Consider the following 57,671-nt stretch of genomic DNA (forward strand, 5'->3'; position numbering starts at 1 on the left):
AAAGACATCGAATGCGCGGCGCCCGACGCCTGGCTCTTAAATTACACAAACCCGATGGCTTCTTTAACCGGTGCGCTGCTTCGCTACACGGACGTGAAAACGGTCGGTCTTTGCCACAGCGTACAAGTATGCACAAAAGACCTTTTCAAATCCCTCGGCATGAAGCATGAACGAATCGAAGAAAGAATCGCCGGTATCAATCATATGGCCTGGCTTCTTGAAGTAAAGCAAGACGGAAAAGACTTGTATCCAGAAATCAAAAAACGGGCAAAAGAAAAGCAGAAAACGAAACATGATGACATGGTCAGATTTGAACTGATGGATAAATTCGGCTACTATGTGACCGAATCATCCGAACATAACGCGGAGTACCACCCTTATTTCATCAAAAGCCATTATCCCGAACTGATTGAAGAGCTGAATATTCCGATTGACGAATATTTGAGAAGGTGCGAGAAGCAGATTCAAAACTGGGAAAAGATGCGCGGCGAAATCGTCGGCAACCGGCATTTAACCCACGACCGGTCAAACGAATACGGCTCAAGAATCATCGAAGCGATGGAAACCGGACAGCCGTTTACATTCGGGGGAAATGTCTTGAATAAAGGATTGATTCCAAACCTTCCGGAAAAAGCCGTCGTTGAAGTGACGTGCGTCACTGAGCGGAACCGGATCACTCCGTGCGCCGCGGGCGAGCTGCCTGAACAGCTGGCGGCTTTAAACCGCACCAATATCAATACACAGCTGTTAACGATTGAAGCGGCAATAACAAAAAGAAAAGAGCACATTTACCATGCCGCATTGCTTGATCCGCATACAGCTGCGGAATTATCGATGGATGATATTGTAAGCATGTGCGATGAATTGATCGAAGCACACGGCGACTGGCTGCCGGAATTTGAATGAAAAAATAAAGCCCGAGCGAAGGGATCAGCCTTCAGCTCGGACTTTTTTCATGCGGGGGTGTGAATATTTTTCCGACTTTTGATGAAGCAATCGGAAGAATGGAGGAAGCATCGCGATCACGAGCACCACCCGCAACACTTGGACGGCGACGACGAACGTAGAGTCGGCGTGAAGCGTGACAGATGTTGTCGCCATTTCCGCGATTCCCCCCGGAGCAAACGCCAATATGGCCGTTGTCAGGGAAATGCCTGCCGCTTTAGCGGTGACGGCTGCGCTTAAAATCATCGCAATGATCAGTCCGACGGAGCTGGCAAGTGCGACGATCAGCGTTTTTCTGACGCCGATAAACATTTCTTTGCTGATTTTTGAACCGATCGTCGCGCCGAGACAAATTTGCGACAGCACTGAAAAGCCGTGGGGCCACCAGGCTGTTGCGCTGAGCCCGGTCATTGAAGCGCCTGCGATTTGCAGAACGGCCGCACCGGTCATGCTTCCGAGCAGCCATGGCGCCGGAAACCGCAGTGCTTTCATCGCTTTGCATACCACGAATCCGCCCAGCACGATCAGCGCAGTCCATGCGATATGAGGCGCTTCAAAAGCCGATGTTCCCGCGGCGATCACTTGGCTGCCGGCAGTATGGGCGTCAGGCTGCTTCGCATTTATGAAAAAAACGAAAAAAGGAATGGTCATGACGACCAGAAGCACACGTATCATCTGCACGAGACTGACGATTGCCGTGTTCGCTCCCACTTCCTGAGCGATGCCCGGCATCGCGGAAAGCCCGCCGGGGGCCGTTCCCACAAAACTCGTCAGCATATCGGTCTTGCTGAACCTCCATAAGACAAAGCCCGACAGCATGGCGAACACGACGGAAAGGAGGAGCATGACGCCGACAATCAGCCAATTTTCCTTAAAAATCGAAATCACGGACATATTGATTTTCTGGCCGAGCTCAATTCCCAATAGCATTTGGCCGAACTGAAGCCAGCCATGATGGATGCCGTTTTGTCTGACCGCAGCCTTTAACGGTGACGGGCGAAACAGCGACAGACAAGCGGCTGCTGTCATTGTGCCGACCATCCAGCCGATCGTCATGCCGGTCAAAGAGAGAAGAAATCCCCCAAAACTGCTGATTAATATCAATAATATATCCCGAAGGAAATCTCTTTTTTCCCTCAAATGAAAAACCTTCTTCCTGATTACTGCAATCATTTTGTTCACTAAGTAAAGTATTTCTATATATCACTATATAATAATTTTAGTGATTGGTAAAATACGAATTTATTTAAAAGATTAATAAGAAAAACTGATCGTTCATTTTTGAACATAACAGATGGAACATATGAATACATTAAATTAGATTCGATCACAAATAGAGGTGAACCGATATGAAACATTCCAAGGAATCATTCACCAAAGTCAAATCGTATCGTCCGTTTCACAGCGCTTTTGATCCGTGTCCTCCGATCGGTAAAAGATATTACAGAACCCCTCCAAATCTATATCTAGGTTTTCAGCCCCGCGGCCTTCCGCAGTTTTCCCCGATGGAGGCGCTGCAAAAAGGGACGCTTTGGCCCGTATTTTACGATCATTATGAAAATCCGTATGAAGATGGGAGGTAAGGGGGGTGACGAACTCTTTACCGCAAGACTATTATCAAAGGCTCCATGAAATTCAGGCCGTCGATTTTGTCATCGTTGAGCTGATGCTTTACCTTGATACACATCCCGATGATACCGACGCCATCAGACAATACAACCAGTATGCCGGATATTCAAGAAAACTGAAAGCGAAGTTTGAATCAAAATACGGCCCTTTGACGCAAGGGAGCCCGGATCAGACGGAATCCTATTGGAGCTGGAAAAAAAGTCCCTGGCCGTGGCAAGTTTAATAGAGGAAGGGAGTCAGGTTCATGTGGCTTTATGAGAAAAAACTGCAGTATCCTGTTAGGGTGAGAGAATGCAATCCGAGACTTGCCAAATTTTTGATTGAGCAATACGGCGGAGCGGACGGCGAATTGGCTGCGGCGCTTCGCTATTTGAACCAGCGCTACAGCATTCCTGACAAAGTCGTCGGACTGCTGACGGACATCGGTACGGAAGAGTTTGCTCACCTTGAAATGATTGCGACGATGGTATATAAATTAACAAAAGACGCGACACCCGAACAGATGAAGGAAGCCGGGCTCGGCGATCATTATGCAGACCATGACAAAGCCCTGTTTTACCATAACGCTGCCGGCGTTCCGTTCACCGCTACATACATCCAGGCAAAAGGCGATCCGATTGCCGATTTATATGAAGATATAGCGGCTGAAGAAAAAGCGAGGGCTACGTATCAATGGCTGATTGACATGTCGGATGATCCGGATTTAAATGACGGGCTGGCATTTTTACGGGAAAGGGAAATCGTTCATTCACAGCGCTTCCGCGAAGCTGTCGAAATTTTGAAGGAAGAGCGCGACAGTAAAAAAGTATTTTAAACAGCAAAAAGCCGAAAATACGATTGGTATTTTCGGCTTTTTGTTTACTGCACAGGGCTCGCAAGCAGCTCTTCTGCGCGGTCGCGAAGCACATACTTTTGGACTTTTCCGGAAGCGGTCAGCGGGTATTCGTCGATCAGAAATACGTACTCCGGAATTTTGTAATATGAAAGCTGTCCTTTGCAAAAATCTCTGACATCTTCAAGCGTCAGCTTTTTGCCCGGTTTGCATTTAATAAAGGCCGCCGTTTTTTCCCCGTATTTTTCATCAGGAACGCCGACAACCTGTACATCGACAATATCCTCATGTTCATAAAGGAATTCCTCTATTTCACGCGGGTATATGTTTTCACCGCCGCGGACGATCATATCTTTTAAGCGGCCGGTAATCCTCACGTATCCGTCCCGGTCCATTTCGGCCAAATCGCCGGTATGGAGCCAGCCGTCTTCATCAATGACCTTTTTGGTGGCTTCGTCCATTTTATAGTATCCCTTCATGACGAGGTATCCTCTTGTGCACAGTTCGCCTTGCTCGTCCGGGCCGAGCGTTTCCCCCGTGTCAGGATCCACAATTTTCATTTCTACATGCGGATGCACTTTACCGACGGTTTCAACGCGGCGTTCGATCGTGTCGGTGACCGTTGTCTGCGTAATCACGGGTGAAGACTCCGTTTGTCCGTATGCGATTGTGATATCCGTCATATTCATTTGCTTCATCACTTTTTTCATCACTTCTTTAGGACACGGGGAGCCTGCCATGATCCCGGTCCGCAATGAAGATAGGTCATAGTTTGCAAAATCGGGGTGGGTGAGCTCGGCGATAAACATTGTCGGCACACCCTGCAGTCCTGTACATCGCTCTTTTTCGACCGTTTGTAGGACGATGTCCGGTTTGAATTCGATGATCGGCAGCATGGCCGCGCCTGACGCGACACAGGCAAGCGTGCTTAGCACACAGCCGAAGCAGTGAAACAGAGGAACCGGAATGCACAGCCTGTCTTCGCTCGTCAGCCCCATTCTGTCGGCAACGATCGCCGCATTATTGACGATATTGTAGTGAGTCAGCATCACACCTTTTGGAAAGCCTGTTGTTCCCGACGTATACTGCATATTGATCACATCATCGTGTGTGAGTGATTGCTCTCTTTCGAAAAGGTCGGCATCAGAGACCGTTTCGCCCAGTTTGGCGATGTCGGCAAAAGCCGTCATATGTTCAGGGACTTTATTCTTGCCAAGGTAGACGAGATTTTTCAGCTTCGGCAGCTTTTCCGGATTTTTCATGACCTCGTCGACCATATCGATATAGGATGTCCCTTTGTAGCCGTCCATTAGAAAGAGGGTGGTGGAATCGGAATGTTCCAATAAGTACTCAAGTTCTCTCGCCTGATAGCTTGTATTGACGGTGACGAGCACAGCGCCGATTCTTGCCGTCGCAAACTGGAGCAGAATCCATTCCGGTATATTGGATGCCCAGATGGCGACATGCTCTCCTTTTTGAATGCCGAGCGCGAGCAGCCCTTTTGCAATTTTAGAGGTTTCTTCAACAAGCTCCTGATACGAATATCTTAAATCGAGCTCAGAATATACAACCGCTTCATGATTCGGAAACCGGCCGGCGGTTGATTTTAAAAGCCCGCCGATCGTTTGTTTTTTTAATGTAATCATAATGCCTCCTTGCCTCCCGAATAAAAACTGTTTCTATTATAGCACTTTGTTCTAGTACCAGGTACTATAAAGAATTAGTTTTTTCTTAGCCGGGAAGATAATGTTAATACTGTTCGGTATTGTGCAATTCCGCCGGCAGCCACGATTCCTGCAATAGCAAGAAATAGCGCTGCCCCGCCGAACTTGATGAACATCATCCCGCCTAAAAAAGGACCGATTGTCCGGGAAATATCCCAGTGCAGGCCGAAAAATGCAAAATATCTGCCCCGCATATGATCGGGAGCAAGGCGCGAGACAAAGGTTTGCATGTGATTCAGCAGCATGCTTTCTGCCGCCGTAAATAAAACGGCAGTCGAGAGCAGCCAAAAGATCGATGATGAAAAAGCGAAACCAATTGCTGCCACAGCGTAGCATACATATGATATGGAAACGACCGTTTGGATGTTCAGTCCTTCCGTCCATTTGACAAGCGGAATTTGCATCGTAATGCTAAGAAGGGCGCGGCACACTGTATAAACAGTCAAGATGAATAGGAAATCTTCAAAAAGAGTTTCGAGATAAAGGCGGTAGTTTGACTCCAGTTGAGCATAGAACAGGCTGACGGGGACCGACAAGAACATCAAGGACAGAACCGGACGGTGCTGAAAAAATACCTTTTTTGCGGAAAGAAGTTTTTCCCTCTCCAAAATCTCCTTTTGCCTTTTTGACCGCCATACCTCGGGCATTTTAAAATAAACAGCAAGCCAATAGAGAAAAAACGCACATGCCTGAAAGCCGAACATCAGGCTTGGCTGATAGGAATAGACTGCAAGTCCGGCGGCCGGACCGACCGCTGCGCCCAACCCTTCAATGGCATGAAGGACAGCGAACGCTTCAGAGCGACGCCCGCTTTCGGTGCTGTCCGTTATTTGGGCCCGCTGCGCAGGGATGTACAAAGCTCCCCCGATGCCGTTCAGAACATAAAAAAGAGCGAACAGCCAAATGTGATCTGCCATCATAAAACCGGCGGCAGAAACAGTCTGAAAGGCGAGCGCCGTCAGGATCACCTTCCGTCTTCCGATCCGATCCGTCAGTCCTCCTGCGACAAGCGTCACCGCGACCTCGGTCAGCGGTCTTGCTCCGATGACGAGCATCACCGGCAATATGCCAGTTCCAAGCACATCATACAGATAAAAAAGGAGGAAAGGGGCCAGCATGGCTCCCGTTATTCCGGTCAGGAACTCTCCGAAGAAGCAAATCAGCACGGGAGAACCGTACCTTTGTTTTAAACGGTTCATTTCATATCCTCCTTCAACATAGCAGTGCAATTAGTGTAAAATGGAAAATCATCAGTAAAAAGGACAGAAAACCAGGGGAGAAATTTCCCCTTTTATAAAGAGGGGGATAACGGAGATGAAATCGATCGAACATTACATGGAACTTACCGCGGGAATTAAATGCGAAAGCGAAGGGGAGGCAGAAGAGATTTCAGTCAGTGAAATCGCGGATATTCTGTATTGCACACCGAGGAACGCAAAACTGATTTTAGCGAAACTTGAAGGTTTGCAGTGGATTGCTTGGAAAAGGGGAAGGGGGAGAGGAAACAAATCAGAAATCCGCTTTTTAAAAGAACCTTGTGAACTGCTGCTTGAAACGGCGAAAAATGATACGAAAGAAGGTAAAATCGACCGGGCGAGACACCTTCTCGAAGCATATCAGCATTCGTGTCCGGACGCATTGCCGTCATATAAAGAGTGGCTTGAGCGCGTTTTCGGCTTTCAGACCGAATCGGAGGGCAGCAAGCAAAAAGATGTGCTGAGGCTCATGACCGCGATGGAGCCAGAGCATTTTAAGCGTCTTGATCCGTGCCGTATTTATCTGCGTTCAGAGAGCCATGTCGTTAAGCAGGTATGTGATACATTGATCCGTTTTAATGAAAAGGAAGGAGGTTTTATGCCGCATCTTGCCCACCACTGGGAATGTGACGCCGACCAAAAAACGTGGACGTTCTATTTGAGGAAAGGGATCTATTTCCATGATGGCACAACATTGACAGCTGAGGATGTTAAATACTCGTTTGAGCGTTTTATGCTGGATGATGAAAATAAATGCAAATGGCTCGCAGAGGATATCGGAAATGTTGCGGTCAGGGATGAATATAGTTTTGATATTTGTTTAAAGGCAAAAAACTCGCTGTTTTTGCATCATCTTTGCGATGAAAGGCTGTCTATTTTAAACCGCCATCAGAATGACGGACTGTTGATCGGGACGGGTCCTTTCAGACTTGTCCGCCGGGATGACCGGATTCTCGCGCTTGAAGCGCATGAGCGATATTTTCAAGGACGGGCTTTTTTAGACCGGATCGAACTATGGTATATGGATGGCAATTTTTCTCTTGTCGACTACGGTTTTTATATGGAAAAAGAAGAACAAAGTCAGGTTTTCGATGAATGGCACGAGGAAAGGAATGTTCAGTACATCTCGGTGAATGCAAACAAATCGGGGCCTCTCAAGCATAAGGCGTTCAGGAAGGCTTTGCGGCAAATCATTTCCCCTTCACATATGGTCAGTGAATTAGCCGGACAACGGACGGCTCCGGCGGGAGGCTTTCTAAACCGGGATCTTCCGCCTGAATCCGGGGACGACGACATCGGCAAGCTGCTTATGGAAGGCCATTACAAAGGCGATCCGCTTCGGCTTTATACGTTTTCCGAACCGGATCACCGGGAGGATGCGTCATGGATCCAAAAGAGGTGCAGGCGGTACGGCATCGCACTAGAGGTTTGTTATATGAAAGCGGATGAGCTCATGAAGGAAGAAGTGATCGCAAAAGCCGATTTGATTCACGACAGTGCGACATTCGGACGTTCGGAAGAAATGAGCTGGCTGCACCTCCTTTTAACGGAAAACAGCTTTTTACACGTCCATATGCCGGGGGAATGGCAGAGGAAGTCCGCCTTGATGAGGGATCAGCTTCGTTTCATTGATGAGCATTCCAAGCGGATCAGCCTTCTGTGTGAGGCGGACCGCGCCTTGGCAGAAGAGGTGTACACGATTCCGCTATATCAAAACAATATTCGCGTTAAAGCGGGGGAAGCCATTCAAGGCATTGTGCTTAACGAAGAAGGATGGATTGATTTTTACGGCATCTGGTACAAAAAAGAGGCTCTTCTGTAAGAGCCCCTCCATTGTGTTTCTTAATGACCGGAATGTCCTCCATCCGCTGACTTAATTTCCAATATGTCATCAAGAACGCCTTGCGTTCGAAATGAAATCTCATTTTCTGATCCGAGAATGAATGCATGGTTATAAGGGCCGTCCTGCGGTCTGTCCCGAAAAGAAGGCTCGATCTCGGATAAATAGCTGTACATCGTACTGTCTGCCTGTCCATTTTTGAGTAAAAGCAGAGGAGCGTGTTTTCCCAAATGGGAAAATGGCGCTCCGGCAAGCGCCAGCTCGGGCGCGGCCGTTGATGCGAAGGACAGTCCGTGTCCCGGATCTGTGATTCCCCACCCAAAACCGGTGTTTTTATCGCTGAATTTCGCAAACGCAATCGAATTTGCGACAGGCGTATCTCCGGAAATTCTTTTGACTGTTCCATATTCCTTTAATGCATCCTCCGTTTTTTCTGAAACGGCTTTTTTAGGGCCGAGAATATAGATGTTTGCTTTGCCGTCCCTTTTCTTTAATGCTGCGGCCGTCTCTTCGGGAATGCCTTTTTTGTTCACGTACAGGATCGGCTCAGGCATGTGGGCGATCCAGTTTACAGCCGGGAGCGAATAAAGTTCCGCATCTTCCTCGGATGATCCGATGATAACGCTTTTCGGATACTCATCGGCTGCATCCGCGTATTCTTTGTCAATCTCTTTTGCCAGATCAGCCTCGTTCTTCCCTTTCAGCTCTTTTATTTTAAAAGAGTTCAAAGCTTGAAGTGAATCGAATTCTCCGACAGCCATGATTTGCGTTCCGTCTGAAGTGCCCGTCGGGTTCAAGCGCTTGATTTCATTCTGAATCTGCCCGGAGATTTTCCCTTTTTCCGCGATTAAAACAGGTCCGTTATTCGGGTGATGGATCAGATCAGCTGATGCAAGAGCTGCCTGCCATGATCCGCCCGAAACTAAAATCACTGCGCCCGGCCTGTTTTGTTTATGAGTGGCCGGCCATATCGTTTGAGAGGTTTTGATGCTCATTTCTTCCGGTGTATTCGCGTCAAGTCTTGTCGTGTTCTTTGTGTTTTTCACCAGAAGCCCTTCTTCCGCTCGCTTATTGAAATCATTCGGAAGAGAAACGGCGTCTTTTTCTTTCATCTCCGAATGATTCTTCGTATGATGCTCCTTATGTCCGTCCGTCTTTCCCGAGCCGGAATTTTGGCATGCTGCGAGCGGAAGCGCGAAAACAAGCATGACAAAAAGTAAACCGGATTTCAATTTCATGGTGTTTTCCTCCTTTTTGGTCCAGATTACTGAGTAGTATACCCGGGAAATGTGCAAAACTGGTGCAGACATCTCGACATTTGTTACATATTAGAAGGCAGCGTGATGATAAATTCGCTTCCTTTCGGGGTTCTGTTTTTTACTGCAATCTGACCGCCGTGAAGCTCGACGATTTCTTTCGCGATGGCCAGGCCCAGCCCGGTACCGCCGGTTTGTCTCGATCTCGACTTATCGACCCGGTAAAAGCGCTCAAAAATATAATCCAGTTCTTCTTCCGGAATGCCGCAGCCTTCGTCCGCTATCGTAATCTTGACCTGATCCTCTGCTTTTGTTGCGGTGACGGACGCTGTTGAATCAGGATCGGAGTATTGGCGGGCGTTGTTCAGCAAATTTGAGATCACTTGTGAAAAACGGACTTCATCGACTGAGACATAAAGATCCGCCGGGATGTCGAACGAAAGGCTGATTCGTTTTTCCGAAAAAGCGACCGCCGCTTTCTGAACTTCTTTTTTTATGAATGTGTGCAGGTGAACCTGTTTCTTACTGATTTGAAATCCAGGCTGTTTCAGTTTTGTCAGCAAAAATAAATCGTCAACAAGGGTGTTTAAATTGTCCGCTTCCTCTTTGATGATCGACAAGTACTGATTTCTGGCTTGTGGATCGAGTTTATCTCTCATCGCGACATCTGTGTAGCCTTTTATATATGTGATCGGAGTCCGCAGCTCATGAGCGACGCTTGACAGAAAATCGTTTCGTTCTTTTTGAAGCCTGCTGAGATTTGAAGAAAGGCTTTCGATTGATGCGGCGAGCTCGCCGAGTTCATCGTTCCGTTTGATATCAAGCGGAATCGAAGCTTGACCGTTTTTGATACTTTCGGTTGCTTCCTTCAGTTTAATAATCGGCTTCGCTAATACACGGCTGAACCAAAGAATAGCTGCGGCAGTTAAGACGCCGGTTAAGCCAAAGCTGAGGAAAAACCGCTTCGTAATGCTTGCCACCAAGGCTTTTATCGAGGAGGTCTCCAAATACATGAAGACGTAGCCGGCCGTTTCCCGTCCGTTCATGATCGGACTGATCGTACAAATATACTTTGATGTATTCCAATGGGACGATAAAGCGGTCCCTTTCCTCGGGATGTGTTTTTCTTCGAAATGAAGGTGTTCCGTCATGTCTCCCCGGGCAGACTGCGCCAATACGCGTCTATTTTGGTCCGTTATGATTACGTTTGTCCGGGCTTCGGTTTCCATCAGGGTGACGTGGTCTATCGTCCTTTTGTCAAAATGTTTTTCGAGGACGTCTCTGTGGCTGTTGCCCCTTAGTTGGAGCGCGCGGATTTCTTCGTTTATTCTTGTGTTGATAATCGTTGTATACAGCGCCGCAAAAAGGATGGTTTCGATGAAAAGGATTAAAATGAAAAATGAACCTGCGAGCTTAAATGAAATCTTTTTCATGCTCCGGTTCCTTTGCTTGTCCATTTGTAGCCGACGCCGTAGACGGTCCGGAGATGATCTTCAACCGGAAAGCCAGCTTTTTTCAATCGGTTTCGCAAATTTCTCATGTGTGAATCGATGGTGCGGGGCTCGATATCAGAGTTGAACCCCCAGATGTTCTCAATCAATTGGTCTCTCGAAAGCGCTTGATCCGTGTGGTTTAAGAGCGTCCCGAGCAGATCGAATTCACTTGGCGTAATGCCGATTTCCCGTTGATTGACATGCAGGGTATGATGCTGTTTATTCCAGATTAAACCGCGGAACCGGATTTCATGAAACCGACGGGTCCTGCGCAGGACAGCTTCTATTCTGGCAAGCAGCACTTTTTCGCTGAACGGTTTTGTTAAATAATCGTCTGCGCCGCAATTCAATCCGCGCACAATGTCATCCTGCCCGTTTTTGGCGGTGAGCATGATAATCGGAACGCTTGTCAATCTGCGGATCTCTTGGCACACCATCCATCCGTCCATCTCAGGCATCATAATATCGAGAATAACAAGATCAAAATTGTTCATTTTTATTAAATCCAGGGCTTCTTTTCCGGTGGCGGCTTTTGTGCACGAATAATGTTCTAAATAAAGCTCCAGCAGATCGAGCATCCGGATTTCATCATCGACAAGCAGCACGTTCAATGTTTTAGCACCTCTTTAGTCAAAATAAAAGTCCGCTATTTTAAAAATATACCCTATAAGGGTATATTGATCAAGGCGGATCATCTCTTTGTTAAGAAGTATAAAAACCAGACTGCATGGTTTTGTTTGTTCGTCAGCTGCCGCCCGCTTGAACGCCTCCCGTATCGCCCGGTCTTTCACATAGTCTGCGATGTCCAAATAAAAATCAACCGTTTCCTGTTCGTCTTTAAATGCGAACTCCAGCGCGTTTCGATACTGTTCCGGACAAGGCTCAGTTATGGAAATGTCAGGCTTTCGGCCGGTAAGAGACGTATAAAATGTTAGGAACGCATTAAAGTGGCGAATTTCATCTTGTCTGATTTCTAAAATCCGCTTTTTTGTTTCGGAATCCGGCGCCTTTTGGGCGATTTTTTGATAGCAGACGACCGCGCTGTGCTCTCCGTTTACCGCTTTTTCAAGATCCTTGATCAGCTTGTCGTTTTGCCTGGCGGGATAGGCGGGAAGATACGGCTGAACATACCACATCTTTTTCACCTCAACACTTTATATTTGACGTCCTGTCATTATATGTATGTGCTTGCATGCATGTGCCTATGGAAGGTTGAGCCTCGAACATGTGTCAAAATGATGTGCGGTGAGCACAATCTATTTTAAAAAAATGAAGTTTGACGTAAAATGGTTGTTAGTGCCGAATTAATGACATACATATCAAAATGGAGTGAGACTATTGAAAAAGGTAATATTGACGGCCGTGGCTTTATTGATGTCGGTTGTTTTGTTCGCCGGCTGCCAGGCGGAAAAAGGGGGATCAGCCAAGGGGAAGTCTGAAAAAGTTCAAATTACGGTTTCCGCGGCTGCGAGTCTCAAAGATGTATTAGCGGAACTTTCCTCTGTATATGAGAAAGATCATCCGAATGTCTCCATAAAGTTTAATTTTGGTTCATCGGGTGCATTGCAGCAGCAGATCGAACAGGGCGCTCCGGCTGACTTGTTTTTTTCTGCCGCCGAGGACAAATTTAATAGAGTAGTTAATCAGGGGTTAATTGACAAAAAAGACTCTGTCAAGCTGGTCGAAAACAGTCTGGTGCTGATCGTTCCGAAAGGGAAAAATCAGCATGTCAACAGCTTCAAAGATTTGGCGGAGGGCAAAATCGAAAAACTTGCGGTCGGAAAACCCGAATCAGTGCCAGCCGGAAAATACGCAAAAGAAACGTTGACGAACCTTGACGTATGGTCTAAAGTGCAATCTAAAATCGTCTACTGCAAAGATGTAAGGCAGGTCCTTTCTTATATCGAAACAGGCAACGCGGATGCCGGAATCGTTTACCGGACGGACGCCCTTTCATCAGATCAGGTCGAGACTGTCGAGACGGCGAAAAGCGATCTGCATACACCGATTGTCTACCCGCTCGGAATTGTAAAAAATACAAAGCACAGGGAACAGTCTGAGGAATTTTATCAATTCCTGCAAAGCGACCAAGCCGTTAAGGCAATGGAAAAGTACGGATTTAAGAAGGGCTGACCGCCGTTATGCTTGAGGAATTCTTTTCCCCGATTGAAATTTCAATTCAAGTATCAGTCGCAGCGGGCATCATCGCAGTTTTGCTTGGAACTGCTGCGGCGAGGCTCCTGGCGAACAGAAACTTTAAAGGCAAGTCTGTTATCGAGACGGTAATGATGCTGCCGCTCGTTCTGCCGCCGACCGTTGTCGGATTCTTTTTAATCGTGATCTTCGGAAGGCAGAGCATGATCGGACGCTTGATAGAAAACGTATTTCAAGCACCGGTTATTTTTACCTGGTGGGCAGCCGTGATCGCCGCTGCGGTTGTCGCGTTCCCGTTAATGTATCAGTCAGCAAAATCAGGATTTTCGGCTGTCGACCGCGATATCGAGGATGCCGCGAGGGTTGATGGAGCAAGCGAGTGGAGGGTGTTCCTCTTTGTCACCGTTCCCCTCGCATCAAATGGAATCATGACGGGGATTGTGCTCAGCTTTGCGAGGGCGCTGGGCGAGTTTGGCGCAACGCTGATGTTTGCGGGTATCATCCCGGGGGTGACGCAGACGGTGCCTACGGCGATATACTTGGCGATCGATTCGGGAAATATGACGCTGGCATGGATGTGGGTCGCCTCTATCGCGATCATCTCGTTTTTGATGCTGTTTTTTGTGCAGTTCAAGCAAAAATAGCCGTATGGGGTGCAAGTGCTCATACGGTTTTTTCCCAGTTTTGGAGAATGGTTATTTTGCAGATGTTTCGATAGAATAAAGAGTAAGAAACAGAAAGGAGACGAGCTTAGTGGGAGCAGTATTTTTATCAGGCAGATCCGGGAGTGGGAAAACGACCTTTATCCTGAATGAAATCAGAGAAAAACTTCGCGATGAACCGCTCGGAAAACCGATCATTTTTCTAGTCCCGGATCAAATGACGTTTTTAATGGAATACGAGCTTAGCAAAACACCCGATTTGGGCGGAACTATCCGCGCCCAAGTGTACAGTTTTTCAAGGCTTGCCTGGCGAGTGCTCCAGCATACCGGAGGCATGAATCGGCCGTTTTTGACGGGGACGGGCATTCAGATGCTGCTGCGGAGACTGATTGAAGAGCATAAGGGCGAGTTTAAAGTCTATCAAAACGCAAGCGATAAAAGCGGATTTACGGAGCAGGTGGAACGGATGCTGACCGAATTTAAACGGCATTGTCTGCAGCCTGAAAGCATCCGGGACATGATAGAGGGGACGGGCAAATCGGAATACGAAGATGAACGGATCCTTTCCGATAAATTGCACGACTTATATATTTTATACAGCAAGCTTGAGGAAAATCTGGAGAATCAATATGTTCAATCTGAGGATTATTTGACGCTTTTGGCCGAGCAGATTCCGTATGCGGATGAGATTAGAAACGCTGCCGTTTACGTGGACGGATTTCACCAATTTACGCCGCAGGAGATGAACGTGCTGGAACAGCTGATGGTACATGCGGAGGAGATCACTTTTTCGCTGACGGCGGATCAGCCGTTTACGGCCAACAGCCCGAATGAGCTCCATCTGTTCAGAATGACCGGGAAGGCGTACTATGACCTTTACCAGAAGGCGAAGGAACTTGGCCTTGATCCGTCAGAAGTGCGGCTGGAAGAAACGAAACGGCACCAGCAACATTCGGAGCTCCGGCACCTTGAACGCTATTTTGACGAGCGTCCTGCAAAACCGTATCGCGGACGGACGGAATCGCTCCGCATCATGCAGGCGTCGAACAGAAGAACCGAGATTGAAGGAATTGCGCGCGAGATTCATTCTTTAATTCGCCAGGGCCGCTTCAGGCTTAGGGATATCGCCGTTATTGCCCGGAATGTTGAAGATTATAAAGATACGATAAAAGAAGTTTTTAAAGACTGTGAACTTCCTTTTTTCATAGACGGCAAGGAATCGATGCAAAATCATCCGCTCATTGAGCTGATCCGTTCGACGCTTGATATCATTAAAGGAAACTGGCGGTATGAAGCGGTGTTCCGCTGTGTCAAAACGGAACTTTTATTCCCGGAAGGACAGCCGAAGGAACGGCTGCGCGAACAGATTGACCAGCTTGAAAACTACTGTATTGCGTATGGCATTAAAGGAGACAGATGGACAAGCAAAGATCCGTTTGTTTACAGAAGGTACTCTTCACTGGATGAGGATTTTGCCAAGACAGACAAAGAGATTGAAACGGAAAATATGCTCAATGAACTAAAGGGCTGGATCGTTCCACCGATCCACAGGCTGCAGAAGCGCTTGAAAAAAGCTGAAACCGTCAGGGAAATGGCCGAAGCCGTTTACCTTTATCTTGAAGAAGCCGATGTTCCGATGAAGCTTGAACAGGAAAGGCGGCTGGCCGAAGAAAGCGGTAGGATTGCAGAGTCGCGCCAGCATGAGCAAGTATGGGATGCCGTTATTCAACTGTTGGACGAGTTTGTTGAAATGATGGGCACAGAGCGGATATCGTTTGCTTTATTTCAGCAAATGATTGAAACCGGCTTGGAGTCTTTGAAATTCGCGCTGATTCCGCCCGCTCTTGATCAAGTGTTTATCGGCAATATGGACCTTTCAAGGATGTACGGCACGAAATGCACATTTCTCATCGGTGTAAACGACGGTATACTTCCGGCGAGGCCTGCGGACGACGGCGTGCTTTCAGACGATGACCGGGAGTGGCTGAAACGAAACGGCGCACAGCTGGCTGCGACGGGTCGAGAGCAGCTCTTGGATGAGAATTTTCTGATCTACATGACGCTTTCCAGCCCGTCTGAAAAGCTCTATGTCTCCTATCCGATCGCAGATTCGGAAGGGAAGACGCTGCTTCCTTCAACAGTAGTGAAACGGCTGAATGAGCTGTTCCCGGACGGCGAAGAGAAGATGCTGATTCATGAACCCGAGCAGCTGGACGACGAAGCCCAGCTTGAATTTCTCGTGAATAAAGGCGCCGCCTTGAGCCATTTGGCAGGGCAGCTCGGCATTTGGACGAGGCAGTATGCGATCAGCGATGTATGGTGGAGTACATACAACTTTTTAATGAATGAGCCTGACCGCATCTTTTCTCAAAATATCCTGTCCAGCCTGTTTTTCAGAAACAAGGTCGAAAACTTGAACCGGCATGTGAGCCGCGATTTATATGGGGAGCACATTCAGGGAAGCGTGTCGCGGATGGAGACGTTCAAAGCCTGTCCGTTTTCCCATTTTGCTTCGCACGGTTTAAAGCTGAAGGAACGTCAATTTTTCAAGCTTGAAGCTCCGGATATCGGTCAGCTGTTCCACTCGGCGCTGAAGCTGATTTCAGATCGGCTTCACGAGCTTAAACTGGATTGGCGCGACTTAACGAAAGCCCAATGCGAGACTTTGTCAAGCGATGCAGTTGAACGGCTCGCGCCAAAGCTGCAAAAAGAGATTTTGCTCAGTTCGAACCGTCATCATTACGTGAAGCAGAAGCTGCAAAAAATCATTGCCAGGGTATCGGGCATTTTAAGCGAGCATGCAAAAGCAAGCGGGTTTGCCCCCGTCGGCATCGAGCTCGGATTCGGGGGGAAAGGTCCGCTTCCTCCAATGCGTTTTACCTTGAAGAACGGCTGCACAATGGAGCTTGTCGGCCGGATCGACAGAGTGGATAAAGCGGAGAGCTCAAAAGGGCTGCTGCTTAGGATTGTCGACTATAAATCAAGCGATAAAGGCCTCGATTTGGCCGAGGTGTATTACGGCCTCGCCCTGCAAATGCTGACATATCTCGATTTGTCGATCACACATTCAACCGATTGGCTCGGCATGAAGGCATCCCCTGCAGGCGTGCTTTATTTTCATGTGCACGATCCGATGATCCAGGCTTCGGTGCCGCTCGGCCTTGATGAAATAGAAAAAGAGATTTTCAAAAAGTTCAAGATGAAAGGGCTGCTCTTGGGAGACCAGGAAGCGGTCAAGCTGATGGATACCACGCTGGAACAAGGCAGGTCGAACATGATCAGCGCAGGCTTGAAAAAAGACGGCTCGCTCCGTTCGGATTCTGACGTTATTGCAGAAGAGGATTTTCATGTATTAAGGCGCCATATCCGCCGGACATTTCAGAAGGCCGGCGAGGAGATCACAGACGGTAAAGTGTCGATCGAGCCTTACAAGCTAAAAGACCGGACACCGTGCACATATTGTTCGTACCGGTCATTCTGCCAGTTTGACGAATCGCTTGAGGAAAACGAATACCGGATATTAAAACCCGAAAAAGACAACGTGATTTTGGAGCGGCTGAAAAAGGAGGATGAGACAGATGGAGATTTCTAAACCGAAGGGCAGCAATTGGACTGATGACCAATGGAAGGCGATTGTCTCATCCGGCCGGGACATTTTAGTTGCGGCAGCGGCCGGCTCCGGAAAAACGGCCGTGCTGGTTGAGCGGATCATTCGGAAAATAACGGATCAGGAACATCCCGTAGATGTCGACAGGCTGCTTGTCGTCACCTTTACGAATGCATCTGCGGCTGAAATGAAGCACAGGATCGGCGAAGCGCTCGAAAAAGAGCTTGCCGAAAATCCGGGTTCGCTTCATTTGCGCAGACAGCTTGCTTTATTAAACAAAGCGAGCATATCAACATTGCACTCATTCTGTCTTCAAGTCATCCGCAAATACTATTATTTGATCGATGTTGATCCGGCTTTCCGGATCGCCGATCAGACGGAAGGCGAGCTGCTTGGCGATGAGGTGCTGGACGAGCTGTTTGAAGAAGAATACAAAAAGCAAGATCCGGCCTTTTTTGAACTTGTGGACAGATATACGACAGACCGTCATGACCTCGATTTGCAGCATCTCGTCAAGCGGGTCTACGAGTTTTCCCGTTCGCATCCCGATCCGGAAGGCTGGCTTCACACATTTGTTGATCTGTATGACGCGGCTTCAGATACGAAAGTTGAGGCTCTGCCGTTTTATTCTTACATTAAAGAAGACATCGCACTCGTTCTGGAGGGGATGCGGCAAAAGCTGACGCGTGCGCTTGATTTGACAAAGCAGCCAGGGGGGCCTGCGCCGCGCGCCGAAAATTTCCTCGATGATTTAGCGCAGATTGACAGGCTGATTCAGCAGCAGAATGATTTTTCGGCTCTGTACGAGCTTGTACCGGCCGTTTCGTTTCAAAGATTGAAGCCGTGCAAAGGAGATGCGTACGATCCTCGATTGGTTGATGAGGCCGCAGATCTCCGCAACAGCGCGAAAAAGCAACTTGAAAAGCTGAAAAGCGATTATTTTACGCGAACTCCCGAGCAGCACCTTGAGAGCTTGAGGGAAATGAAGCCGGTCATTCAGACGCTCGTCCAGCTCGTGTTGGAGTATGGCAAGCGGTTTGCGGACGCGAAAAAGGAAAAAGCGATCGTCGATTTCTCAGACCTTGAACACGACTGCCTTGCGATTTTATCCGGGAAAAACCAAGCCGGCGAAGCCGTGCCGAGCGAAGCGGCGAAGTTTTACCGCCATCAGTTCCATGAAGTGCTTGTTGATGAATATCAGGATACGAACTTGGTCCAGGAAGCGATTTTAAAGTTCGTCGCCAAAGAGGAGCATGAGGGGAACCTGTTTATGGTGGGCGATGTCAAGCAGTCGATTTACCGGTTCCGCCTGGCAGAACCGCTTTTGTTCCTTTCGAAATATAAACGCTTTACAGACGATGGCTCGGGTTCCGGTCAAAAAATCGATTTAAATAAAAACTTCAGAAGCCGTTCAGATATTTTGGACAGCACGAACTTTTTATTCAAGCAGCTCATGGGAGAAAAGGTCGGGGAAGTCGAATATGACGAACAGGCCGAATTGAAGCTTGGCGCGTCTTATCCGTCGAACGAAGCGACAAAAACGGAGCTTCTGCTCATCGAAAACCAGAGCGGCGCGCAGGATGAAGAGGCTGAAGAGCTTGAGGCGGTCCAGCTTGAAGCAAGAGCGATGGCCGGACAAATCCGCAGGCTGATAACAGAAAAATTTCAAGTATATGATGCCAAAGCGAAAGCGTCACGGAACATCCAGTACCGTGATATCGTGGTGCTTTTGCGATCGATGCCTTGGGCGCCGCAAATTATGGACGAGTTTAAACAGCAGGGGATTCCGGTATACGCGAACCTCTCAACGGGTTATTTTGAAGCGACAGAAGTATCGGTCACACTGTCTTTATTAAAAATCATCGATAATGCTTATCAGGACATCCCGCTTGCGTCCGTTCTCAGATCGCCTGTTGTAGGTCTTGACGAAAATGAGCTTTCCTTGATCAGAATCAAGGATAAAAAAGCGCCGTTTTACGAAGCGATGAAAGCATACCTTGCTGCAGCAGATGGCGATGAGAGGCTCAGCGAAAAGCTTCGCCGCTTTGACGCCCTGCTCAAAAAGTGGAGAGCGTATGCGAAAAACCACTCTGTGGCAGAGCTGATCTGGGAAATCTACCGGGATACGAAGTATTTGGATTATGTCGGCGGAATGCCGGGCGGAAAACAGCGGCAGGCCAATTTGCGCGCGCTTTACGACAGGGCAAGATCCTATGAAGCGACATCGTTCCGCGGTTTGTTCCGCTTTTTAAGGTTTATTGAGCGGATGCAGGAGCGGGGTGATGATCTCGGAACGGCAAGAGCTCTGAGCGAACAGGAAGACGTTGTTCGGCTGATGACGATCCACTCAAGCAAAGGGCTTGAATTTCCTGTCGTATTTACCGCCGGTCTCGGACGGAATTTTAATATGATGGACTTGAACAAGTCTTATCTGCTGGATAAAGAACTCGGTTTCGGAACGAAGTTTATTCATCCGAAGTGGCGGATCAGCTATCCGACGCTGCCGCTGATCGCGATGAAGAAAAAGCTCCGCCGCGAGCTTTTATCAGAGGAGCTGCGCGTCTTGTATGTCGCTCTTACCCGGGCCAAGGAAAAGCTGTACCTGGTCGGGACGGCTAAGGATAAAGAAAAGCTGCTTGCCGACTGGCGGTCACAAGCGGCGGGGTCTGAGTGGCTGCTTCCGGATTATGAACGGTTTCAGGCGAAATCTTACCTGGATTTCATCGGACCTGCTTTGATGAGACACAGAGATATGGATGAATCCGGCGCGCCGCTGGTGATTGATGAGATCCGTGAACATCCGGCGCGCTTTCAGGTCAGCTGGCTGTCGGCCGCGGATCTTCAAGCAGAAGATATTGATCAGGCCGGTGAAGAAAGACACGGCCGGCTCTCCCAAATTCAAATGGGGCTTCCGATCGATGGTTCGTTTGAGTATGAGCAACAAGTCAGAGAAAGGCTGACATGGTCATATCCATACAAAGACGCCGCCAAAGTCCGAACAAAACAGTCTGTCTCAGAAATGAAAAGGCAGAAGGAGTATGAGGATGAGTACGGCGACCGCTCGCTGATTCGCCCAACCAAGGATGCTCTCCTGTTTAAACGGCCGTCCTTTATGATGGTTAAAGGCCTGACCGCGGCCGAACGAGGGACGGCGATGCACACCGTCATGCAGCATATTCCGCTGACCCGTGCGCTTGAAATGAATGAGCTCAGCCGCCTCCTAGACAGGCTTGTTGAGAAAGAGCTATTAACAGAAGACCAGCGGGCAGCGATTGAGGAAGACGATATTCTCGCATTCTTTGATACGGAAATCGGACAAAAGCTTCTCGGCGCCCGCCGCGTCGAACGGGAAGTTCCCTTTAACATGACGCTGTCCGCCAAAGAGGTTTATCCTGATCTTGAGTCAGCCGACGAACCTGTATTGATACAGGGAATTATCGATTGTTTATTCGAGACGGAGGACGGTTTTTACCTTCTTGATTACAAAACCGACCGGATACACGGAAAGTACCGAAACGGATTCGAAGGGGCCGAACCGATTTTAAGGAAGCGTTACGAAACACAAATTCAGCTTTATGCACGAGCCGTTGAAACGATGATTAAAATGCCGCTCAAAGGGCGTGCACTGTACTTTTTTGACGGAGGACATGTGCTCTTATTTTAATATGAAACCGGCGTCCCCCTGACGATTTCGGGGGGAGCTTTAATGAAAAGAGAGGTGAGGCACACATGCGAATTTTACATACAGCGGACTGGCATTTAGGAAAAACGCTTGAAGGGAGAAGCCGCCTGAAAGAACAGGCGGACTTTCTTGAAGAGCTCACAAGGATCGTAAAAGATGAAAAGATCGACGCCGTTATCATGGCCGGAGACGCATTTGACACAGTGAATCCGCCTGCACTGGCTGAACAGCTTTTTTATGAAAGCCTCTCCGCCTTGTCTGACAAAGGAAACCGTCCGGTCGTCGTGATTGCCGGCAACCATGATAATCCGGACCGCCTTTCCGCGGCCTCTCCGTTAACGACAGACCATGGCATCCACTTGATCGGGTACCCGAAGACTGAGCCAGTTGAAATAGAAGTCGCTTCTAGTGGGGAGATCCTGTCAGTCGCAGCGCTCGCCTATCCTTCCGAGTCCAGACTGAATGAAGTGCTGTCGGAAACATTTGACGAAAAACTGCTGCGCGACCAGTATGATGAGAAAATCAAGCAGACCTTTCAGCGTATGTGCGGCAAGGCGAGAAAGGATGCGGTGCAGATTGCGGCAAGCCATATTTATGTGGCGGGCGGCAGCCAGACGGATTCTGAGCGGCCGATCGAAGTCGGAGGCGCATATACGGTGGCTGCGGAAAGCCTGCCGGAAAACGCCGCCTATGTGGCGCTCGGGCATCTTCATCGCCCGCAGACGATCAAACGGGCCCGCACGCTTGCCAGATATTCAGGTTCACCGCTTGCCTACAGCTTTTCTGAAGCGGGATACGCAAAATCGGTCTCCATTGTCGAAGCCGCACCCGGTCAAACGGCATCATGGGAAGAGGTCCATTTGACGAGTGGAAAACCGCTCGTTAAATGGAAGGCGGAAAAAGGGATGTCCCAAGTATACAGCTGGCTGGAGGAAGAGCGGGACAAAAACGCGTGGATCGACCTTGAAATCCATCTGACAGACCAGCTGTCGATTGAAGAAATTCACCGTTTGAGAAAAGCGCATCAAGGCATCATCCATATTCGTCCGGTTTTTGAGGAAGCCGCCTCGGATGAAGAGAAGATCCGGTCCAGAAACGTTCCGATTGAAGAACGGTTTATAGCGTTTTATGAAAGACAAACCGGTGGAGCGGTTCCCGATGAGGAAACCGTCAAACTGTTTCTGGAGCTCGCCGCAGGATCGGAACAGGAAGAGGGTGATGAAACATGAAGCCGATTTCTCTGTCTATTAAGGGGCTGCACAGTTTCAGGCAGGAGCAGGTGATCGATTTTGAGCGCCTGTGCGATGCCGGTGTATTCGGTATCTTCGGGCCGACCGGAAGCGGCAAGTCGTCGATTCTTGACGCGATGACTCTCGCTTTGTACGGGAAGGTGGAGCGGGCCGCCAATAATACGCACGGTATTTTGAATCATGCCGAAGATGAGCTTGCCGTATCGTTTACGTTTAAGCTGCAGACAGGCCATGAGACGGCTTATAAAGTGGAACGGGTCTTTAAGCGGACAGATGCCGTCAAGGTCAAAACATCGATCTGCCGCTTCATTGAAATGAAAGAGGAACAAATCGTTCTGGCCGATAAAGCGAATGAAGTAAACCGGAAAATCGAAGAGCTGCTGGGCTTGACGATCGACGATTTTACAAGGGCAGTCGTCCTGCCGCAAGGTAAATTCGCCGAATTTCTTTCCTTAAAAGGAGCGGAGCGGCGGCAGATGCTTCAGCGCCTGTTCAACCTCGAACAATACGGGGACAGGCTCGTCAAAAAACTGAAGAAACAGGCGCAAACAGCGCAGGCCAGAAAAAATGAGATGCTTGCCGAGCAGGCTGGATTGGGCGATGCGGGGGAAGAGGCGCTGAAACAGGCGGAACAGCATCTCGAAGAAGCTGAAAGCCTTTTGCAAAGCAAGAAGCGCGAACGAGACGCAGAAGCGCAGCGCTTTGCGGAGTATCAGGAGATTTGGAACCTGCAGCAGGAAAAAGAAAGCTATCTGAAAAAAGAGGCGGAGCTTTTAAAGAAACAGGAACAGATTCGGGAAAAAGAAAGCCGCCTGCACCTCGCCGAAACGGCAAATACGCTCAAGCCTTATGCAGACGCCTTGCTGGCAGCGCGGGAAGATGCCGAACGCGCACACCGGGAAGAAAAACAAGCGCGGGAACAATTAGAACAATATGAAGAGCTTCATAAAAAAACAGAACGCGAGTACGAGGATTTCAGGCGTCTTAAAAATGAAAAGGAACCGGAGCTTCTCAAGCAAGAAGAACAGCTCACCGCTTTGAAGGAAATTGAAAACAAGCGGCTAGCCGCACAGGCCGAGGCCGAGAAGAAGCAGCGCGAACAGCGTTTGAAAGAAGAGGAAATCAAGCATGCGGCAGACGAGCTGGCCAAGGTGAAAAGTCTGCTTGAACGCGGGACAGCCAAGCAGAATCAGCTGAAAGCGGAGCTGAAATCTGTCCAGGTATCTAGCGAAGAGCGTAAAAACTGCCGAAATGCCAATCAGCTTGCTTTTCACATTCAACAGCTTAACAACGATGCCGCTTTAGAAAAGGAACGGCTTGGTCAGCAGGAGACGCTGATTAAAGAGCTCCAGCAAGAACAGCAAGCGGTGGATCAAAAGGTAAAAGCTGAAACCGAACGCATCGAGGCATTGTTTGCCGCTGTCGAACGAGCGTACGCGCTCGTTTGCGAAACAGACAGATCGCTCTCTGAGACCATCCGTGTGGCATCTCAAAAAAAAGAAGAGATTGCGGCAAAACGGGAACAGGCAAACCGTGATCAGCTGGCAATCGAACTGGCAAAGCAGCTCAAAGACGGAGAGCCTTGTCCGGTCTGCGGATCTGTACATCATGAAATGCCCGCCCGCGTCGGCATAGAAAGCCTGTCCTTTAAAGAGGCGGATTCCGAACTGGAGAAAACGGAAGCCATCATCGCTGAAGCCGGTGCGCTGGCTCAGGAGTTTTTCTCGGCCAAAGTGGCACTCGAACAGCAATCCGACCACCTGGTGAGCGAATGCCCGTTTTTAGTCAAGAGCAAACATGAACTGCCTGAAACCGCTGCATCGATAGAAGAAGGCACCATTCCCGAACGGTACAACCGCATCAGCTTTGAATGGAAAGGAATCAGACAGGATCTCGCAGAGACAAAAAGCAGGATGTCCAAGCTCCTTCACACATATAAAGAGCTCTGCAAGAAACGCGACCAAATCAGCGAGCGACTCAGCCATGAAGAAAAGGAGCGTAACAGGCTTCAAAACCGCGTCCGCGAATTAAATGACCAGTTAAATGAACGCCGAAAAAGCTTCGGCGAACAATTCGACGGCCTCTCTTATGAACAGGCTGAAAAATGGCAAAAAACGATTGAAGAAAAAGATCTGGCCGCAGAGGAATTCGAAAAGCGTATCGAAATGAGCGTCGGCTTTCTCACAAAACATGAACAGCAAAAAGAGAAGCTCACCGAGCGCTTGTTTGCGCTTGATAAAGAAAAGCTCGACCTCCGCTATGCAGTCGAAAGCCTTAATAAAGAAATAAACGATTATCAAAAAGAGCTGATGGGCTATCCCGATACAGCTGCGATCGACAAAAAGCTTCAAGACGTGAAAACGCAATTGGCCAAGCTGCATGAGCAGGAACAGACGCTTTACGGACGGCTCAAAGAGACCGAATCCGAAGTCAGCCGTTTAAGAGGACAGACAAAAGGGTGTGAGCTCGCTTTGCGTGAAGCGGAAGCAAGGCTTGCGAAAGCGGCGGACATCTGGCAGGAAAAATCCGGAGGTACACCGTTTGAAAAGGCCTCTGAAGTGAAAGCGAGCATTTTAGACCGCGATGATCTTGCCCGGCTGAAAGAAGACATTCAAATGCATTGGGATCAGACAAAACAGTGCGAGTCCAATATCAAGCGGATTACGGAAAAGCTTGATGGGAGATCGGTTTCTGAGGAGAGTTGGGAAAAAGCCGCCGTCACGAAGGACAAAGCTGAGGAGGCATTCAGCAAAGCCTTGGAAGAAAGGGGCGCGGCCGGCAAAGCTCTCGCCGTCATCCGCGAGAACCATAAAAGGTTTAAGGAACTTGAAGCATCATTGGCTGAATGGCAGACATACATCGACCGTCTTGATAAACTCCAAGCCGTCTTTAAAGGAAACAGCTTTGTTGAATACTTGGCAGAAGAGCAGCTTGAAAGCGTCACAAGAGACGCATCTGCAAGACTCGGCGAACTGACAAGACAGAGGTATGCGATTGAAGTCGACTCAGAAGGCGGTTTTGTGATGAGGGACGATGCCAACGGCGGAGTCAAGCGCCCTGTTACGAGTCTGTCAGGTGGGGAGACGTTTCTGACTTCACTGGCGCTTGCGCTTGCACTTTCGGCACAGATCCAGCTTCGCGGAGAGTATCCGCTCCAATTCTTCTTTTTGGACGAAGGGTTTGGCACGCTTGATCAGGATTTGCTGGATACGGTCGTGACCGCATTGGAGAAGCTTCAGTCTGACAATCTGTCGGTCGGTGTGATCAGCCACGTTCAGGAACTTCGGGCCAGGCTGCCGAAGAAGCTGATTGTCCATCCGGCTGAACCGAGCGGCAAAGGCACAGCTGTATCGCTTGAAATGATTTAACCTGGTAACCAAAAAGCAGCCTTCTTCTAGTGGAAGAGGCTGCTTTATGCATTTCCGACAACATTCTGGTCGCTTACATCCGGGTCTATATAATTTGTCGCGTTTATACCATTGTTGACGATAAGGAAATCTCCAGTATTACCAGCACCAGAACCGAGTGCAGACTTTGAAGAGCTTTTTGGAGATAGATAAAAAGAATCGCCGAAATTCACTACTCCTCCTGAGATTTCATTGATTTTAATGGGTCCGACAATGGCTGGCATGATTGATCGACATCCTTTATAGAAGTCTCTGAACCAGTATATGTCGGCCGGGCGGTTATTGTGAGTTCCTTGCAGGAGGAGGCTTTCTGATATGTTTGACTCTCGCCTCGGAAATCATGCGGCGCGTCGAACCAACCTGAAAAACTGAAGAAGAAGATACCCCGGCAATTTTTACAGCTCTGACTCGAATGACGGGAACCTCATGGAAAAAAGCTGATGAGACGCCGGTTTCCGGTAATAAATGTGGTATCGGCTGCTGAAAGAGAGGGAAATCTTCCTGATTAAATGAGCCTTCATTTCCGAAAAAAAGTGAAAGGTAGCGCTGAACAGCGAGAATTTTCACTTTAGAAATAATCTCTTCGACATCCCCGATTTGCAGCGTGCTGGTGATCCCTACTGAATGAACTTTCATAAACTTTACTTTTGACGTTCTGATCATCTTGATTCCGGCGCCAGCGGGACAAACGGCCCGACAATGAGAGATTCAGGCGGTGTATCAAAAATTGATGACAGGGAAATGCATTCTGTATCTCCGATTAAAAAAACAGATGAGCTTGAAACTGCGGTAATATTAATATTGCCTACATCGAAACAGCGGTTCACAACGGTAAAATTCATTCGTTTTCATTTCCTTTCATTTCGTCAGGAATCGATTTGAGAAAGTGTTCGATTGCCCGCGCGATATCACGCTTCACATAATCGGCCAGCCGTTCTGCATGCTCGCGGGGCTGGATGTTTTCGTCAGGCTGCACATGTTTGACGTAATAGCGGATGCGGCTGTCGATTTGCTTTCTGATGTCTTCGATGATATGGTGGCGGTTTGTATCGTCCAGTTTACTGTCATACCGGTCTTCCAGCTGTTCCAGCAAACGAGGGGTTTCTTCGTTTAAGTAGGCATCGACGAGCTGTCTCGTTTGCTGCATCAGCTGGCCGTCGAGTTCCTGCTGCAGCATTCCGATACCCGGCGGCTGCTGGCTGATTTCAAAGTTCTCCACCTGGTCAGGATCTGTCGGATTAAGCCCGATGTTGAGCGTTCCTTCAAGACGCTCGATCTTCAGCTGGTCAAATTTGTATTCAATCCGGTCAATCCTTGTGCCGGGATTTTCTTTCAGGTTGTTCAATTCTGCCTGTAATACGGCCATTCGCCTTTCGAGATTTTCAATCAGAGCAGCCTGCTGCTGCACATAGCTGTACCAGTTTTGAGAATATGAGGGATTGTTTTGCTTCATAAGTGATCACACCCCCGTTTAGCCTGTTGTAACAGATGGAGCTATGAGAGGAACGAAAGTCGATGACGGCCCCTCCTCAAAAGCATCTTGGAAAGCTCCGCCGCCGGCGACAGGCGGGGCTGCTTCCGTGTAGCTCCCTGTATTATAAAGGTTGGAAAGTGTTTTAATGGAGCCCGCACTCCCGATCTGCAAGACGGAAGAGTTGCTGATGCCTTCGACTCTTAAATAGTTGATTTGAATCGATTGGTTGATATAAAAATTCATGCCCCCACCTCCTTACAGGTTGCCTGCGATCGGCTGATCAATCATATCGTTGTCATATGTGTTGGTGATGCTGTTCTGGTTATATACGCTTAGTCCGTCTCCGGTATTGAAACTGCCGGCGCCTGCGAAAGTTTTAACTTCTGCATAAGGAGAAATCGTGATGCAGTCTCCGACATGAACAACGCCGCTCGTACCGACGGCATTTACTTTAAAAGCTCCGACAATAGCTGGCATGATGGCACACCCTTTAAATAATCAAACGTTTTTTATGGGCTATACACCATATCCTATGTTGCTTAGGCGCTTTTGTGATAAAAAAAGAGGTTTTTTCGTGAGTGCTGATCACATGCGGGTGAAACTCATCAGAGGGGAAAACGTATGAATAAAAAAACGGTGCGATAAGGGAAGGGGTAGGAGACATGTATTTTCAATGGAATTTGGTGTCAATCGCTGCAGCCCTGCTGTTCTTTTCAGCAGCCTATGCAGTCGGAATAAAAAAACAAACTTGGATATTGCGGGGATTTCGCCGGGAAAGAGTAAGGGATCAGGATAAGCTGGCCAAAATCGCAGGGTATTTCTTTTTGAACAGCGGATTTTTGTTATGCTTGAACGGGTTTGTTTATATTCCGTATCAAGAGTCCTTTACACCTTCGATCATTCTTGCCTACGGTGTGTGCACGATGATTTATGTTCAAAAAACAATGGCCGAATAGCCAAAGCTGCGACCTGAAATCATTGGATGAGGAAACGGAGGAGAGGGAAGGCCGGGCATCAGGCGCAGCTTGCAGTCGGAGGTCATGATGTATGGCGGCCTTTTCTTTCTTCCGCATGTATCACGCAGTTCTCATCCTTTTGCATTCGTTGGTTCAGCAAGTTGTCCAATTCCTGACTGCATTGAATGGCCTCTTTGGAGTTGATGCCGAATTTTTCGGCAGCTTCAAATAAGGCCAGTCTTTTTGCTTCAATTTTATTGTTCATCATGGCAGTCTCCAACTTTCGATTTGTATTTTGAGTCGGTGATTTCAGGTATTCAGCAATGATGTTCCTTGATATTGCTAGTATACCTTATTTTGTGTTAAAGGGATTTTTTTCGCCAATATGACAAAAAATGTGACATTTTTTTTGAAGGAGAGCGCCCGTTTATAATCGGGAAAGCTCGAAAAGCAGAAACCGCTTCCTCTGTTCGATAAAATGGAAAATTTGTTTTTGCTCATCTTCGAGTCGGCTGTATGTGACGGTTGTATAAGGATCATATTCAAGAAAAGGCGCGATTGTCTCATGCCAGTCTACCGCAAACCGCGAAAGCCGGCTGATTGTAAATTGGCGGTGCAAGACGTTTTTCATTAAATTGAAGTATTGGGACTGAAAAGCCGGGATGTCGAGCAGTCTCGCAGACAGTGTATTATAGCCTTTCGCCGGAATCCTGTTATGTTCCATTTCTTCCCCGTGAATATTCCGTCCCCATGTCGCGTCATAATCCCATGGAATAATTTGAAACGTTTTTGTGCGATCGTTTAAATAAAGCGCATAGTTATGGACGAAGCCGTCGAAGTTTTGGGTGCAGACGGCGCCGATGAGCCATAGCAAATATTGTTTGACATCGAGATAGCGTTTGATTTCCTTTTCAAATATGTCGTCTTTGGCGGTATTAATAAAGTAGATAAATTCCTGGAGGTAATCATCGTGTCGGCTTGACCCCGTTTTTCTTTCATATCCCTGCATGAGATTTTGCTTAGCCTTTTTATCGAAGGAGCTCAGCAGAGAAAAATTAGCATCGTCATCAACGGCATAATAAATGGCCCCCCTTTCTAAATTTCTCCTCTTTAAGAAATGATCGTCAACAGATTCGATTTTTAAATAGATGCCTTCTTTTTTTTCGTTGAGATAAAGGAAAGCGTGCGATGCTGCTGGCGCAAGAACGCCGATTTGTTCAAAAAAATGAAAGGATAGCCTGTTTCTGATGAAAGACGGGTCGTGATATTCGGCGTTCAAATGAAACGCAGCTTCTTCAGCCTTTTCTTTTCTGTCCGGATATTGAATGAAATAGGACTTCTTTGTCAGTTTGCGGGTATGGGCCCCTCTGTATGACACTGCGACAGGCGTCTTTGCTGAACCGGTCAAGAGCATGCCCGGAACGGCTTCATCACTCCAGACGTCTTTTTTCAACTCAAGCAGATGCTTCGGATGAATGTGCAGCCTGAAGGCCGGCAAGGCAGTGGCACTCATCATCATTTCCTCCTTTTTCAGCTGACATATCATATGTGAAAACAGCCAGTCCCGGAAGCGGACCGCCTAAGTTTGAACAAAAACAGTCATTTGCCTCAGTACACTTGTCTTTACGGTGCGTATGATAAATCAGGACATAAAAAAGGAAGAACAGGAGGTTACAAGATGAGTGGTGTCCATGATCATGACATTAAAGAGGCGGTAGATCAGCTGAAGAGCGAAGGCAGAGACCATTATTTAGACCGGGAACCCGAAGAATCCGCCGGCTCGGGTAAAGAGCGGCGTCCGCATAACATTTGGGATCTTTGGTGGGGGATCAAGCCGGACAGAAGCAAAAAACATCATAAAAGCAAGAAGCATGACGACCATGAAAAACCGGATAAAAGCAAGCACGACAAAAGCAAGAAACCTGATGACTGCAAGAAACCCGACAAAAGCAAGAAACCTGATGACTGCAAAAAGCCTGACAAAAGCAAGAAACCTGACGGCTGTAAAAAACCGGATAAAAGCAAAAAGCCTCACGATTGCAAAAAACGGGATAAATGCAGAAGTAAACGCCCCGATCATCATCGCTGCAAGAAGACTCACCATCATAAACGAGGCGGCTATGAAACCATTACAAAATGGTCTGACGGAAATCTGACCGAAGTCATCTACCGGAAAAAATAAGAGAAGCGGCTTACTGCATGGTGAGCCGCCATTTTCTTTTCCGGGAAGGAACGCCCGGGACTTTCGAAGCTGTTTGCTGAAAGCGAAAAGGAATTTTCGTTTTTTTAGAGAATATGTAGAATAGTTTTAAATCATACTGCGGGGGAATATTTATGAAGTTTGCGACAGCAAAGCTACACAGCCGTACATTTGTAGGGCTTGTCATGGATGAGAAGATAATGGATTTGCAAAAGGCGGAAAAAAAGCTGTTTGAGCTTGAAACGATACCTGAAACGCTTATCGAATGCGTAAGCGAGGGAGAGAAGTTTGTCCGCCATGTCGAACAGCTAGTGGAATGGTCAAAAAAGAAAAACAGCGAAGAGAGCGGTTCGTATATTTATCCGCTGTCAGACGTTGATTTGCTTGCGCCGATTCCCGAACCGCGGAAAAACGTGATCTGCATCGGAAAAAATTATCGGGATCATGCGATTGAAATGGGAAGTGAAGCAGATATTCCCGAACATATCATGGTGTTTACAAAAGCGCCGACTTCGGTTATCGGCCACATGGAAGGGATTGATGCCCACGAAGGCGTGACAGAGGCGCTCGATTATGAAGGCGAGCTCGCGGTTGTCATCGGCAAAACGGGAAAGAACATCCCGAAAGCTGAAGCCCTCGACTATGTGTTCGGCTATACGATCATCAATGATGTGACGGCGCGCGATCTGCAAAAGAGGCACAAGCAGTTTTTTATCGGCAAAAGCCTTGATACGACTTGCCCGATGGGGCCGTTTCTTGTACATAAATCAATGATTGAAGACGCAGGCGACTTGAGGGTTGAGACGAGAGTGAACGGCGAACTCCGCCAGTCGGGCAGCACAGAGGACATGATTTTTCCGATTGCGGACATGATCGAAACGCTGTCTAAAGGAATGACGCTTGAAGCGGGGGATATTATCGCAACCGGTACGCCGTCAGGAGTCGGCAAAGGCTTTAATCCGCCAAAGTTCCTCCGAAAAGGCGATCAAGTCGACATTACGATCGAACCGATCGGAACGCTTTCCAATCCAGTGAAATAAAGGATTGTCAAAAGATTGGCTTTAGCATATAATGAAGCTGTCAAACTTTTTAGAAATGAGGGATGTGTGATGAGAATGGATATTGTCTTTTTTGCCCAACAAACGATCATTGCACAGCCCATGTAATATTTCGACTGGTATTCTTCAAATGGATCTGGTGATATTTCCATGGGCTGTCGAAGCGGCTCATGGAGTGTTTATATGTTGAGAGAGCCGTGTATTTGCGGCTCTTTTTTTGTTTGAAAAATCATCAGATCTTTAGGAGGAAACCACATTGAATTTATCTGCATTAGGCATCAAATATATCATGGAAGCTTTAAAGGACGAGGAAGGTCTGATTTTAGGAAGGATCGCCCTTGAGCATAAAAGGTTGTACCGGGTATGGACGGAAGAGGGAGAGTGGCTGGCCGAAATCTCAGGCAGGCTGAGGTTTGAAGCGGAGAGCCGCGGAGACTACCCCGCTGTCGGCGATTGGGTGTATATGCGCCCACGCGGTGGCGAAAAGAAAGGGATGATCACGGAGGTCGTTCCCCGGTTCAGCAAATTTTCGCGCAAAGCGGCGGGGGAGCCGGCAGAGGAACAGATCACCGCAGCAAACGTCAACACGATCTTTCTCGTCAATGCGCTCGGTCTGGATTTTAATGTGAGAAGAATCGAACGCTATTTGCTGCTGGCTTGGGAAAGCGGAGCCAATCCCGTCATTGTCTTGAGCAAAGCCGACATCGCTGACCGGATTGAAGAAAAGGTGCGCCAGGCGGAATCCGTGGCATTCGGGGTGCCGATTCATGTCATCAGCGCTCATGAAGGCAATGGGATGGATGAGTTGAAAGCGTATGTGAAACAAGGAGAAACCGTCGCCCTTTTAGGGTCGTCAGGCGTTGGCAAATCAACGATCATCAACTTTTTTCTGAATGAAGACAGGCAGGTGGTCCAATCCGTCCGTGAAGATGACGACAAAGGGCGGCATACGACGACACACAGGGAAATGTTCTTGCTGCCTGAAGGCGGACTTTTAATCGATACGCCGGGGATGCGGGCATTGGAGCTTTGGGAATCGGAAGAAGGATTCAGACAGAGCTTCAGCGATATTGACCAGCTTGCAAAAAACTGCCGATTTTCAGACTGCATGCATCAAACAGAACCCGGCTGCTCCGTGCAGGAGGCGCTGGCTGACGGCAGACTCGATGCCGGCCGGTTCCAAAGCTACCTGAAATTAAAAAAAGAGCTCGAATACCTCGAAAGAAAAACGGATAAACGGGCGGCGCAGCAGGAAAAAAAGCGGTGGAAACAGATAACGAAAAGCATGAAAAAGAACAAACGCAAATAAATGAAAAAGGCGCTGATGAATGATCTCAGCGTCTTTTTTGCTGCGGAAATGACAGCGTTCACATTGTTTTGTTTAATGGACCGGTTCATGATAAGATAAGAACGATACCTGATTTGATAGGGGGAAAAATGAATATGACGCATATGCATATCACGTCTTGGGTGATCGCGCTCATTTTAGTGTTCGTTGCTTACGGACTTTACTCATCTGGAAACAGCAAAGGCGCAAAAATTACACATATGATTCTCCGCTTATTCTATATTATCGTTATCATTACCGGGGCGCAGCTCTTTTTAAAGTTCACGGCATGGAACGGAGAATACATAGCGAAGGCCTTGCTCGGCCTCATCACCATCGGATTCATGGAAATGCTTTTAATTCGCAGGAAAAACGGAAAAGCGGCCACCGGGATCTGGATCGGCTTTATTGTCGTTCTGCTCTTGACGGTTGTGCTTGGGCTCCGTCTTCCACTCGGCTTTAAAGTGTTTTAATTAAAAGACATCGGTTCTTTATGAGAACTGGTGTCTTTTTATGTCGGCGGCTTGAAGGTTGAAATTATCACGATTCGTTCCCCGTCTGAAGCGGTCCATTCGAATCTGTCCTTCCATTCCTCTTTTCGTTCGTAATGATGCTGCAGGGCGCATTGTTTCATATCATGAGAAAACTGATAAAACGAAACGCCCTTCACATCCTTTTTCCCGGGCCAAAAGCTCAAGCCGTTATAGGCGAAGACGCAGTCAAAGACGGAAAAGCCGAGGCTGTTCAGCTGATCCAAAAAAGAATAGAACTGTCCGTCTTCCAGATCGTTCAAAAATTCGAGAAATGCCTGTTTTACCGTTTTTAGATAACGGATCGATTCTCCGCCTGTCAGCTTCACGGTCTCCGGCTTTTCCGTGACGGCAAATTGATCAAACAGTTCGGCTTTTTGCCATTCTCCGTCTATGCTGATGAAAACTCCGGGACTGTTCAGGCTTTCAACCAAAAATAAATCTCCTTCTTCGTTTTCAATCAGGCAAATCCCGTCTTCCATTAAAATTTTGCCGTAAATCCATTTGCGCTTTTCGGCGTAAATTCGTTTTTGGCGTTCGGTGTCCATGGGCGGTCTCCTTTCTTATTTCGTTTTTTCCAAAACGGGCTTGTCTCATACAAGACTCTGTTGGACAATTCAACTATTATTTTAAGGTGCATAAAATAGGTAAAGTGACAAAGGAAGTGAAGCCTAAAGCAGAGGAAGAACATTAGAATTGGAGCTGATCGACAATGTGTGGAATAACGGGGTGGGTCGATTTTAAGAAGCCGCTTGTTCAGGAGCAGTCTGTCATGGAGAAAATGACTGATACGCTTTCGAACAGAGGACCTGATGATACGAATATTTGGGGAAAGCGCCATGTTTTATTCGGACATAAACGCTTGGCAGTTGTGGATCTGGAAGGCGGCAGACAGCCGATGACCCGCACACACCAAGGGTACGATTATACGATTTGCTATAACGGCGAACTCTATAATACGGAGGATTTGCGGAAAGAGCTTAGGCAGCGGGGGCATCAATTCAAGAGCCACTCAGATACAGAGGTTTTGCTTCATTCATACATGGAATGGAAAGAGGAATGCATCGACAGGCTGAACGGAATTTTTGCATTTACGGTATGGGATGAAAAGCGCGATCTTCTTTTTGCGGCACGCGACAGGCTCGGCGTTAAACCGTTCTTTTACACCGAACAGGGCTCATCATTTCTGTTCGGATCTGAAATCAAAGCGATTCTCGTTCACCCGGAAGTGAAAGCAAAGGTCGACCGTTCAGGGCTGGCCGAAATTTTCGGCCTCGGGCCGTCGCGATCGCCGGGGAGCGGTGTTTTTAAAGGAATAAAAGAGATCCGCCCGGGGCATGCGATGATTTTCTCAAAAGACGGTTTAACGGTTTGGCGCTACTGGAATGTGAAAAGCGAGAAGCATACCGACAGCTTTGACGAAACGGTGAAAAATGTGCGGTCGCTGTTTCAGGACGCCGTCACAAGGCAGCTTGTGTCTGATGTGCCGGTTTGCACGTTTTTATCAGGAGGGGTTGATTCGAGCGCCATTACCGCAACGGCCGCCAAGCATTTTGAGGAAGAAGGGAAGGGGCCGCTTCATACGTTTTCGATCGATTATGAAGACAATGAGCAATATTTTACGTCAAGTTCATTTCAGCCAAACGCCGACGGACCGTGGATTAAAAAAATGTCCGATGCATTCGCAACGGTTCACCACAACTGCGTGATTTCCCAGGAGGAGCTGGCCGCTTATTTGGAAGAAGCCGTACTGGTCCGTGATTTGCCGGGGATGGCTGATGTCGATTCTTCTTTGCTGTGGTTTTGCCGCGAGATTAAACAGGACTTTGTCGTGAGTCTTTCCGGGGAATGCGCGGACGAAATTTTCGGCGGCTACCCTTGGTTCCATTCGGCAGAAGATGTGAAAGGTTTCCCATGGATGAGATCAATGGAAGAACGGATCGCACTTCTGCAGGACGGCTGGCAGAAAAAATTGAACCTCGGCGAATATGTGAAGGCGAAATACGAGGAAACGGTTAAAGAAACACCGCTGCTTGAAGGAGAAACGGGTGCGGAGAAACGAAGGAGAGAGCTGTTTTACTTAAATATGCTCTGGTTTATGACAACGCTCTTGGATCGAAAAGACAGAATGAGCATGGGGGCGAGCCTCGAAGTCAGGGTTCCGTTTGCGGACCACAGGCTTGTCGAGTATGTCTGGAATATTCCGTGGGATGTCAAAATGCATGGCAGCCGTGAAAAAGGCATCTTCCGCAAGGCTCTTGAAGGCATTTTGCCTGATGAAGTGCTGTATCGCAAAAAAAGTCCATATCCGAAAACGCACCACCCCGCTTATACGAAAGCCGTCATTCGTTGGCTGGAGTCATTGCTGGAGCAAAAAGACTCGGCGCTTTATGTTTTCTTAGACAAGAAAAAACTGGAGCGGCTGATTGAGACGGAGGGCGCATCATTTCAAGTTCCCTGGTACGGACAATTGATGAAGGGACCGCAGTTGATCGCACACCTTGCCCAAATCCATACTTGGTTTGAGAATTATCGAATTGATATTGAGGAATAACATAAAACACCCGGCATAAGCCGGGTGTTCTGCGTTTTGGCAAAAGAAACGGCGGCGTTATTTGAACACCGCCGCTGATTTCAATGATCGGCAGACTGGATGGATGAGAGTCAAACCTGTTCTGTTTTGGAAGACGGTCCCGGCTTTAAATTGTTGAGCCGTGAGACAAGATCGGTTCCGAAAGCGGAGCTGACGTCAACATCGCCCTGTTCGATGTAGCTTTCTTTATACTCGTACGCCGAAGAACCGTGTTCGGCATAATCGAGTCCGGATATTTCCTCTTCTTTTGATACCCGGATCGGAGTGAAAGCTTTCATTACTGCAGTGACAGCCGATGTAGCAGCGAGGGTCCAGGCTGCGATCGCCAAAATGCCGACGGCTTGAATGCCGAGCTGTGCGGCTCCTCCTCCGTAAAAGAGACCGCTCGATGTATTGAAAAGCCCGACTGCAAGCGTCCCCCAAACACCGCAAACACCGTGAACGGCAATGGCGCCGACGGGATCGTCAAGTTTCAGCACCTGATCGATAAACTGAACGCCGACAACTAAAATGACACCTGCGATGCATCCGATTAATATCGCGCCTGTAAATGAAACGCCGTCCGCGCCCGCGGTAATTCCGACAAGGCCGCCAAGCGCGCCGTTCAGCGTCAGGGAAGGGTCGATCCTGCCGTAGCGGAAATAAGTGAACAGCGCCGAGCTGACGACTCCGCCCGACGCGGCTAAAAGGGTTGTGGTGATGACATGCGGGACGGCGGCGGGATCAGCCGCAAGCGTGCTTCCGCCGTTGAACCCAAACCAGCCGAACCACAGGATAAAGACGCCGAGTGCGCCCAGCGGAATGCTGTGTCCTGGAATGGCATTGACCTTTCCGTTTGCATATTTTCCAATCCGCGGCCCGAGAAAGATGACAGCCGCAACCGCGCCCGCAGCACCTGTCGTGTGAACGATCGCAGATCCGGCAAAATCAACAAATCCGAGGTCATACAGCCAGCCTTCCCCCCAAGTCCAATGGCCGACAACCGGGTAGATGAGACCGGTCATAAACAGCGTCAAAATCATATAGCTGCCAAGCTTCATCCGTTCAGCGACAGCGCCGGAAATAATGGTCGCGCACGTAGCGGCAAACACGGCCTGAAAGACGAAAAATCCGACATCCTGATCACCTGCTAAAGCAAAACCGCTTGTGCCGATGAACCCGCCGGCGCTGTCCCCGAACATCAACGCGTATCCGGCGAAGAAATAAAGGATGGAGCCGATAGAGACCGTCAGAAAGTTTTTCATTAAAATGTTTAACGTGTTTTTAGCTCTGGTAAAGCCAGATTCAATCATCGCGAAACCGGCGTGCATAAAAAAGACGAGCAGAGTGCCGATGGCCACCCATATCATGTTGACCGAATCATTGACCGATTGCGCCGTCGGTTCTGCGGCCAGAGCTGATGCTGCGAGGAAAAAACTGAGGAACAGGACGAAAGATACCTTGGTTTTCATAAGAATCATCCTTTCTTAAAGTATCGGCAAAAAGAGGCGGGGTGGAGCCGGTCGTTTTACACAATCGCTTCTTTTCCGGATTCCCCTGTCCGGATACGAACCGCATTTTCAATCGGGAGCACAAAGATTTTTCCGTCGCCAACCGTATTTGTCGAACATGTGCTTTCGATGATTTGGATAATTTCATCAACGCTCTCCGATTCAATCACCATTTCGACTTTCACTTTAGGCAGCAGCTTGATTTCGTAGGAGGTGCCGCGAAACAAAGCCTGTTTCCCGCGCTGTTGCCCGCAGCCGGCAACCTCTGAGACCGTTAATCCGTTTATGCCAACCTCTTCAAGCTTTTTGCGGAGGCGGGGAAACTGTTCAGGGCGTATAATCGTTTCGATTTTTTTCACAATGTAAATCCTCCTTTTGGTGTAAGGTTTTATTACGTGTATTGTTATGTTTATTATCATACGTAATATCAAATTGAAAATCAATACGAATTTTCAAAAAAATTAATCTATTAGACCTATTATCAGAGAGGTTTGTATTCACAGAATGAAATCCTTGTGATGTTTTATGACATGAAAAAACCTGCTTTCAGTTGAAAGCAGGTTATGCCGCAAAGCCTTTTTGTAGCCACATTTTAGATCTCCATCTTCTGTACATCAAAATTCCCCTGACCCACTCGTCGGCGATGAAGGAAAACCATATTCCCGCCAGGCCGAATCCGAGCTGAATGCCGAAAATATAAGCGATCGGAAGGCCGATTCCCCACATTGAGACAATTGCCATATAAACCGGATATTTCGCGTCTCCAGCAGCTCTGAGAGAATTAATGATGACCACGTTAAACGAGCGGCCAGGCTCCAGGATAATCGTCAAAAGGATCAGTATACTGGCCGTTGCGATAATATCGGGATTGCTGCTGAAAATGCCGATCAGCTGTTTGGAAAACACAGCGAAGAGAACGGAAGTAAATGTTGTAATGGCCAGAGCCCACCAGAGGCTCTTCAGACAGCGGCTGTACGCTTCATCAAATTGTTTCGCGCCGATATGGCGTCCGATTAAGATTTGCGTTCCCTGGCTGATCGCTGTGCCGAAAAGCATGATGAACATCATCAAATTTTGGGTATAGACCTTTGTCGTCAGCGCCTGCGCGCCCATCAGCGTGATAAAATAGGTGACAATCATCTGTGACGCGTTATACGAAAGCTGCTCCCCTGCTGAAGGTATCCCGATTTTCAGCAGTTTTTTCAGATGGCTTTTCTTTAAGACAAACAGCCGTTTGGACAACATCGGCATGCCGACGCGCTTTTTGACGAGCAGAGCGATCGCGAACAGGCCGATGATGCGCGCGATCGAAGTGGACATTGCTACGCCGGCCACGCCTAAAACCGGAAAGCCGAACGGCCCGAATATGACAAGATAGTTGCCGGCGATGTTCAGGATATTCATGCCGATGGTTACAACCATTGTGTCCTTTGTATGCCCGTAGCTTTTCAAAATGGCGCTGAACGTCATAATGAGCGCTTGAATAAAGGACAGTCCGCCGACGATCTGGAGAAAGATGCCGGCCTCGGCCAGCAGGTTGGCGGACAGGCCCATCATCAATAAAAGCGGTTTGGCAAATATATAAATCACCGCGCTGATGAATAGACTGATGATAAAATTGGCGCTGATAGAAACATAGCCGACTTCCATCGCTTCGGCTTTTTGCCGCGCTCCTAAAAATTGAGAAATAATAACGGTTGTTCCTGTGGCGATAAAACCGAACATCACAATGATCAAGTTCAGCATTTGGTTGCTGACGCCGACGGCTGCCACGCTGTCATCGGAATATTGGCTGAGCATCAGGGTATCTGCGTTGCCCATTAACATATATAATGAAACCTCGATAAATATAGGCCAGGTCAATGCGAATAAAGAGAGGTTTTGAGGTGCTGTTTTTTTCATGGCGTTTGACCCCTTTCTTTTAAAAAATCCGTTTTATAGTGTAACGCCATTTTCTTATAATAAGAAGAGACGAAACCGATACTTCTTGGAGAAATACGACTTGATGAAAAGGGGAGAGAACATGGAACATATCATCTTTACAATTCCGCCGCTCCCTGTGTTGATTACCGGCGGAGAAGGACTGTTCAAAAAAGGGGAAAAGCATGTGAGGCGTGAATATTCCGTGTTTGATCTCTTATATGTAATACAGGGGGAACTATTTTTGACTGAGGACGGCGACCCCCATCAGATCCGGGAAGGGGAATATATCATCCTTGTACCGGGGCTTGAGCATTATGGACACCAAGGCTGTCAAGACGATACCCGCTATTTTTGGCTGCACTTTCAGGAGCCGTCTTATGGCTTTGCACAGCAGGGAGGTGAGAACTGGACTGAGCTCAAGCTGAAGAAGGGGACGTTTGAAACGCCGACATTATATCATTTAAAGATTCCGAGAAAGGGAAAGATCGACCAAAAAGCGTTTATTGAACAGCAGTTTAGACGTTTGATTGACGATTCCGCCCAAAATTCCGACCTGCCTCTTCGGAAGCAGCTCTTGTTCGAAGAGCTGCTGATTCACCTGCAGAAGGAGGCGTTCCACATTCCTTCGGCGAGTGAGCGTGTGGCATCCGAAGCGCAGCATTACATCGACCGCCACTATAAGGAGAAGCTCAGCATGGAGCAGCTCTCGGCTGCCCTTCACTATCACCAGGACTACATTACCCGCTGCATGCAAAAGGCGTTCGGCATCACACCGGGCCAATACGCCAATAAGGCGAAGGTTTTTGAAGCGAAGCGGCTCCTTTCTTCGACAAACGACAAAATGTCATCGATTGCCGAACAAGTCGGAATCGATGATCCGACTTATTTCTCAAAGCTGTTTAAACAAATAGAAGGGATTTCGCCTGTTGAATACAGAAAGATGATGAAGAGAAATATTGAGTGATATTTTCAAAGCATAGGAGGAGAAAAGTTTGGCATCCATCAATGGTGAAAAAGTAAAGCTGCGCACGATCACAATGGATGACCTGCCCGGATTATGGAGAATGATTTACGGAACCCGAAACCCTGAATGGAAAAAATGGGATGCCCCTTATTTTCCGCTTCAGCCCGAACCGTTTCAATATTTTCTCGACTCTTTTGTGCCGGCTTTAAAAGAAAAACCGCCGCGCTATTTGGCGATTGAGATCGAAGGAGAGCTGAAAGGAACCGTTTCTTACTATTGGGAGTGCCGGCCGACACGCTGGCTGGAATGCGGGATCGGCATCTATGATCCGCGGTTCTGGAACGGAGGTTACGGCACGGAAGCCGTAGAATTATGGGTCGGCTTCCTATTTGAAAACGTCGATGTGCCGAGAATCGGAATGACGACGTGGTCCGGCAACAGGCGGATGATGAGGTGCGCCGAAAAAGCGGGGTTTAAGATGGAAGGCCGGATTCGCAAAGTCAGATATTATGACGGAGTCTATTATGATTCAATCAGATACGGAATATTGCGGGAGGAGTGGGAGCTGATTTGCGGCGGTAGCTGACACGCTCTATAATGTAATATTAGATATCTTTCATCAGCGGACTAGAGGGGACCAAAATGAAAAAAACCATTTATGATGTAGCGGAAGCGGCAGGCGTTTCGATTTCCACGGTTTCCCGGGTGATCAACAATACCGGGAGAATCAGCAGGTCGACAAGGCAAAGAGTGCATGCCGTCATGAAAGAACTCGATTATCAGCCGAATGTTCACGCTTCTGCGCTTACCGGAAAGCGCACGAACAATATCGGCCTGTTGACGCCCGATATTGCAAACCCTTTTTTCGGAGAGCTTGCCAAAAGCGTTGAAGAGCGGGCGGGCGAGCTTGGATTCAGCATGATGATATGCAGTACCGACCGCGATCCGAAAAAGGAGACAACGTATTTCTCGGTGCTCAAGCAAAAAAGCGTCGACGGCATCATTTTTGCGACCGGCATCGAAAATCAGGAGAGCATGGATGCGCTCGAGGGTATTGCAAAAGAGGGCATACCGCTCGTGATGATTTCTCAGGACCGCGCCCTTGTTCCGCTGGATGTCGTGGTCATCGACGATTTTATGGGCGGATACTTAGCGACGCGGCATTTAATTTCACTCGGCCATAAGACAATCGCCTGCATCGCCGGCGACGGATCGACAACCGGAGAAAAAGACAGGCTGAAAGGCTTCCAAAAAGCGATGGATGAAGCCGGCATCAAAGTGAATGAATCGCTCATCGCCGGTACCGGTTTTTCCCTGGAATGCGGCAAAAAAGCAGCCGCTCAGATTTTCGAAAGCAACATTCCGACCGCCGTTTTCGCCATGAATGATGTGCTTGCGTGCGGAGTCATTCAGACTGCAAGGGAATGGGGGCTCCAAGTTCCAACGGATTTATCTGTCATCGGCTTTGATAATACGTTTTTAGCCGAAATGACCGATCCGCCGCTTACGACAGTGTCGCAGCCGATTGAAGAAATGGGCCGCCGTGCGGCCGAGCTGCTGGCCGAAGAAATCAGCGGCGAGAAAAGTTCGAAAAACAAAATCATTCTCATGCCTGAACTTGTCGTCAGACAGTCGACGGCACCTCCATTTAAAAAAGATGCACATGCAGAAAAGAGCGGGTTTTGATAGAAAAAAACGCTCTTTTTTTAAAAAATAAGAGCAAGCGCTTGCTCTCGTTAAATCCTAAAAAGCATTGCGGATAAAATAAATACAGGGTAAAATCAAAATTGAAATGAGCAAGCGCTTTCTCTAATTAATAAAGCGCTTTCAATATGTAAGAAGGGAGAGAAGAAAATGACAGAACGAGTGAGATGCGCCGTATTAGGGCTCGGAAGGCTCGGCTATTACCATGCGAAAAACCTCAAAACCGAGGTGCCCGGGGTCCTGCTCGCCGCTGTGGCCGATCCGGCAGAGGGGAGGGCGAGGGAGATTGCCGCTGAACTGGGTGTTGAAAAGTGGTTTGAAGATCCGTTTGAATGTCTCCACGATCCAGAGATTGATGCCGTCGTCATCGTTACACCGACATCTACCCATGCCGAAGTGATCAAACAGGCGGCCGAATGCGGCAAACAGATTTTCGTCGAGAAGCCGCTGACATTAAATCTTGAAGAATCGATTGAAGTCATTTCTAAAGTCAAAGAAACGGGCGTGATTTGCCAGGTGGGGTTTATGAGGCGGTTTGATCCTGCTTATGCGGATGCCAAAAGGAGGATCGATGCCGGAGAAATCGGCAAACCGATCTATTATAAAGGGTTCACGCGCGATTTTGGCTCTCCTCCGGCCGAATTCATTAAAAAAAGCGGCGGTATTTTCGTCGATTGTTCGATTCACGATTATGATATCGCGCGTTATTTAATGGGGGCTGAAATTACTTCGGTTTCCGGCCACGGAAGGGTTTTGAAGCACGCGTTCATGCCGGGATGCCATGATGTCGATCAAGCGCTCACCTATATGGAGTTTGATTCGGGGGCGGCGGGTGATGCGGAAGCAAGCCGCAATTCGTCTTACGGCCACGATATACGTGCCGAAATTATCGGGACGGACGGCAGCATCTTCATCGGGACGCTGCGGAACCCGGCGGTTACCGTGCGGACCGGGCAGGGGAGCAGCTATAATATCATTCCGGATTTCCAGGCGAGGTTCCATGAAGCGTACTGCTTAGAGATGCAGCACTTTGCCAAGTGTGTTCGCAACAAAACGAAACCGATTGTGACTGAAGTGGATGCGGCAGTCAATCTGGAAATCGCGCTTGCGGCCTCAGAATCCTGGTCAACAGGCAAGACCGTCAAGATTCAGTATCAGACGAAACAGCTTACGGTATGAAACGGGGCTCATAAACGGGCTGTGATAAAGACAAAGTATGCCGGAGATCATCCTGCGGTCAATAGGATCAACAGAAAGAAGGGCGGAAGAAAGCATTTCTCCGCCCGATGCCGCCCTTTCTCTCAGCGTTTTCAATCAACTGCAAGCCCCTTATTGCACATTCAGATTCGGTCTCAGATTCACCTGATAGTCCACCTCGACATCCATCTTCTCCCAACGATGCAGCCACGCTTTGTCGCTCATCGGCTTCGTAAACGGAAACAGCGCTTCACCGCCGACTTCAAGCGGATCAACCCGAATGTTTTGCATGTCCTTTATCATGTCCGTTGTTTTCTTTTCCAATTCGGATTCCACATCATGGACAAGTGCGCTGAACTCGCTTTGATCCTGCAGGTTTTTGTCGCCTGTGTATTCTTCAATGCCCGCGTTTATGCTGACTTTCATTGATAAAGCTGTATTGTTTTGATTTAAGTCAAATGTGACGGTTGAGCGGGCTTGGCCGATTATGATTGACAAGTTGGGAATCGTGAGGAACTTCAGATACCTGTTATTGTTGAGCAGCTGAAAAATTTGATCGTCTATGCCGGTCAGTGTCTTCACGAATTTGTCGTTTCGGAAAAGTCCTGTTCCTTCATATGTGAACTGGTTACCATCGGTTCTGAAAACAGGCACGTAAGGATCTGAATAGTGGGTGTACAGCTGGTTTTTGAATTGATGCAGGTTAACGATGCTCATTTCACCCTGGTTGGCTCTTTCAAAATGCCTTAACGTCTGATAAAGATAAAAGTCAAAATTCTCGCTTTGCTTCAATTCGTTCAGTATATATTTGTCAAAATCGCCGTTGACGACGATGAGATAAAGGCGAGGGCCGATTTTCGGGTCTGACAGAAGCGTGTTGATAATCGGAAGTATGCCTTTTTCAGCGAGATTTTCTTCGATCATCACCATTCTCAGCTGCCCGTTTTTCAGCTCGTTGTAATAATTTAAATTAAATCGCTTGCCGACTTGTTTGATCATATTGACTTCGGTGCTGAATAGCCGCTTCTTTTCAAGGCCCACCGGAGGGACGGTGGTGCTCATTGAGATCTTTCCTTTTTTCCCTTCTTTGATATACCAAAAGGTAACCGGTGAGATTTCTTCAATCTCATTGTTTTCAACAAATGGAGAGCAGCCCTCAATCGTCATGAAAATCACAAGTGCGATACAGCCGTTTAATATGAGGCGTTTCCCGCTGATCATTGCATGCGCCCCTTTCGTTTTCCGGCGATGACAAGAATAGCCGGAGTCAATGCGTAAGTGACGGCTCCGATGGATACTTCGATCAAAAACCACATATCTTGCTGCTTTCCGGATTGCCAAAACCAGGTGCTTAACACGAGCGAAAATCCCATGAGCAATAGGAAGCTGAACAGAAATCCTCTTCGCGTCACAGGCTTGGCCATTCTTTTAAACAAAATGCGGAGGCCTCCGTAAAAGCAGAGTAAAAAAATCGCGATTACAAACGCAAAATGAAACATATGGGCAGACAGTAGAAACGTATCGATCCGCTCCAAAATCGGCGACTGCAAATAGCGGAGCATGTTTATCACCGGAAAAATGGTTTCCAGCAAATAAGAGGAGCCGTAGAAAAATAATGCACCGATAAACAAAAACAAATATTCGAAGAGTGAAATCGCATTACCGACCGATAAACATTTCAGCACATTAGCTTCCTTGCTGAACCATGGAGCCAGACAAATCAAATACTCGGGACTGGAAAAAGAAGACCACATGACGAGCAGCGCCTTCCAAGAATGTTCAGTCCAGTCAAAAGGAATCAACGGATATAAATCGGTCAAGGAAGCGATCGGGGGGATATAAAACCTGATAAAAATGAACACGATCCAAAATGATGACATAAAGGCAATGATGACAAATCGCATCGTATTTTCCATGCCGTGGGAGGCCGCATATCCGCTGATCACCAGAATCAAGATCACAAGCCAGTTGATATTGATGGCGGGAAAGATGAAGTGTCTCACCGTTTCGGCGTAGCTTGTGATCATGATCGCGATCTTTAACGCGAGCTGAATTAAGCCGATCAGGATAAAAAAGCGCAGCTTGCGTTCGCCGAAGAGAGCGGCAAAGCCTTCATAGCCTTTTGCGGCCGCTGGAGAAGACAGCCATTTGGACAACAGGTACAAGTTGAACTGTGACAGCATTCCGACAGCGAGCATAACGAACATCATGTAAGGGTGAACCAGATACATCGGCAGAACCAAGATGAAAAAAAGAACTTGCATACGGTTGGCGATGAGGGCGATGTAAATTCCGCCGAGAGGCCGTGTCTTGTGAAATAATTGAAAAGAACTCAAGCCGCTTCATCTCCTTTTAACGTACCGCCATTTTTGCAAGGTATGCAGATATTCGGGGCGCTTTTTCAGCCAGATCAAAGGACTTCGTATAAAAAGATCGAGCCAATCGCGCCAATATAACGGAGTAATCGGCGCAAAATAAGGCTGCTTGAGAGAAGTAAGCCCGTTCAAATGAACAAACAGTCCGATCATTCCGAAGATCAATCCGAAAAAACCGAGGCAGGCGGAGAACACGAGCATCGTAAAATGAATCAAAGTGTGCCCTTTAGCTACGATGTAGTTAGGCACCAAAAATGACGCGACCGTTGAGATGCCGACCAAAACGATTAGCACTTTGCTGACGAAGCCCGCCTGCACCGCTGCTTCTCCAATCACAATCCCCGAGATAACCCCCAATGTTGAACTTGATTTTGTCGGCATCCGCACGCTGGCTTCCTTAATAATTTCAATGACGAGCAGCATAAGAACCGCTTCCCAAAACGGGGTGAACGGCACTTTGCTCCTTGATTCGATCAGCACATAAAGGATCTGGAGCGGAAACATATGATAATGATGAGTCGACAAAGCCACATAAAAAGGGATGAGCAAAATAGACAGAAAAAAACTGGCGTAGCGCAGCATTCTAAAAAAGCTGGCAACCGGCCAGCGCGTCGTATAATCTTCAGCGGAGTGAAAAAGGTGAAAAAACGTGATCGGTGCATGTAATACAAACGGCGTCTGATCGACCAAAATGGCGACTTTGCCAATGCTTAAATTGTATGCGGAAATGTCGGGACGCTCGGTCTGCTGGAACTGCGGAAAAATCGAATGATGATGATCTTCAATCAATTCAGTGAGCTGTGCGGAATCGAAGATCATGTCAAAATCGGTTTCCGCGATTTTTTTTCTGGCTTCCTCAATCAATTCCGGATTGGTTAATCCGGCAATATAAACGATAACAACAGATGTTTTGCTGAGCGAACAGACCGTCAGCCTTTCCGCTTTTAAATTGGTTAAAGGCAGCCTGCGCCGCAGCAAAGAAAGATTGACGTCGAGCTGCTCGGTAAAACTGTCTTTCGGACCGTACATCACCGTTTCGGTTTGAGACGGTTCGATCTGCCGGCCGACCCGATTTTCAATGGGAATGGCAAACCACTGCTGCCTGTCCGGATCATGGATGATGATCGAACCGGACATCAGCCACTCCTTTGCGGTTTCTAAAGATACGATCGGTTCAACGTGCAAAACAAAGGTTTTTAAACAGCGATATATTGACTCTTCTTCGGCGCTCATGATCAGAGGCCTGATGATCGACTGTTGGAGCATGACCCGATCAATGATGGTATGTAAATAGTAAAATACTGCTTTTTGTCCGCCTTTTGTTTCATGCTCTTCGATCACCGCATCAGCCATACCGGCGGTGGCGTCAAGAAGGGCATCTTTCGTAATGGGAGCGCTCCGCAATCCGGCTCCCTTTCTTTTATATTTTCGAAACATGGACATCCCTCATCAGCGATTGATCATTGCCGGGTTACCGGATGTCCTTATTGTGCTCGCTGCTTCTCAGGTTTATGCGGACAGAAGCCGCGTTCCCGCAGGATCAGGTAAACAGCGAGGCGCCGAGGTAGGCGGCAAGCCCCCACATGACAGCCGCAGATCCTTTATTGAACAAGGTCATGACGACCCCCTGTGAATCGAGCTGTTTGAGAAGTCTTCCCGCTGCGGCAAGTCCAAGGAACCATAGCCACGAAACGATCATACATGCACAGGTGAACAGCCAAAGATCCGCACCTTCATACGCTAAAGAGTTGGTGCCGATCACGCCGACGATATCGAGCAAGGCGTGCGGATTTAAGAGCGATACGGCCGCAGCAAAAGCGATTTGCTTTTTGGGCGGCATAGCTTCGGACGCGTTTCCTACCGCCGGTTTGCTCTTCCATGTGATCCATCCCATATAAATGAGAAACAAAAATCCTCCGGTCAAAAGGACAAATTTAACTTCAGGAAGGCCGGCGACAGCCGCGGAAATACCTGTGACTGCCAGTATAATCAGGAGGGAATCGCACAACGATGCGGAGATCACAAGCGGCAAGACACGCCAAATGCTCGATGATGCGGCCCCTTGCTGAAAAATCAGGACATTTTGCGCGCCGAGCGGCAAGATCAGTCCAAAAGCGAGAATCATTCCGTGAATAACTGCGTTCATGACTGTTAAAACCCCTTTCATTCAAAACATCCGTTTTATTGTAGAGTAAGAAGCGGGGAATGTCTCCGGCCATTTGGCTGGTCTAATTGCCCAGCCAAATGCTATCTTTTAAAAAAGGAGCTGAACATGAAGTGAACAGACAGCTGAACAGACATTCAGACATTCCGTTATACCAGCAAATCGAACAGATCATAAAAGAGAAGATTTTACAGGGCGAATGGCCGGCCGGGACGAAAATCCCTTCACAACGCAAGCTGGCATCTATCTTTCAAGTGAATAGAAGCACGGTTACCGCGGCTCTGGACGAGCTGACAGCCCAAGGATTTCTTGAAGGCAACCGGGGCGGAGGCACAAAGGTGGCCAATCAAACATGGTCACAATTGACGGCGGGTCCGCCGCTTGACTGGACGAGTTATGTACGTTCGGGAATTCACCGTCCCAATTCAATGACGGTTCAGGAAATCAACAGGCAGGAGTTTACAGAAGGGATCATCAGGCTCGGCACAGGTGAATTGGCGCCTGAACTGATGCCTTATCAACAGATGGAAGAGATTCTTCGCCGCGCACCGTCTGATAGGCTGATGCTCGGGTATGAAGAAGCGAAAGGAAGCCGCTATACAAGAGAGGTGCTGGCGGAGCATCTGGGCCGGAAGGGTGTGCGTGTATCGGCCGACTCGATTCTGATTGTCTCCGGAGCGCTCCAAGCGCTGCAGCTCATATCGATCGGTCTTTTGAAGCGGAGAGCCGTCGTGTTGACGGAAAAGCCGTCATACCTATACTCGCTGCACGTTTTTCAATCGATGGACATGCGGCTTTGCGGGCTTCCAATGGATGGCGGGGGATTAGACCCGTCCGTCATTCCGGCGGTAAAAAAACGGCATGGCGCCGATTTACTGTACACGATTCCGTCATTTCACAATCCGACGGGCAAACTGATGTCGGAAAACCGGAAGCGCGAGCTGATTCAAATGAGCAAACGGCTGTCGCTCCCGGTTATTGAAGATGACGCATACGGCGACTTGCGGCTTGACGGTCCGCCGTCATCGCCGCTGAAGGCCATGGACAGAGAAGGCAGCATTCTTTATGTCAGTACACTATCGAAAACAGTCAGCCCCGGCCTTCGCATCGGCTGGATCACAGGCCCGGAGCCCGTCATCGAGAGGCTGGCCGATATTAAAATGCAGACTGACTACGGCTCAAGTTCATTGTCGCAATGGGCGGCTGCAAAGTGGCTTTCAAGCGGACTTTATGATGAAAATCTCAGCCGGATCAAAGGCGAACTGAGACGAAGGCGGGATGAGGCGCTCCGGTGTCTTGAGACCTATTGCAGAGGAATCGCCCGCTGGGAAAAGCCTTCAGGCGGGTTTTACATTTGGGTCACATTTCTAAAGCCGCTCTCGCTCAGCGCTTTGTTCGAACAAGCATTACAGAAAAACATCCTCATCAATCCCGGCACCCTCTACGATAAAGAAGCTAAATACAGCATCAGATTGTCCTATTCGTACGCCTCTTTGCCAGAGCTTCGCTACGGCATTCAAACGATCGCAGAACTCGCCGGGAAGCTCATGTGAGTCCCTGCTGTACCGGCTGCTGAAAAATCGACGTTCAGCAGCCGCTCCTTTTTATTTCAGGCCTCGGGTTATTTAAAAACAGTCCAAAAAATTCCATTAACATATCATTCAAGGAACTATTGATTCATATTAGCAGCTGGATTTGCAGTAGAGGAACTCTTTATGTTGCCTCATTGTGAGAAACGTCCTATTTTTCTGAATCTTATTGACATGCCGGTGTCACAAAATATACACTTTTTTGTCATTGAAAATGATAATCTTTATCAATTGGAGGAATGCTTTCTATGCCTGTACAAACGAGTTCTAAAAATCAAGTGTTTTTGGAGCAGCAAAATAGAAGAGAGTCTAATGCGCGTTCATATCCGAGAAGATTTCCGCTCGCCATGCAAACCGCGGAAGGCGTTTTGGTGACTGATGCGGATGGAAAGCAATATTATGACTGCCTGGCAGGAGCGGGGACGCTTGCGCTTGGTCATAATCATCCAGTTGTGATTGAAGCGATTCAAAAAATGCTTGATGAAAAACGCCCGCTGCACACGCTTGATATCACTTCGGAAATCAAAGAAGAGTTTGTCAGCGAAGTATTTGCAAGCCTTCCTGAGGCGTTTGCCAAACGGGCGAAGATCCAGTTTTGCGGTCCGACCGGCGGCGATGCGATCGAAGCCGCTCTCAAGCTTGTCAAAACGGCAACGGGGAGAAGAACCATCTTGTCGTTTCACGGTGCCTATCATGGTGCAACTCATGGAACGATGGCGCTGAGCGGTAATTTATCTCCAAAGGAAAATGTCCAGGGACTTATGCCTGATGTGCATTTCCTGCCATATCCGTATGAATACCGCTGCCCGTTTGGAAGAGGAGGAGAGGCGAGCCACAAGCTGTCGAGCGCATATATCGAAAATATGCTGGATGATCCGGAAAGCGGAATTTTACAGCCGGCCGGGATGATCTTTGAAGCCGTACAAGGAGAAGGAGGCTCAGTTCCGGCTCGGGCTGAATGGATAAAAGAAATGAGAAGGATCACAAAAGAACGCGGAATCCCTCTAATCATTGATGAAGTGCAGACCGGCATCGGCAGAACCGGAAAAATGTTTGCGTTCGAGCACGCCGGCATTATACCGGATGTCATCGTCCTTTCAAAAGCGATCGGCGGAAGTCTTCCTCTGTCTGTCGTCATCTATGATCAAGACCTTGATCAGTGGGAACCGGGGGCGCATATCGGTACATTCAGAGGGAACCAGATGGCGATGGCGGCCGGAAGTGCAACGTTAAAATATATAAAAGAGCACGATGTACTGTCACATGTAGAAAAAGTCGGCGCGAAGCTCATGCAGGAATTGCAAGACATTCAGGAACACGTTCCTGAAATCGGTGATGTCCGGGGACGGGGGCTGATGATCGGCGCCGAAATTGTCGCACCGCATAAAAAACAAAACGCAAACGGCAGCTATCCGGCTGATGCGGAGCTTGCAAGCGTGATTCAAAGAAAATGCTTTGAAAAAGGACTGATCGTTGAAACGGGAGGACGCCATGGAAGCGTGATCCGATTCTTGCCGCCGCTCATCGTAACAGAGGCGCAAATCGACGATATCATCACGATCTTCAGAGAGGCCGTCTATGAAGCAGTCAAGTAAACAGAAAAACTTTGATTCCCTGTTTATGCACAACGGCGAACAGGGGATCAAAGCATACCGTGACGCGGCCGAGGCCGCTGTAGAGACGCTGTGGGCCGATTGGAAAAATAAAATGAAGCCCTACAGCGGGAAGATGCCGAATGAATTAAAGCACGAAATTAAAAACTTGTTTTCGTTTAAGGAAGCGGGAGAACCGCTTGCGGATGTTCTCGCTGATCTAAAAGAAGCCTATTTGCCGCACCGGATTCATGTTGAAGATCCAAAATGCGCCGCACACTTGCACTGTCCGCCGCTCATCCCGGCACTCGCTGCAGAGATGCTGATCAGTGTGTTGAATCAGTCGATGGATTCGTTTGATCAAAGCGGAGCGGCTTCATTGATCGAGGAAGAAATGGTGCAGTGGCTTTGCCGAAAGTTCGAGTACGGAAAGAATGCTGACGGAACATTTACGAGCGGAGGCACGCAGTCTAATTACATGGGGCTTCTGTTGGCCCGCGATGCTTTCTGTGAAAAGCAGTGGAACTGGAACGTACAGAAGGACGGACTGCCGCCGGAAGCGGACAGGCTGCGGATCCTCTGTTCAAAGGATGCTCATTTTACCGTGAAAAAGTCGGCTTCCCAGCTCGGACTTGGAGAGCGCGCCGTCGTACTCGTCGATACAGATGATGAAAAGCGGATGAGCCTTTACGATTTAAAGCGAAAAACAACGCTGCTTGAGGAATCGGGCTTACATCCATTTGCGATTGTTGCCACATGCGGTACGACGGACTTCGGAAGCATCGATCCGCTTTCCGAGCTTGCGGATGCCGCGCATGCCGGCGGGCTTTGGCTTCACGTTGATGCCGCGTATGGCGGGGCGTTGATTTTGAGCAGAACCCGCCGCTATAAATTGGCCGGTATCGACAGGGCCGACTCCATCAGCGTCGACTTCCACAAGCAGTTTTATCAGCCGGTCAGCTGCGGCGCTTTTCTTGTCAAAGACAGAAGGCATTTCCGCTTGATTGGTTATCATGCCGATTATTTAAATCCTGAAGAGGATGAAGCGGAGGGAATCGTTCATCTCGTCAATAAATCGATTCAGACGACGAGGCGCTTTGACGCTTTAAAGCTGTTTGTCTCGCTGCGTGTGCTTGGAGAAGATACATTCGCCGAGATGATTGACTGGACGTTCGCATTGGCCGAAGCGGCAGCGGAAAAAATCTCCGCAAGCGATCGGCTCGAACTGCTGAATCCGCACCCTGAACTGAACGCTGTCGTCTTCCGCTGCCTCGCCTCAGAAGACGACGCGGAGAACGACCGTTTGAATAAATGTATCCACAGAGAATTGTTCAGAACGGGACAGGCGGTGATCGCCAAGACGGCAGCAGCCGGGAAAACGTATTTAAAATTCACGCTGCTGAATCCGCGGACGACGCTTTCGGATCTTGACGACATTCTCGGCAGGATTCAAGAGCTGGCAAGTCTTTATACGAATAGCAGGAGGATAACAAGATGAGTTCATTTAAAGAAATAGCAGAAAACGCTACGATTCAAAGTTTTTTAAATTGCTATTTGCGTGAAACCGGCATCAAAACCCGTGAGATCGCGGACGGCTCTCAAAAAACGCTGATTGTTCCGCTAAAACGCCAGCAAATCGAGCTGATCGTTCCGATCAAGTACTGGTCGAAGACGGGAAGGCACCTTTTCTCATTTCCGCTTTACTATCAAACAACCCAAAACAAGCCGCTTCCGCTCGACTATGTCACGCTCGTCTCCCTCGCTTCAAAAGAATTGCTTCTTCAGCAAAACCGCGGGGGTGCCGAGGATGAATTCTTGCTCAGAGTCATTTTGAGCTGCCGCAATATCAGCCGTTATGTGGAAGAACGGGCCGGTGATCAAAATGAGCTTAGCCGCGCTGATTTTACGTTTATCGAAGCGGAGCAGTCGCTCTTGCTCGGTCATCTGATGCACCCGACGCCAAAAAGCAGGCAGGGCATGAAACCTGAAGAGGAAAACATTTTCTCACCTGAATTGAAAGGGGAGTTTCAGCTTCATTACTTTAAGGCGCATGCCTCGCTCGTTCTGCACGATTCAAGTACTGGAACAAAAGCGCCGCTAGTCATACAAGAGGAATTGAGAAACGACCCGATGATTGATAATGCGTGGCTAGACGAGCAAACGGCCGATCCGGATTTTGCGCTTCTTCCCGCACACCCGCTCCAGGCGAGAGCTTTGCTGGAGGAGCCGTATGTGCAAAAATTGATCGATCAAGGTCTCCTTACATATCTCGGTGCAAAGGGCAGGACGTTCACGGCGACATCCTCCGTCCGCACGGTTTACAGCAAGCACTCGCGCTATATGTACAAATTCTCGGTCCCGATCAAAATCACGAATTCGCTTCGTGTGAACAAGCAGAAAGAATTGGACAGAGGTGTTGAAATGGCCCGGCTGCTTCAGACAGAACTCGGTCAAAGGTTAAAACAGGAGTTTCCGGGCTTTCACGTTATCACAGATCCTGCCTACATCTCGATTCGGGGGGAGAACGGGGAGTCCGGCTTTGAAGTCGTGATCAGGGAGAATCCGTTTTATGAAGACGACCGTTCTGCATGTCTGGTCGCCGGGCTTTGCCAAGATCACGCCTTCGGGAAAGAGTCACGGCTGTCCTCTGTTATCCGCGGGCTGGCATTAAAAGAAGGGCGGACAACGGAAGAAGTGAGCATTGATTGGTTTGACAAATATTTATCCATTTCGCTTGAGCCTGTTTTATGGCTGTTTGAAACATACGGGCTGGCGATTGAAGCGCACCAGCAAAACGCCGTTATCCGCTTAAAAAACGGCTATCCGGAGACGTTTTACTACAGGGATAATCAAGGCTATTACTACAGCGAATCAAAAGCCGGGATTCTTTCCAAGCTGATCGAAGACTTGAGCGAAAGGAGCGAGACGATCTGCACGGACGGCGTGGCTGTTGAGAGACTGCGCTATTATTTCTTCTTCAACCATCTGTTTGGGCTGGTGAACGGGTTTGGCTGCGAAGGGCTGATCCGGGAAGAAACGCTCCTGTCCATGATCAGAGAGCGGCTTGAAAAAGCGGAACACATTTACGGCATCACTGAGTTGACGGACAGCCTGCTTCGGTTTTCGGAGCTTCCGTGCAAGGCCAATCTGCTGACGAGATTTTACGACATGGATGAGCTGACGGGCTCGCTTGAAACCCAGTCTCGTTATACGTCTGTCGGCAATCCGCTGTTAAAGGAGGCGGCGGCCGTCCAATGAATGACCGGATCACATTTCAAAAAGCGGACTATGCAAGAGACGTATCGCTCGTCTATCGCTGGATGCAGGAGGAGCACGTCATCCCGTTTTGGCATTTAAACATGCCGTTTGCAAAATTTGAAGACCATTTTCACAAGGCCATCACAGACCCCCACCAAACGCTGTACATCGGCTCTATCGACGGTGTGCCCATGAGCTACTGGGAGTCGTACTGGGTCAAGGGGGACGTCATTGAACACCACTATGATAATGAACCTTTTGACCAGGGCATCCACCTGTTGATCGGAGAAAAAGAGTACTTGAGAAAAGGGCTGGCCCTTCCGCTTTTAAAAGCGATGGTCTGTATGCAATTTGCCGAGCCTAACACAAAAAAGGTCATCGCAGAGCCGGATATCCGCAACAAAAAAATGATTCATGTTTTTGAAAAATGCGGGTTTCGCCCGATTAAACCTGTGAATCTCCCTGATAAAACCGGATTATTGATGTTTTGCGAACGAGAACGTTTTTTTGAAAAGGGGAAAAAAGATGAACTCTACAAAGAGAGCCACTGATGTATATGATGTCATCGGCGTCGGCATCGGGCCGTTTAACCTCGGTCTTGCCGCATTAGCCGATTCCGTGCCTGAGATTAATGCGCTGTTTATTGAACGAAATGAAAGTTTTAACTGGCATCCCGGCATGCTGATTGAAGGGACGACACTGCAGGTGCCGTTTTTGGCCGACTTGGTGAGCATGGCCGATGTGACAAGCGAATACAGCTTTTTAAACTATCTCCAGCAGCATAACCGTCTGTATTCTTTTTATTTTCTGGAAGACTTTCATATTCCGAGAAAGGAATACAACCACTACTGCCGCTGGGTGGCAGAACAGCTTGACTCGTGCCGCTTCGGGATGAATGTTGAAAGCATATCGCTCATTGAATCGAATCCGGAGGCGCTTTTTAAAGTGCGGGTCGTGAATCGGGAAAACGGCGGGGAAGCCGTTTATTACACGAGGCATGTTGCGCTTGGCATTGGGACGGGCCCGCACGTTCCCGAAACGCTCTCAGACGCTTTGGGAGGCTCGGTGTTCCATTCAGCTGAGTATTTAATGAGAAAGCCCGACGGATTTAAAGGGAAAAGGGTGGCCGTCGTCGGCTCCGGTCAAAGCGCAGCCGAGGTGTTTTATGACCTCGTCGGTGAAGATGAAGCGGAGCATGTCAGCTGGCTCACCCGCTCAAAAGGCTTCTTCCCGATGGAATATTCGAACCTCGGGCTCGAATATTTTTCACCTGATTATATCGATTTTTTCTATCAGCTTCCACAGTGGAAAAAAGATGAATTGCTAACGCAGCAGGATCTCCTTTATAAAGGAATCAGCGCGAAGACGATCAGCGATATTTATCATCTTCTGTATGAGCGGACCTGCGGAGGGCGGGAAGCGGCTTTTGATCTTCAGTCCATGACAGAAGTCAAGCAGATCGAACAGCATGGAGAAACGCTGATTCTGCACTGCGCAAACCGGGTGAATGAAGAACGGTTTGAGCGGCAGGCAGATGTGGTCGTCCTGGCGACGGGCTATAAAGAGAGGCTGCCGGAGTGTCTGGCACCTGTTGACAGCCTGATTGAAAAGGACGCGGGCGGCCGCTATGTCATTACGCGCGACTATAGACTGGTGACAGCTGCAACATCAAAAAACCATATTTTCGTTCAAAACGGAGAGCTGCACACGCACGGCGTCGGAGCGCCTGACCTGGGACTCGGCGCTTACCGGAACTCGGTGATCATCAATCAGCTAGCCGGGAGAGAAGTATACAACGTCAGCCACAAAACGGTTTTCCAGACATTCGGAACAGGAATCACCGAAAAAACCGCGGTGCCAAACGGCTAATAAAGGAGGCATTTTCATGTTGTTTCAAGATGAATTAAAGAGGGTCCTCAATCCGGACAGGTGGACAGAAGTCAATCGGCGATTACTGGCGAAGATGCTTTCTGAGTATATGTATGAGGATATCATCAAGCCCGATTTCATTGAAACTGAAGACGGCATCAACCGGTATGAGCTGAGAACGGCGGAGGATAAGGTGTACCGGTTTGCCGCCAAACCCCGCATGTTTGACAGTTTTGACGCGATGCCGGAGACGATTGAAGTCTTCAAGAGCGGACAATGGACAAAACAAGTGAGCGCGATTGAATTTCTCCTCGATATCCAGCCGCATATCCCGATGAGTCCGGAAACAGCGGGGCATTTGATCAAAGAGTTCAACCATACGATGCTGGCGGATGCTCATCTTTTGGCAAAGGATGCGCTTACGGCTGACGAGCTGACCGAAGCCGATTATGCCGTCATTGAAGGCGAGATGACAGGCCATCCGTGGATCGTCTACAACAAAGGAAGAATCGGTTTTGGCTATGATGACTACCTCCGGTTTGCACCGGAAAATCAGAGAGCCGAACGGCTGCTGTGGATCGCTGTACACAAAGAGACCGCGTCATTCCACTCAGTTGAAGGACTCGATTATGAAACGCTGATTCATAAAGAGCTTGATGAGCTGACTTTAAGGCAGTTCGCTAAAGTGATAGAAAAGCAGGACGCAGCCAGTGAAGACTATTATTATCTGCCCGTCCACAAATGGCAGTGGACAAATACGATCATTCAGCAGTTTCCGGAAGAAATTGCTTCAAAAGCGATCATTCCTTTAGGGGAAGGCGGAGACGAGTACCTGCCGCAGCAGTCGATCAGGACCTTTACAAACATCACAAACAAACACAAGCATCATATTAAACTGCCGATGAGCATTTTAAATACGCTTGTATACAGAGGACTGCCGTCGGAGCGGACGGTGATCGCGCCGAGAATTACTGAGCATATTAAAGGGATCGCCGAAAACGACGCATTTCTAAAAGATGAATGCAGGGTGATCCTGCCGGGCGAAAATGCCAGTCTGAACGTTGATCACCAATACTATCATGCTCTTGAAAAAGCCCCGTATCAATATTTGGAAATGCTCGGCGCTATTTTCAGAGAAAGCATTTATACGTATTTGGAAGATGGAGAGCAGCCTGTTACGCTCGCTTCTTTAACATACATTGATCAAGGCGGCGTGCCGTTTATCAGGCGCCTGATCGAAAAGTCGGAGCTGTCAGCGGAGGAGTGGATCGGAAAGCTGTTTAACACCGTGATGCCGCCGCTTCTGCATTTCATGTACCGCTACGGAACCGTATTTTCGCCGCACGGACAAAATACGATTCTCGTCTTAAAAGATTATCAGCCGCACAGGCTGGCGATTAAAGATTTTGTAGATGACGTCAATATCAGCGACCAGCCGCTGCCTGAACTGAGCGGTTTGACAGAAGATTTAAAAGTCATTCTCAGAAGCGAGCCGCCGGAAGGGCTTGTGCAGTTTATCTTTACAGGGCTTTTCATTTGCCATTTGCGCTATGTGGCCAACATTTTGGAAAATGACGGTCTGCTTCCTGAAAAGCGCCTGTGGAAAGCTTTGGCTGATGCGATTTTGGAATATCAGCAGAGATTCCCTGAACTGCATGAGCGCTTCGAATT

General features: G+C 48.4%; 50 protein-coding genes and 1 pseudogene (2 of these 51 running past the window's edge). 28 read left to right on the top strand and 23 right to left on the bottom strand.

Annotated features, from left to right (window positions below):
* Positions 1 to 906, top strand: partial view of an alpha-glucosidase/alpha-galactosidase gene (locus MHH76_RS06060; RefSeq protein WP_025811716.1) — the 3' portion only. The gene continues 393 nt to the left of window position 1, outside the view; only the last 906 of its 1,299 coding nucleotides appear in the window; its start codon lies beyond the left edge, outside the window; its stop codon occupies positions 904 to 906.
* Between the two features lie 24 nt (positions 907 to 930).
* Here MHH76_RS06060 and MHH76_RS06065 read toward each other — a convergent pair whose 3' ends face one another.
* On the bottom strand, positions 931 to 2,085 hold the full coding sequence (locus MHH76_RS06065; RefSeq protein ID WP_025811714.1) for an AbrB family transcriptional regulator: 1,155 nt from the start codon (positions 2,083 to 2,085) through the stop codon (positions 931 to 933).
* Between the two features lie 209 nt (positions 2,086 to 2,294).
* Between MHH76_RS06065 and MHH76_RS06070 the strand changes: the two genes are divergently transcribed.
* From MHH76_RS06070 to MHH76_RS06080, 3 genes are read left to right on the top strand one after another with little or no spacing between them, the layout of a single operon-like run.
* Positions 2,295 to 2,528, top strand: a complete 234-nt coding sequence (locus MHH76_RS06070; RefSeq protein WP_020450858.1) for a spore coat associated protein CotJA — start codon at positions 2,295 to 2,297, stop codon at positions 2,526 to 2,528.
* 5 nt (positions 2,529 to 2,533) lie between these two features.
* Positions 2,534 to 2,797, top strand: coding sequence for a spore coat protein CotJB (locus MHH76_RS06075; protein WP_020450859.1), 264 nt, complete (start codon positions 2,534 to 2,536; stop codon positions 2,795 to 2,797).
* Positions 2,798 to 2,818: 21 nt separating this feature from the next.
* Positions 2,819 to 3,388, top strand: a complete 570-nt coding sequence (locus MHH76_RS06080; protein ID WP_023856600.1) for a manganese catalase family protein — start codon at positions 2,819 to 2,821, stop codon at positions 3,386 to 3,388.
* Between the two features lie 44 nt (positions 3,389 to 3,432).
* On the opposite strand, the gene MHH76_RS06085 is transcribed toward MHH76_RS06080, so the two are convergent.
* Both MHH76_RS06085 and MHH76_RS06090 read right to left on the bottom strand, forming a co-directional pair.
* Positions 3,433 to 5,052 (bottom strand): AMP-binding protein, encoded by a 1,620-nt coding sequence (locus tag MHH76_RS06085; RefSeq protein ID WP_025811711.1) that lies wholly within the window; start codon positions 5,050 to 5,052, stop codon positions 3,433 to 3,435.
* 74 nt (positions 5,053 to 5,126) lie between these two features.
* The gene (locus MHH76_RS06090) at positions 5,127 to 6,329 is read right to left on the bottom strand and encodes an MFS transporter (RefSeq protein WP_039072647.1); all 1,203 of its coding nucleotides are present in this window, start codon (positions 6,327 to 6,329) and stop codon (positions 5,127 to 5,129) included.
* Positions 6,330 to 6,444: 115 nt separating this feature from the next.
* Here MHH76_RS06090 and MHH76_RS06095 point away from each other — a divergent pair, with 115 nt between their 5' ends.
* Positions 6,445 to 8,208 (top strand): ABC transporter substrate-binding protein, encoded by a 1,764-nt coding sequence (locus MHH76_RS06095; protein WP_035339024.1) that lies wholly within the window; start codon positions 6,445 to 6,447, stop codon positions 8,206 to 8,208.
* Positions 8,209 to 8,228: 20 nt separating this feature from the next.
* Here MHH76_RS06095 and MHH76_RS06100 read toward each other — a convergent pair whose 3' ends face one another.
* The 4 genes and pseudogenes from MHH76_RS06100 to MHH76_RS06115 all read right to left on the bottom strand — a co-directional run bounded on the left by MHH76_RS06100 (position 8,229) and on the right by MHH76_RS06115 (position 12,111).
* Positions 8,229 to 9,464 carry a cell wall-binding repeat-containing protein gene (locus MHH76_RS06100; protein ID WP_043054266.1) on the bottom strand — a complete coding sequence of 412 codons (1,236 nt, stop codon included), beginning with the start codon at positions 9,462 to 9,464 and terminating at the stop codon, positions 8,229 to 8,231.
* An 83-nt stretch (positions 9,465 to 9,547) separates the two neighbouring features.
* On the bottom strand, positions 9,548 to 10,915 hold the full coding sequence (locus tag MHH76_RS06105) for a HAMP domain-containing sensor histidine kinase (RefSeq protein ID WP_043054267.1): 1,368 nt from the start codon (positions 10,913 to 10,915) through the stop codon (positions 9,548 to 9,550).
* Entirely contained in the window at positions 10,912 to 11,586 is a 675-nt protein-coding gene (locus MHH76_RS06110; protein WP_020450865.1) for a response regulator transcription factor, read from the bottom strand. Before MHH76_RS06110 ends, MHH76_RS06105 begins: the two co-directional genes overlap by 4 nt.
* An 80-nt stretch (positions 11,587 to 11,666) precedes the next feature.
* Positions 11,667 to 12,111, bottom strand: a pseudogene (locus tag MHH76_RS06115) (ferritin-like domain-containing protein).
* Positions 12,112 to 12,349: 238 nt separating this feature from the next.
* Here MHH76_RS06115 and modA point away from each other — a divergent pair.
* The 6 genes from modA to sbcC all read left to right on the top strand — a co-directional run bounded on the left by modA (position 12,350) and on the right by sbcC (position 25,698).
* On the top strand, positions 12,350 to 13,108 hold the full coding sequence (gene modA / locus MHH76_RS06120) for a molybdate ABC transporter substrate-binding protein (protein WP_043054577.1): 759 nt from the start codon (positions 12,350 to 12,352) through the stop codon (positions 13,106 to 13,108).
* Between the two features lie 8 nt (positions 13,109 to 13,116).
* A complete protein-coding gene (gene modB, locus MHH76_RS06125; protein WP_035339021.1) occupies positions 13,117 to 13,773 on the top strand; it encodes a molybdate ABC transporter permease subunit in 657 nt (218 codons plus the stop codon).
* A gap of 109 nt (positions 13,774 to 13,882) precedes the next feature.
* Complete coding sequence (gene addB, locus MHH76_RS06130) at positions 13,883 to 17,383, top strand: helicase-exonuclease AddAB subunit AddB (protein WP_043054268.1); 3,501 nt, start codon at positions 13,883 to 13,885, stop codon at positions 17,381 to 17,383.
* A complete protein-coding gene (addA, locus tag MHH76_RS06135; RefSeq protein ID WP_043054269.1) occupies positions 17,370 to 21,062 on the top strand; it encodes a helicase-exonuclease AddAB subunit AddA in 3,693 nt (1,230 codons plus the stop codon). Before addB ends, addA begins: the two co-directional genes overlap by 14 nt.
* Positions 21,063 to 21,127: 65 nt before the next feature.
* Positions 21,128 to 22,309, top strand: a complete 1,182-nt coding sequence (gene sbcD, locus MHH76_RS06140; protein ID WP_003180431.1) for an exonuclease subunit SbcD — start codon at positions 21,128 to 21,130, stop codon at positions 22,307 to 22,309.
* Positions 22,306 to 25,698: an exonuclease subunit SbcC gene (sbcC, locus tag MHH76_RS06145; RefSeq protein WP_043054270.1), complete on the top strand. Its 3,393-nt coding sequence runs from the start codon at positions 22,306 to 22,308 to the stop codon at positions 25,696 to 25,698. The genes sbcD and sbcC overlap by 4 nt, the downstream gene beginning before the upstream one ends.
* A gap of 44 nt (positions 25,699 to 25,742) precedes the next feature.
* Here the strand turns inward: sbcC and MHH76_RS06150 are convergent, their stop codons facing one another.
* Genes MHH76_RS06150 through MHH76_RS06175 form a run of 6 tightly spaced genes read right to left on the bottom strand, consistent with a single transcriptional unit; the run spans position 25,743 to position 27,688 of the window.
* Complete coding sequence (locus tag MHH76_RS06150; RefSeq protein WP_016885923.1) at positions 25,743 to 25,961, bottom strand: spore germination protein; 219 nt, start codon at positions 25,959 to 25,961, stop codon at positions 25,743 to 25,745.
* 55 nt (positions 25,962 to 26,016) lie between these two features.
* Positions 26,017 to 26,400 carry a spore germination protein GerPE gene (locus MHH76_RS06155; RefSeq protein ID WP_043054271.1) on the bottom strand — a complete coding sequence of 128 codons (384 nt, stop codon included), beginning with the start codon at positions 26,398 to 26,400 and terminating at the stop codon, positions 26,017 to 26,019.
* A complete protein-coding gene (locus MHH76_RS06160; protein ID WP_003180439.1) occupies positions 26,397 to 26,579 on the bottom strand; it encodes a hypothetical protein in 183 nt (60 codons plus the stop codon). The genes MHH76_RS06155 and MHH76_RS06160 overlap by 4 nt, the downstream gene beginning before the upstream one ends.
* Positions 26,576 to 27,190 (bottom strand): spore germination protein GerPC, encoded by a 615-nt coding sequence (locus MHH76_RS06165; protein WP_020450872.1) that lies wholly within the window; start codon positions 27,188 to 27,190, stop codon positions 26,576 to 26,578. The genes MHH76_RS06160 and MHH76_RS06165 overlap by 4 nt, the downstream gene beginning before the upstream one ends.
* Before the next feature lie 18 nt (positions 27,191 to 27,208).
* The gene (locus tag MHH76_RS06170; RefSeq protein WP_020450873.1) at positions 27,209 to 27,454 is read right to left on the bottom strand and encodes a spore germination protein GerPB; all 246 of its coding nucleotides are present in this window, start codon (positions 27,452 to 27,454) and stop codon (positions 27,209 to 27,211) included.
* 12 nt (positions 27,455 to 27,466) lie between these two features.
* Positions 27,467 to 27,688 carry a spore germination protein gene (locus tag MHH76_RS06175; RefSeq protein WP_020450874.1) on the bottom strand — a complete coding sequence of 74 codons (222 nt, stop codon included), beginning with the start codon at positions 27,686 to 27,688 and terminating at the stop codon, positions 27,467 to 27,469.
* Positions 27,689 to 27,873: 185 nt separating this feature from the next.
* Between MHH76_RS06175 and MHH76_RS06180 the strand changes: the two genes are divergently transcribed.
* Positions 27,874 to 28,167: a DUF3784 domain-containing protein gene (locus tag MHH76_RS06180; protein WP_043054272.1), complete on the top strand. Its 294-nt coding sequence runs from the start codon at positions 27,874 to 27,876 to the stop codon at positions 28,165 to 28,167.
* Between the two features lie 82 nt (positions 28,168 to 28,249).
* On the opposite strand, the gene MHH76_RS06185 is transcribed toward MHH76_RS06180, so the two are convergent.
* Together MHH76_RS06185 and MHH76_RS06190 are read right to left on the bottom strand one after the other, a co-directional pair.
* Positions 28,250 to 28,432, bottom strand: coding sequence for an aspartyl-phosphate phosphatase Spo0E family protein (locus tag MHH76_RS06185; RefSeq protein ID WP_020450876.1), 183 nt, complete (start codon positions 28,430 to 28,432; stop codon positions 28,250 to 28,252).
* Between the two features lie 162 nt (positions 28,433 to 28,594).
* Complete coding sequence (locus tag MHH76_RS06190) at positions 28,595 to 29,680, bottom strand: CotH kinase family protein (RefSeq protein WP_025811689.1); 1,086 nt, start codon at positions 29,678 to 29,680, stop codon at positions 28,595 to 28,597.
* Positions 29,681 to 29,845: 165 nt separating this feature from the next.
* Here MHH76_RS06190 and MHH76_RS06195 point away from each other — a divergent pair, with 165 nt between their 5' ends.
* The 4 genes from MHH76_RS06195 (at position 29,846) to MHH76_RS06210 (ending at position 33,225) form a co-directional block, all read left to right on the top strand.
* Complete coding sequence (locus tag MHH76_RS06195) at positions 29,846 to 30,349, top strand: hypothetical protein (RefSeq protein WP_023856614.1); 504 nt, start codon at positions 29,846 to 29,848, stop codon at positions 30,347 to 30,349.
* A 152-nt stretch (positions 30,350 to 30,501) separates the two neighbouring features.
* Positions 30,502 to 31,407, top strand: a complete 906-nt coding sequence (locus MHH76_RS06200) for a fumarylacetoacetate hydrolase family protein (RefSeq protein ID WP_020450879.1) — start codon at positions 30,502 to 30,504, stop codon at positions 31,405 to 31,407.
* A 274-nt stretch (positions 31,408 to 31,681) separates the two neighbouring features.
* A complete protein-coding gene (rsgA, locus tag MHH76_RS06205; RefSeq protein ID WP_020450882.1) occupies positions 31,682 to 32,734 on the top strand; it encodes a ribosome small subunit-dependent GTPase A in 1,053 nt (350 codons plus the stop codon).
* A gap of 134 nt (positions 32,735 to 32,868) precedes the next feature.
* Entirely contained in the window at positions 32,869 to 33,225 is a 357-nt protein-coding gene (locus tag MHH76_RS06210; RefSeq protein WP_011197750.1) for a YisL family protein, read from the top strand.
* A gap of 38 nt (positions 33,226 to 33,263) precedes the next feature.
* Here the strand turns inward: MHH76_RS06210 and MHH76_RS06215 are convergent, their stop codons facing one another.
* Entirely contained in the window at positions 33,264 to 33,830 is a 567-nt protein-coding gene (locus MHH76_RS06215) for a DUF2777 domain-containing protein (RefSeq protein WP_043054273.1), read from the bottom strand.
* A 164-nt stretch (positions 33,831 to 33,994) separates the two neighbouring features.
* Between MHH76_RS06215 and asnB the strand changes: the two genes are divergently transcribed.
* On the top strand, positions 33,995 to 35,836 hold the full coding sequence (gene asnB / locus MHH76_RS06220; RefSeq protein ID WP_043054274.1) for an asparagine synthase (glutamine-hydrolyzing): 1,842 nt from the start codon (positions 33,995 to 33,997) through the stop codon (positions 35,834 to 35,836).
* 110 nt (positions 35,837 to 35,946) lie between these two features.
* Here asnB and MHH76_RS06225 read toward each other — a convergent pair whose 3' ends face one another.
* From MHH76_RS06225 to MHH76_RS06235, 3 genes are all read right to left on the bottom strand, one after another.
* Positions 35,947 to 37,326, bottom strand: coding sequence for an ammonium transporter (locus MHH76_RS06225; protein ID WP_043054275.1), 1,380 nt, complete (start codon positions 37,324 to 37,326; stop codon positions 35,947 to 35,949).
* Positions 37,327 to 37,382: 56 nt separating this feature from the next.
* Positions 37,383 to 37,724: a P-II family nitrogen regulator gene (locus tag MHH76_RS06230; protein ID WP_020450886.1), complete on the bottom strand. Its 342-nt coding sequence runs from the start codon at positions 37,722 to 37,724 to the stop codon at positions 37,383 to 37,385.
* A 202-nt stretch (positions 37,725 to 37,926) separates the two neighbouring features.
* Positions 37,927 to 39,267: an MATE family efflux transporter gene (locus MHH76_RS06235; RefSeq protein ID WP_023856619.1), complete on the bottom strand. Its 1,341-nt coding sequence runs from the start codon at positions 39,265 to 39,267 to the stop codon at positions 37,927 to 37,929.
* Positions 39,268 to 39,388: 121 nt separating this feature from the next.
* Here MHH76_RS06235 and MHH76_RS06240 point away from each other — a divergent pair, with 121 nt between their 5' ends.
* From MHH76_RS06240 to MHH76_RS06255, 4 genes are all read left to right on the top strand, one after another.
* Entirely contained in the window at positions 39,389 to 40,252 is an 864-nt protein-coding gene (locus MHH76_RS06240; protein ID WP_023856620.1) for an AraC family transcriptional regulator, read from the top strand.
* 28 nt (positions 40,253 to 40,280) lie between these two features.
* On the top strand, positions 40,281 to 40,838 hold the full coding sequence (locus tag MHH76_RS06245; RefSeq protein WP_020450889.1) for a GNAT family protein: 558 nt from the start codon (positions 40,281 to 40,283) through the stop codon (positions 40,836 to 40,838).
* 56 nt (positions 40,839 to 40,894) lie between these two features.
* Positions 40,895 to 41,938, top strand: coding sequence for a LacI family DNA-binding transcriptional regulator (locus MHH76_RS06250; protein WP_043054276.1), 1,044 nt, complete (start codon positions 40,895 to 40,897; stop codon positions 41,936 to 41,938).
* Between the two features lie 168 nt (positions 41,939 to 42,106).
* Positions 42,107 to 43,135 (top strand): Gfo/Idh/MocA family oxidoreductase, encoded by a 1,029-nt coding sequence (locus MHH76_RS06255; protein ID WP_043054277.1) that lies wholly within the window; start codon positions 42,107 to 42,109, stop codon positions 43,133 to 43,135.
* 150 nt (positions 43,136 to 43,285) lie between these two features.
* Here the strand turns inward: MHH76_RS06255 and MHH76_RS06260 are convergent, their stop codons facing one another.
* The 4 genes from MHH76_RS06260 to MHH76_RS06275 all read right to left on the bottom strand — a co-directional run bounded on the left by MHH76_RS06260 (position 43,286) and on the right by MHH76_RS06275 (position 47,674).
* Positions 43,286 to 44,374, bottom strand: coding sequence for a Ger(x)C family spore germination C-terminal domain-containing protein (locus MHH76_RS06260; protein WP_025811681.1), 1,089 nt, complete (start codon positions 44,372 to 44,374; stop codon positions 43,286 to 43,288).
* Complete coding sequence (locus MHH76_RS06265) at positions 44,371 to 45,489, bottom strand: GerAB/ArcD/ProY family transporter (RefSeq protein ID WP_043054278.1); 1,119 nt, start codon at positions 45,487 to 45,489, stop codon at positions 44,371 to 44,373. The genes MHH76_RS06260 and MHH76_RS06265 overlap by 4 nt, the downstream gene beginning before the upstream one ends.
* 6 nt (positions 45,490 to 45,495) lie before the next feature.
* Complete coding sequence (locus MHH76_RS06270) at positions 45,496 to 46,965, bottom strand: spore germination protein (RefSeq protein WP_023856625.1); 1,470 nt, start codon at positions 46,963 to 46,965, stop codon at positions 45,496 to 45,498.
* Positions 46,966 to 47,068: 103 nt separating this feature from the next.
* A complete protein-coding gene (locus MHH76_RS06275; protein WP_025811677.1) occupies positions 47,069 to 47,674 on the bottom strand; it encodes a LysE/ArgO family amino acid transporter in 606 nt (201 codons plus the stop codon).
* Positions 47,675 to 47,772: 98 nt separating this feature from the next.
* Here MHH76_RS06275 and MHH76_RS06280 point away from each other — a divergent pair, with 98 nt between their 5' ends.
* From MHH76_RS06280 to MHH76_RS06310, 7 genes are all read left to right on the top strand, one after another.
* Positions 47,773 to 49,245 (top strand): PLP-dependent aminotransferase family protein, encoded by a 1,473-nt coding sequence (locus MHH76_RS06280; protein WP_043054578.1) that lies wholly within the window; start codon positions 47,773 to 47,775, stop codon positions 49,243 to 49,245.
* Positions 49,246 to 49,529: 284 nt separating this feature from the next.
* The gene (locus MHH76_RS06285; RefSeq protein ID WP_025811674.1) at positions 49,530 to 50,876 is read left to right on the top strand and encodes an aspartate aminotransferase family protein; all 1,347 of its coding nucleotides are present in this window, start codon (positions 49,530 to 49,532) and stop codon (positions 50,874 to 50,876) included.
* Positions 50,860 to 52,371: an aspartate aminotransferase family protein gene (locus tag MHH76_RS06290; protein WP_025811673.1), complete on the top strand. Its 1,512-nt coding sequence runs from the start codon at positions 50,860 to 50,862 to the stop codon at positions 52,369 to 52,371. Before MHH76_RS06285 ends, MHH76_RS06290 begins: the two co-directional genes overlap by 17 nt.
* The gene (locus tag MHH76_RS06295) at positions 52,368 to 54,131 is read left to right on the top strand and encodes an IucA/IucC family protein (RefSeq protein ID WP_025811672.1); all 1,764 of its coding nucleotides are present in this window, start codon (positions 52,368 to 52,370) and stop codon (positions 54,129 to 54,131) included. The genes MHH76_RS06290 and MHH76_RS06295 overlap by 4 nt, the downstream gene beginning before the upstream one ends.
* Positions 54,128 to 54,682 carry a GNAT family N-acetyltransferase gene (locus MHH76_RS06300; protein ID WP_043054279.1) on the top strand — a complete coding sequence of 185 codons (555 nt, stop codon included), beginning with the start codon at positions 54,128 to 54,130 and terminating at the stop codon, positions 54,680 to 54,682. The genes MHH76_RS06295 and MHH76_RS06300 overlap by 4 nt, the downstream gene beginning before the upstream one ends.
* A complete protein-coding gene (locus tag MHH76_RS06305; protein WP_025811671.1) occupies positions 54,657 to 56,000 on the top strand; it encodes a lysine N(6)-hydroxylase/L-ornithine N(5)-oxygenase family protein in 1,344 nt (447 codons plus the stop codon). The genes MHH76_RS06300 and MHH76_RS06305 overlap by 26 nt, the downstream gene beginning before the upstream one ends.
* Before the next feature lie 16 nt (positions 56,001 to 56,016).
* A protein-coding gene (locus MHH76_RS06310; RefSeq protein ID WP_025811669.1) for an IucA/IucC family siderophore biosynthesis protein crosses the window boundary here: on the top strand, positions 56,017 to 57,671 show its 5' portion. Its footprint extends 160 nt past the window's final position; 1,655 of the gene's 1,815 nt are visible here — the first part of the coding sequence; it begins with the start codon at positions 56,017 to 56,019; its stop codon lies off the right edge, out of view.

The sequence above is a fragment of the Bacillus sp. FSL L8-0193 genome (assembly GCF_037976065.1).
GTDB classification, from domain to species: Bacteria; Bacillota; Bacilli; order Bacillales; family Bacillaceae; genus Bacillus; species Bacillus paralicheniformis.

Coding starts and splice junctions, on each gene's coding strand:
- MHH76_RS06070 (WP_020450858.1), top strand. CDS start 2,295: ATGAAACATTCCAAGGAATCATTCACCAAAGTCAAATCGTATCGTCCG.
- MHH76_RS06080 (WP_023856600.1), top strand. CDS start 2,819: ATGTGGCTTTATGAGAAAAAACTGCAGTATCCTGTTAGGGTGAGAGAA.
- MHH76_RS06085 (WP_025811711.1), bottom strand. CDS start 5,052: ATGATTACATTAAAAAAACAAACGATCGGCGGGCTTTTAAAATCAACC.
- MHH76_RS06090 (WP_039072647.1), bottom strand. CDS start 6,329: ATGAACCGTTTAAAACAAAGGTACGGTTCTCCCGTGCTGATTTGCTTC.
- MHH76_RS06095 (WP_035339024.1), top strand. CDS start 6,445: ATGAAATCGATCGAACATTACATGGAACTTACCGCGGGAATTAAATGC.
- MHH76_RS06100 (WP_043054266.1), bottom strand. CDS start 9,464: ATGAAATTGAAATCCGGTTTACTTTTTGTCATGCTTGTTTTCGCGCTT.
- MHH76_RS06105 (WP_043054267.1), bottom strand. CDS start 10,915: ATGAAAAAGATTTCATTTAAGCTCGCAGGTTCATTTTTCATTTTAATC.
- modA (WP_043054577.1), top strand. CDS start 12,350: ATGTCGGTTGTTTTGTTCGCCGGCTGCCAGGCGGAAAAAGGGGGATCA.
- modB (WP_035339021.1), top strand. CDS start 13,117: ATGCTTGAGGAATTCTTTTCCCCGATTGAAATTTCAATTCAAGTATCA.
- addA (WP_043054269.1), top strand. CDS start 17,370: ATGGAGATTTCTAAACCGAAGGGCAGCAATTGGACTGATGACCAATGG.
- sbcD (WP_003180431.1), top strand. CDS start 21,128: ATGCGAATTTTACATACAGCGGACTGGCATTTAGGAAAAACGCTTGAA.
- sbcC (WP_043054270.1), top strand. CDS start 22,306: ATGAAGCCGATTTCTCTGTCTATTAAGGGGCTGCACAGTTTCAGGCAG.
- MHH76_RS06150 (WP_016885923.1), bottom strand. CDS start 25,961: ATGCCAGCCATTGTCGGACCCATTAAAATCAATGAAATCTCAGGAGGA.
- MHH76_RS06155 (WP_043054271.1), bottom strand. CDS start 26,400: ATGATCAGAACGTCAAAAGTAAAGTTTATGAAAGTTCATTCAGTAGGG.
- MHH76_RS06160 (WP_003180439.1), bottom strand. CDS start 26,579: ATGAATTTTACCGTTGTGAACCGCTGTTTCGATGTAGGCAATATTAAT.
- MHH76_RS06165 (WP_020450872.1), bottom strand. CDS start 27,190: ATGAAGCAAAACAATCCCTCATATTCTCAAAACTGGTACAGCTATGTG.
- MHH76_RS06170 (WP_020450873.1), bottom strand. CDS start 27,454: ATGAATTTTTATATCAACCAATCGATTCAAATCAACTATTTAAGAGTC.
- MHH76_RS06175 (WP_020450874.1), bottom strand. CDS start 27,688: ATGCCAGCTATTGTCGGAGCTTTTAAAGTAAATGCCGTCGGTACGAGC.
- MHH76_RS06180 (WP_043054272.1), top strand. CDS start 27,874: ATGTATTTTCAATGGAATTTGGTGTCAATCGCTGCAGCCCTGCTGTTC.
- MHH76_RS06185 (WP_020450876.1), bottom strand. CDS start 28,432: ATGAACAATAAAATTGAAGCAAAAAGACTGGCCTTATTTGAAGCTGCC.
- MHH76_RS06190 (WP_025811689.1), bottom strand. CDS start 29,680: ATGAGTGCCACTGCCTTGCCGGCCTTCAGGCTGCACATTCATCCGAAG.
- MHH76_RS06195 (WP_023856614.1), top strand. CDS start 29,846: ATGAGTGGTGTCCATGATCATGACATTAAAGAGGCGGTAGATCAGCTG.
- MHH76_RS06200 (WP_020450879.1), top strand. CDS start 30,502: ATGAAGTTTGCGACAGCAAAGCTACACAGCCGTACATTTGTAGGGCTT.
- MHH76_RS06210 (WP_011197750.1), top strand. CDS start 32,869: ATGACGCATATGCATATCACGTCTTGGGTGATCGCGCTCATTTTAGTG.
- MHH76_RS06215 (WP_043054273.1), bottom strand. CDS start 33,830: ATGGACACCGAACGCCAAAAACGAATTTACGCCGAAAAGCGCAAATGG.
- asnB (WP_043054274.1), top strand. CDS start 33,995: ATGTGTGGAATAACGGGGTGGGTCGATTTTAAGAAGCCGCTTGTTCAG.
- MHH76_RS06225 (WP_043054275.1), bottom strand. CDS start 37,326: ATGAAAACCAAGGTATCTTTCGTCCTGTTCCTCAGTTTTTTCCTCGCA.
- MHH76_RS06235 (WP_023856619.1), bottom strand. CDS start 39,267: ATGAAAAAAACAGCACCTCAAAACCTCTCTTTATTCGCATTGACCTGG.
- MHH76_RS06240 (WP_023856620.1), top strand. CDS start 39,389: ATGGAACATATCATCTTTACAATTCCGCCGCTCCCTGTGTTGATTACC.
- MHH76_RS06250 (WP_043054276.1), top strand. CDS start 40,895: ATGAAAAAAACCATTTATGATGTAGCGGAAGCGGCAGGCGTTTCGATT.
- MHH76_RS06255 (WP_043054277.1), top strand. CDS start 42,107: ATGACAGAACGAGTGAGATGCGCCGTATTAGGGCTCGGAAGGCTCGGC.
- MHH76_RS06260 (WP_025811681.1), bottom strand. CDS start 44,374: ATGATCAGCGGGAAACGCCTCATATTAAACGGCTGTATCGCACTTGTG.
- MHH76_RS06270 (WP_023856625.1), bottom strand. CDS start 46,965: ATGTTTCGAAAATATAAAAGAAAGGGAGCCGGATTGCGGAGCGCTCCC.
- MHH76_RS06275 (WP_025811677.1), bottom strand. CDS start 47,674: ATGAACGCAGTTATTCACGGAATGATTCTCGCTTTTGGACTGATCTTG.
- MHH76_RS06280 (WP_043054578.1), top strand. CDS start 47,773: ATGCTATCTTTTAAAAAAGGAGCTGAACATGAAGTGAACAGACAGCTG.
- MHH76_RS06285 (WP_025811674.1), top strand. CDS start 49,530: ATGCCTGTACAAACGAGTTCTAAAAATCAAGTGTTTTTGGAGCAGCAA.
- MHH76_RS06290 (WP_025811673.1), top strand. CDS start 50,860: ATGAAGCAGTCAAGTAAACAGAAAAACTTTGATTCCCTGTTTATGCAC.
- MHH76_RS06295 (WP_025811672.1), top strand. CDS start 52,368: ATGAGTTCATTTAAAGAAATAGCAGAAAACGCTACGATTCAAAGTTTT.
- MHH76_RS06300 (WP_043054279.1), top strand. CDS start 54,128: ATGAATGACCGGATCACATTTCAAAAAGCGGACTATGCAAGAGACGTA.
- MHH76_RS06305 (WP_025811671.1), top strand. CDS start 54,657: ATGAACTCTACAAAGAGAGCCACTGATGTATATGATGTCATCGGCGTC.